Annotated in this window: 56 protein-coding genes (2 of these 56 only partly in view); 31 read left to right on the forward strand and 25 right to left on the reverse strand. The window is 66.7% G+C overall.

Going from position 1 to position 56232, the window contains the following annotated elements; translation table 11 throughout:
* On the reverse strand, positions 1–1233 hold the 5' portion of the coding sequence (locus G6N59_RS26995; RefSeq protein ID WP_234884180.1) for a 3-ketosteroid-delta-1-dehydrogenase. It extends 432 nt beyond the left edge of the window; 1233 of the gene's 1665 nt are visible here — the first part of the coding sequence; the start codon lies at positions 1231–1233; its stop codon lies beyond the left edge, outside the window.
* Positions 1234–1418: 185 nt separating this feature from the next.
* Here G6N59_RS26995 and G6N59_RS27000 point away from each other — a divergent pair, with 185 nt between their 5' ends.
* Genes G6N59_RS27000 through G6N59_RS27010 form a run of 3 tightly spaced genes read left to right on the forward strand, consistent with a single transcriptional unit; the run spans position 1419 to position 3645 of the window.
* Positions 1419–2549 carry a 3-ketosteroid-9-alpha-monooxygenase, oxygenase component gene (locus tag G6N59_RS27000; RefSeq protein WP_138229966.1) on the forward strand — a complete coding sequence of 377 codons (1131 nt, stop codon included), beginning with the start codon at positions 1419–1421 and terminating at the stop codon, positions 2547–2549.
* On the forward strand, positions 2549–2818 hold the full coding sequence (locus tag G6N59_RS27005) for a ferredoxin (protein ID WP_138229967.1): 270 nt from the start codon (positions 2549–2551) through the stop codon (positions 2816–2818). The genes G6N59_RS27000 and G6N59_RS27005 overlap by 1 nt, the downstream gene beginning before the upstream one ends.
* A gap of 26 nt (positions 2819–2844) precedes the next feature.
* Entirely contained in the window at positions 2845–3645 is an 801-nt protein-coding gene (locus G6N59_RS27010; RefSeq protein ID WP_138229968.1) for an SDR family NAD(P)-dependent oxidoreductase, read from the forward strand.
* Positions 3646–3764: 119 nt separating this feature from the next.
* Here G6N59_RS27010 and G6N59_RS27015 read toward each other — a convergent pair whose 3' ends face one another.
* Entirely contained in the window at positions 3765–4547 is a 783-nt protein-coding gene (locus G6N59_RS27015; protein ID WP_138229969.1) for an SDR family NAD(P)-dependent oxidoreductase, read from the reverse strand.
* Between the two features lie 84 nt (positions 4548–4631).
* Complete coding sequence (locus tag G6N59_RS27020; RefSeq protein ID WP_138229970.1) at positions 4632–5576, reverse strand: SMP-30/gluconolactonase/LRE family protein; 945 nt, start codon at positions 5574–5576, stop codon at positions 4632–4634.
* 102 nt (positions 5577–5678) lie between these two features.
* On the opposite strand from G6N59_RS27020, the gene G6N59_RS27025 reads away from it, so the two are divergent.
* Entirely contained in the window at positions 5679–6296 is a 618-nt protein-coding gene (locus tag G6N59_RS27025; protein ID WP_138229971.1) for a TetR/AcrR family transcriptional regulator, read from the forward strand.
* 6 nt (positions 6297–6302) lie between these two features.
* On the opposite strand, the gene G6N59_RS27030 is transcribed toward G6N59_RS27025, so the two are convergent.
* Both G6N59_RS27030 and G6N59_RS27035 read right to left on the reverse strand, forming a co-directional pair.
* Positions 6303–7733 carry an amino acid permease gene (locus G6N59_RS27030; RefSeq protein ID WP_234884181.1) on the reverse strand — a complete coding sequence of 477 codons (1431 nt, stop codon included), beginning with the start codon at positions 7731–7733 and terminating at the stop codon, positions 6303–6305.
* 69 nt (positions 7734–7802) lie between these two features.
* On the reverse strand, positions 7803–8315 hold the full coding sequence (locus G6N59_RS27035) for an anthrone oxygenase family protein (protein ID WP_234884173.1): 513 nt from the start codon (positions 8313–8315) through the stop codon (positions 7803–7805).
* 97 nt (positions 8316–8412) lie between these two features.
* Between G6N59_RS27035 and G6N59_RS27040 the strand changes: the two genes are divergently transcribed.
* On the forward strand, positions 8413–9354 hold the full coding sequence (locus G6N59_RS27040) for an AraC family transcriptional regulator (protein WP_138229974.1): 942 nt from the start codon (positions 8413–8415) through the stop codon (positions 9352–9354).
* Here the strand turns inward: G6N59_RS27040 and G6N59_RS27045 are convergent.
* The 6 genes from G6N59_RS27045 to G6N59_RS27070 all read right to left on the reverse strand — a co-directional run bounded on the left by G6N59_RS27045 (position 9351) and on the right by G6N59_RS27070 (position 15793).
* A complete protein-coding gene (locus G6N59_RS27045; protein WP_138229975.1) occupies positions 9351–10208 on the reverse strand; it encodes an SDR family oxidoreductase in 858 nt (285 codons plus the stop codon). The genes G6N59_RS27040 and G6N59_RS27045 overlap by 4 nt on opposite strands.
* Before the next feature lie 32 nt (positions 10209–10240).
* The gene (locus tag G6N59_RS27050) at positions 10241–11158 is read right to left on the reverse strand and encodes a LipP1 family hormone-sensitive lipase (RefSeq protein ID WP_138229976.1); all 918 of its coding nucleotides are present in this window, start codon (positions 11156–11158) and stop codon (positions 10241–10243) included.
* Positions 11159–11189: 31 nt separating this feature from the next.
* Positions 11190–11990: an IclR family transcriptional regulator gene (locus G6N59_RS27055; protein ID WP_138229977.1), complete on the reverse strand. Its 801-nt coding sequence runs from the start codon at positions 11988–11990 to the stop codon at positions 11190–11192.
* Between the two features lie 251 nt (positions 11991–12241).
* On the reverse strand, positions 12242–13705 hold the full coding sequence (locus tag G6N59_RS27060; RefSeq protein WP_138229978.1) for an FAD-dependent oxidoreductase: 1464 nt from the start codon (positions 13703–13705) through the stop codon (positions 12242–12244).
* The gene (gene bphC, locus G6N59_RS27065; protein WP_138229979.1) at positions 13702–14610 is read right to left on the reverse strand and encodes a biphenyl-2,3-diol 1,2-dioxygenase; all 909 of its coding nucleotides are present in this window, start codon (positions 14608–14610) and stop codon (positions 13702–13704) included. The genes G6N59_RS27060 and bphC overlap by 4 nt, the downstream gene beginning before the upstream one ends.
* Before the next feature lies 1 nt (position 14611).
* On the reverse strand, positions 14612–15793 hold the full coding sequence (locus G6N59_RS27070; protein ID WP_138229980.1) for an acyl-CoA dehydrogenase family protein: 1182 nt from the start codon (positions 15791–15793) through the stop codon (positions 14612–14614).
* A gap of 463 nt (positions 15794–16256) precedes the next feature.
* Here G6N59_RS27070 and G6N59_RS27075 point away from each other — a divergent pair, with 463 nt between their 5' ends.
* From G6N59_RS27075 to G6N59_RS27085, 3 genes are all read left to right on the forward strand, one after another.
* The gene (locus tag G6N59_RS27075; RefSeq protein ID WP_138229981.1) at positions 16257–16571 is read left to right on the forward strand and encodes a hypothetical protein; all 315 of its coding nucleotides are present in this window, start codon (positions 16257–16259) and stop codon (positions 16569–16571) included.
* A 105-nt stretch (positions 16572–16676) separates the two neighbouring features.
* Positions 16677–18284, forward strand: coding sequence for a flavin-containing monooxygenase (locus G6N59_RS27080; protein ID WP_138229982.1), 1608 nt, complete (start codon positions 16677–16679; stop codon positions 18282–18284).
* Positions 18284–19084, forward strand: a complete 801-nt coding sequence (locus tag G6N59_RS27085) for a mycofactocin-coupled SDR family oxidoreductase (protein WP_138229983.1) — start codon at positions 18284–18286, stop codon at positions 19082–19084. Before G6N59_RS27080 ends, G6N59_RS27085 begins: the two co-directional genes overlap by 1 nt.
* A gap of 76 nt (positions 19085–19160) precedes the next feature.
* Here G6N59_RS27085 and G6N59_RS27090 read toward each other — a convergent pair whose 3' ends face one another.
* Both G6N59_RS27090 and G6N59_RS27095 read right to left on the reverse strand, forming a co-directional pair.
* Positions 19161–20546, reverse strand: a complete 1386-nt coding sequence (locus G6N59_RS27090) for a WS/DGAT/MGAT family O-acyltransferase (RefSeq protein ID WP_138229984.1) — start codon at positions 20544–20546, stop codon at positions 19161–19163.
* Between the two features lie 309 nt (positions 20547–20855).
* Complete coding sequence (locus G6N59_RS27095; RefSeq protein WP_138229985.1) at positions 20856–21695, reverse strand: alpha/beta fold hydrolase; 840 nt, start codon at positions 21693–21695, stop codon at positions 20856–20858.
* A 113-nt stretch (positions 21696–21808) separates the two neighbouring features.
* Between G6N59_RS27095 and G6N59_RS27100 the strand changes: the two genes are divergently transcribed.
* From G6N59_RS27100 to G6N59_RS27110, 3 genes are read left to right on the forward strand one after another with little or no spacing between them, the layout of a single operon-like run.
* On the forward strand, positions 21809–23038 hold the full coding sequence (locus G6N59_RS27100; protein ID WP_138229986.1) for a CoA transferase: 1230 nt from the start codon (positions 21809–21811) through the stop codon (positions 23036–23038).
* Positions 23035–23835, forward strand: coding sequence for an acyl-CoA thioesterase (locus tag G6N59_RS27105; RefSeq protein WP_138229987.1), 801 nt, complete (start codon positions 23035–23037; stop codon positions 23833–23835). Before G6N59_RS27100 ends, G6N59_RS27105 begins: the two co-directional genes overlap by 4 nt.
* A gap of 44 nt (positions 23836–23879) precedes the next feature.
* Positions 23880–25442, forward strand: a complete 1563-nt coding sequence (locus G6N59_RS27110) for an acetolactate synthase large subunit (protein WP_138229988.1) — start codon at positions 23880–23882, stop codon at positions 25440–25442.
* A 1-nt stretch (position 25443) separates the two neighbouring features.
* Here G6N59_RS27110 and G6N59_RS27115 read toward each other — a convergent pair whose 3' ends face one another.
* Entirely contained in the window at positions 25444–26211 is a 768-nt protein-coding gene (locus tag G6N59_RS27115; RefSeq protein ID WP_138229989.1) for a maleylpyruvate isomerase N-terminal domain-containing protein, read from the reverse strand.
* A 78-nt stretch (positions 26212–26289) separates the two neighbouring features.
* Positions 26290–26457 (reverse strand): hypothetical protein, encoded by a 168-nt coding sequence (locus G6N59_RS30640; protein WP_170212379.1) that lies wholly within the window; start codon positions 26455–26457, stop codon positions 26290–26292.
* Between the two features lie 246 nt (positions 26458–26703).
* Between G6N59_RS30640 and G6N59_RS27120 the strand changes: the two genes are divergently transcribed.
* The 3 genes from G6N59_RS27120 to dprA are packed head-to-tail and all read left to right on the forward strand — an operon-like array spanning position 26704 to position 29698.
* Entirely contained in the window at positions 26704–27060 is a 357-nt protein-coding gene (locus G6N59_RS27120) for a YraN family protein (RefSeq protein WP_138230080.1), read from the forward strand.
* Positions 27060–28568: a YifB family Mg chelatase-like AAA ATPase gene (locus G6N59_RS27125; RefSeq protein WP_138229990.1), complete on the forward strand. Its 1509-nt coding sequence runs from the start codon at positions 27060–27062 to the stop codon at positions 28566–28568. The genes G6N59_RS27120 and G6N59_RS27125 overlap by 1 nt, the downstream gene beginning before the upstream one ends.
* Positions 28565–29698, forward strand: a complete 1134-nt coding sequence (dprA, locus tag G6N59_RS27130; RefSeq protein ID WP_138229991.1) for a DNA-processing protein DprA — start codon at positions 28565–28567, stop codon at positions 29696–29698. Before G6N59_RS27125 ends, dprA begins: the two co-directional genes overlap by 4 nt.
* A 23-nt stretch (positions 29699–29721) precedes the next feature.
* Here dprA and G6N59_RS27135 read toward each other — a convergent pair whose 3' ends face one another.
* From G6N59_RS27135 to G6N59_RS27155, 5 genes are all read right to left on the reverse strand, one after another.
* Positions 29722–30912, reverse strand: a complete 1191-nt coding sequence (locus G6N59_RS27135) for a cytochrome P450 (protein ID WP_138229992.1) — start codon at positions 30910–30912, stop codon at positions 29722–29724.
* Between the two features lie 77 nt (positions 30913–30989).
* On the reverse strand, positions 30990–31979 hold the full coding sequence (locus tag G6N59_RS27140; protein ID WP_163911798.1) for an amidohydrolase family protein: 990 nt from the start codon (positions 31977–31979) through the stop codon (positions 30990–30992).
* Between the two features lie 318 nt (positions 31980–32297).
* Positions 32298–33863, reverse strand: coding sequence for a bifunctional 3-(3-hydroxy-phenyl)propionate/3-hydroxycinnamic acid hydroxylase MhpA (gene mhpA / locus G6N59_RS27145; protein WP_138229994.1), 1566 nt, complete (start codon positions 33861–33863; stop codon positions 32298–32300).
* A 131-nt stretch (positions 33864–33994) separates the two neighbouring features.
* Positions 33995–34933, reverse strand: coding sequence for a fumarylacetoacetate hydrolase family protein (locus tag G6N59_RS27150; protein WP_138229995.1), 939 nt, complete (start codon positions 34931–34933; stop codon positions 33995–33997).
* Positions 34930–36060 (reverse strand): VOC family protein, encoded by a 1131-nt coding sequence (locus G6N59_RS27155; RefSeq protein WP_138229996.1) that lies wholly within the window; start codon positions 36058–36060, stop codon positions 34930–34932. The genes G6N59_RS27150 and G6N59_RS27155 overlap by 4 nt, the downstream gene beginning before the upstream one ends.
* 105 nt (positions 36061–36165) lie before the next feature.
* On the opposite strand from G6N59_RS27155, the gene G6N59_RS27160 reads away from it, so the two are divergent.
* The 5 genes from G6N59_RS27160 (at position 36166) to G6N59_RS27180 (ending at position 41143) form a co-directional block, all read left to right on the forward strand.
* Positions 36166–36819: a TetR/AcrR family transcriptional regulator gene (locus G6N59_RS27160; RefSeq protein WP_138229997.1), complete on the forward strand. Its 654-nt coding sequence runs from the start codon at positions 36166–36168 to the stop codon at positions 36817–36819.
* Positions 36820–37000: 181 nt separating this feature from the next.
* Entirely contained in the window at positions 37001–38059 is a 1059-nt protein-coding gene (locus G6N59_RS27165) for a glycoside hydrolase 5 family protein (protein WP_138229998.1), read from the forward strand.
* Positions 38060–38096: 37 nt separating this feature from the next.
* Positions 38097–38942, forward strand: a complete 846-nt coding sequence (locus tag G6N59_RS27170; protein WP_138229999.1) for a siderophore-interacting protein — start codon at positions 38097–38099, stop codon at positions 38940–38942.
* 72 nt (positions 38943–39014) lie between these two features.
* The gene (locus G6N59_RS27175; RefSeq protein WP_138230000.1) at positions 39015–40178 is read left to right on the forward strand and encodes a lactate 2-monooxygenase; all 1164 of its coding nucleotides are present in this window, start codon (positions 39015–39017) and stop codon (positions 40176–40178) included.
* Between the two features lie 68 nt (positions 40179–40246).
* Entirely contained in the window at positions 40247–41143 is an 897-nt protein-coding gene (locus G6N59_RS27180; protein WP_138230001.1) for a tyrosine recombinase XerC, read from the forward strand.
* Between the two features lie 137 nt (positions 41144–41280).
* Here G6N59_RS27180 and G6N59_RS27185 read toward each other — a convergent pair whose 3' ends face one another.
* On the reverse strand, positions 41281–41766 hold the full coding sequence (locus G6N59_RS27185) for a M23 family metallopeptidase (protein ID WP_138230002.1): 486 nt from the start codon (positions 41764–41766) through the stop codon (positions 41281–41283).
* Positions 41767–42054: 288 nt separating this feature from the next.
* Here G6N59_RS27185 and rpsB point away from each other — a divergent pair, with 288 nt between their 5' ends.
* Both rpsB and tsf read left to right on the forward strand, forming a co-directional pair.
* The gene (gene rpsB / locus G6N59_RS27190) at positions 42055–42888 is read left to right on the forward strand and encodes a 30S ribosomal protein S2 (RefSeq protein ID WP_138230003.1); all 834 of its coding nucleotides are present in this window, start codon (positions 42055–42057) and stop codon (positions 42886–42888) included.
* Position 42889: 1 nt separating this feature from the next.
* The gene (gene tsf, locus G6N59_RS27195; protein WP_138230004.1) at positions 42890–43705 is read left to right on the forward strand and encodes a translation elongation factor Ts; all 816 of its coding nucleotides are present in this window, start codon (positions 42890–42892) and stop codon (positions 43703–43705) included.
* A gap of 112 nt (positions 43706–43817) precedes the next feature.
* On the opposite strand, the gene G6N59_RS27200 is transcribed toward tsf, so the two are convergent.
* Positions 43818–44102 carry an FmdB family zinc ribbon protein gene (locus G6N59_RS27200; RefSeq protein WP_234884174.1) on the reverse strand — a complete coding sequence of 95 codons (285 nt, stop codon included), beginning with the start codon at positions 44100–44102 and terminating at the stop codon, positions 43818–43820.
* 126 nt (positions 44103–44228) lie between these two features.
* Here G6N59_RS27200 and fmdA point away from each other — a divergent pair, with 126 nt between their 5' ends.
* The gene (gene fmdA, locus G6N59_RS27205; RefSeq protein WP_138230005.1) at positions 44229–45482 is read left to right on the forward strand and encodes a formamidase; all 1254 of its coding nucleotides are present in this window, start codon (positions 44229–44231) and stop codon (positions 45480–45482) included.
* A gap of 77 nt (positions 45483–45559) precedes the next feature.
* Here fmdA and G6N59_RS27210 read toward each other — a convergent pair whose 3' ends face one another.
* The gene (locus tag G6N59_RS27210; RefSeq protein WP_234884175.1) at positions 45560–46018 is read right to left on the reverse strand and encodes a MarR family winged helix-turn-helix transcriptional regulator; all 459 of its coding nucleotides are present in this window, start codon (positions 46016–46018) and stop codon (positions 45560–45562) included.
* Between the two features lie 158 nt (positions 46019–46176).
* On the opposite strand from G6N59_RS27210, the gene G6N59_RS27215 reads away from it, so the two are divergent.
* On the forward strand, positions 46177–47271 hold the full coding sequence (locus G6N59_RS27215) for a substrate-binding domain-containing protein (protein WP_170212380.1): 1095 nt from the start codon (positions 46177–46179) through the stop codon (positions 47269–47271).
* 50 nt (positions 47272–47321) lie between these two features.
* On the opposite strand, the gene G6N59_RS27220 is transcribed toward G6N59_RS27215, so the two are convergent.
* A complete protein-coding gene (locus tag G6N59_RS27220) occupies positions 47322–49055 on the reverse strand; it encodes a purine-cytosine permease family protein (RefSeq protein WP_138230006.1) in 1734 nt (577 codons plus the stop codon).
* Between the two features lie 303 nt (positions 49056–49358).
* Here G6N59_RS27220 and G6N59_RS27225 point away from each other — a divergent pair, with 303 nt between their 5' ends.
* The 4 genes from G6N59_RS27225 (at position 49359) to G6N59_RS27240 (ending at position 53214) form a co-directional block, all read left to right on the forward strand.
* On the forward strand, positions 49359–50765 hold the full coding sequence (locus G6N59_RS27225) for an amidase (RefSeq protein ID WP_138230007.1): 1407 nt from the start codon (positions 49359–49361) through the stop codon (positions 50763–50765).
* A 236-nt stretch (positions 50766–51001) separates the two neighbouring features.
* Positions 51002–51583 carry a hypothetical protein gene (locus G6N59_RS27230; protein ID WP_407665914.1) on the forward strand — a complete coding sequence of 194 codons (582 nt, stop codon included), beginning with the start codon at positions 51002–51004 and terminating at the stop codon, positions 51581–51583.
* Positions 51583–52746: a glutathionylspermidine synthase family protein gene (locus tag G6N59_RS27235; protein ID WP_138230008.1), complete on the forward strand. Its 1164-nt coding sequence runs from the start codon at positions 51583–51585 to the stop codon at positions 52744–52746. Before G6N59_RS27230 ends, G6N59_RS27235 begins: the two co-directional genes overlap by 1 nt.
* Before the next feature lie 18 nt (positions 52747–52764).
* Positions 52765–53214 (forward strand): DUF350 domain-containing protein, encoded by a 450-nt coding sequence (locus G6N59_RS27240; protein WP_138230009.1) that lies wholly within the window; start codon positions 52765–52767, stop codon positions 53212–53214.
* Here G6N59_RS27240 and G6N59_RS27245 read toward each other — a convergent pair whose 3' ends face one another.
* Positions 53215–53643: a MarR family winged helix-turn-helix transcriptional regulator gene (locus tag G6N59_RS27245; protein WP_138230010.1), complete on the reverse strand. Its 429-nt coding sequence runs from the start codon at positions 53641–53643 to the stop codon at positions 53215–53217. It abuts the gene before it with no gap.
* Positions 53644–53688: 45 nt separating this feature from the next.
* Here G6N59_RS27245 and G6N59_RS27250 point away from each other — a divergent pair, with 45 nt between their 5' ends.
* The 4 genes from G6N59_RS27250 to G6N59_RS27265 form a co-directional block, all read left to right on the forward strand.
* On the forward strand, positions 53689–54378 hold the full coding sequence (locus G6N59_RS27250; protein WP_138230011.1) for a class I SAM-dependent methyltransferase: 690 nt from the start codon (positions 53689–53691) through the stop codon (positions 54376–54378).
* Between the two features lie 129 nt (positions 54379–54507).
* On the forward strand, positions 54508–55308 hold the full coding sequence (gene pyrH / locus G6N59_RS27255; RefSeq protein ID WP_138230012.1) for a UMP kinase: 801 nt from the start codon (positions 54508–54510) through the stop codon (positions 55306–55308).
* Positions 55305–55862, forward strand: coding sequence for a ribosome recycling factor (frr, locus tag G6N59_RS27260; protein WP_138230013.1), 558 nt, complete (start codon positions 55305–55307; stop codon positions 55860–55862). The genes pyrH and frr overlap by 4 nt, the downstream gene beginning before the upstream one ends.
* Positions 55863–55883: 21 nt before the next feature.
* Positions 55884–56232, forward strand: the 5' end (the start) of a protein-coding gene (locus G6N59_RS27265; protein WP_179970243.1) for a phosphatidate cytidylyltransferase. The gene runs 524 nt beyond the window's last position; the window shows 349 of its 873 coding nt (coding positions 1–349); the start codon lies at positions 55884–55886; its stop codon lies beyond the right edge, outside the window.

Below are 56232 nucleotides of genomic sequence, written 5' to 3' on the forward strand. Positions count from 1 at the left end.
GGCGGCAATGCCCGCCTGATACCAGGACTTGGGCAACGGCATCCGCGGGAACGATCCGGCGGCGAACACGTAGCTGTTGCGGTACTTCTGGTCGAACACGATCCACATCGAGTCGACCGGCGTCCCCGCACGCTCGAGCTCGAGCAGGCGCTGGCCGAACGACATGTAGTCGGTCGACTCGTTGGCGAAGCGCTTGCCGTCCTGATCGACGATGAGTGAGCCCGGCAGCGAGCGCTCGGCCAGCAGCACCGCGGGCGGGCGGCCGCCCGCGGACGCCACCGCAGGGAACCACCAGGCCTGATCCATCAGCGCGGTCGCGGCACCCAGGTCGGTGGCGGCCCGGATGGCCTCACCGGTGTTCGAGTCGGCGCCGAGGCTCTCGTGGTCGCCGAGTGAATCAGACTGGTGCTTGTGGCGCATCGCCATGTCGTGGTCGAAGCCACCGGCCGCCAGCACCACACCCCGCCGGGCAGTGACGGTGATCTCGCGGCCCGCGTGCGCCAGTACGGCGCCGGTGACCCGCCGGCCGTCGCCGGTCAGCCGGACCAGTGCGGTATCGGTCCAGATCGGGATACCGGCCTGCAGCACGCCGGCGAAGAGCCCGGCCGCCAGTGCCTGGCCGCCGGCGATGTACTCACGGCCCAGCAGCTTGCCGCCGACGCCCTGCGCGAGCCGTTTTGCGATGAGCGGTAGGCCTTTTCGTGGCACCCGCGTCATCAGATTCATCCACTTGTAGTCCGCGCCGGTGGTCGGCATCGGCACCGCGACCTCCATGACGCCACCGCGCAGCCGGTCCCGATACTTGCCGAGCACGCGGGCATTGAGTGGGCGGCACTCGCAGGTGCGCCCGGTGGCCCGGCCTCCTGGCAGCTCGGGGTGGTAGTCCGAGTAGTCGCGGGCCCAGAACAACCGCATCGGCGTGGTGCGCCTGAGCATGTCGACGGTAGCGTTGACGTGCTTCAGGAAGCCGGTGGAGCGGGCCGCCGGTGCGGTCCCGTTCACCACCGCGTCGAGGTAGGTCGCAGCCCGATCGGCGGTATCGGCAGTGCCCTTGTCGGTCAGCAGGGGAGTGGTCGGCAGCCAGAGGGCGCCACCCGAGCGGGCGGTGGACCCGCCTACAGCGGAGGCCTTCTCGACGACGAGGACGTTCAGCCCGGACTCATGGCCGCTCAGCGCCGCGGCCAGGCCGGTGCCGGAACCGATCACCAGCAGATCGACGGCCGTGTCAGTGATGTCGAGGCCGGCCGGAATCGTGGCCGCGGCAGATGTCGTCACGACCGCCGAGCGTATTGCGGCAGAGGAGTTTCCGGTCTCGGTCGTCCCTTACAGCGGGACAACCCATAAATCGGCCGCGTCGTTGCTGTTAGACCTGAAACATCAAACTGCAGCCCAGTTTTCTACGTGAGGATGGTCGTCAGATGACGCTGGATGATGTCGACGTTCGCCAGATCGAAGCCCGTGATGCACCAACCCGGTTCGCCCGCGGTTGGCACTGCCTCGGCCTGACCAAAGACCTCGGTGACGGCAAGCCGCACTCGATCAACGCGTTCGGCCAGAAACTTGTCGTGTTCCGCGGCGAAGACGGCCGGCTCAACGTGCTGGACAGCTACTGCCGGCACATGGGCGGCGACCTGAGCCAGGGCACCGTCAAAGGCAACGCGATCGCCTGCCCGTTCCACGACTGGCGCTGGGGCGGCGACGGCAAGTGCACGCTGGTGCCGTACGCCAAGCGCACGCCGCGGCTCGCGCGCACCGCGAAGTGGGAGACCCTCGAGCAGGACGGGATGCTCTTCATCTGGAACGACCCCGAGGGCAGCGCGCCGCCGGAGGACAACTACATCCCGCGCATCGAGCAGGCCGGCAGTGACGAGTGGACCGATTGGCATTGGTACACAACGGTTGTCAACGTCAACTGCCGTGAGATCATCGACAATGTCGTCGACATGGCGCACTTCTTCTACATCCACGGCTCGGTGCCGTCGCACTTCAAGAACATCTTCGAAGGCCAGGTCGCGACGCAGTACATGAACGGTGGCGGCCGCGAGGACATGCAGGGCACCGAAAGCGCGAAGATGCTCGGTTCGACATCGGTGGCGTCGTACTACGGACCGTCCTTCATGATCGACGATCTGACGTACCACTACCCCGAAGCCGATCACAAGACCGTCCTGATCAATTGCCACTACCCGATCGACGCGAATTCCTTTGTGCTGCAGTACGGAATCATCGTGAAGAAGGTCGAGGGATTGCCCGAGGACGCTGCTATGGCCACCGCGGTCGCGCTCGGTGACTGGGTGGCCCGGGGCTTCGAGCAGGACGTGGAGATCTGGAAGAACAAGACCCGCATCGACAACCCGCTGCTGGTGGAAGAGGATGGCCCGGTTTATCAGCTGCGCCGGTGGTATGAGCAGTTCTACGTCGACGCCGCGGACGTGGTGCCGGAGATGACCGATCGCTTCGAATATGAACTCGACACCACCGTCCCCCGCGAGGCTTGGACCAAGGAGATGGCAGCGAACATCGCCGCGCGGGCCGCGGAGGCGGTCTGATGACTGTGCGGCCCGACGTCCGATTGGCCGACATGCCGATGGTGCCGGTTGCTTGTCGCGCCTGCGGCGCAGAGGTTTTGGCGCGCAAAGGCAGCTGGCAGCAGACCAGTGTGCAGTGGACTCGCGAGTCGGCTGCGATGTGTGAGGAACGCCGGACGTTCGAGCAATTGCCGGGGCGAATCTTCCTGGCCTGTGGCCAGCTGAAGGAGGCCATCGCCGCCGCGGTGGCGGCCGGTGTCGTGCACGTCGTCCAAGCGGACTCGGGCTGACGAACTGGGCGTGGCACCATAGCCGCATGAGCTCAGACAAGCGGGTCGCGGTCGTCACCGGCGCCAGCAGGGGTGCCGGCAAGGGGATTGCCGCGGCGTTGGTTGCCGACGGGTGGACGGTCTACCTGACCGGCCGCACCGTCACCGACCCCGGTGACGGCGGCATCGCGGTCCCGGTGGATCATCGCGACGACGATGCGGTGGCCGCACTGTTCGCCCGGGTGGCCGACGAGGCCGGCCGGCTCGATCTGCTGGTCAACAATGCCGCCGTGGTGCACGACAACCTCGTCGACCCGAAGCCGTTCTGGGAGAAGCCGATCGGCTTGGGTGACGTACTCGATGTCGGCCTCCGGTCGGCCTATGTCGCGTCCTGGCATGCCGCCCCGCTGCTGGTGGCCCAGGAACGCGGGCTGATCGCGTTCACGTCGTCTCCCGGCTCGGTGTGCTACATGCACGGGCCCGCCTATGGCGCGCAGAAGGCCGGTGTGGACAAGATGGCGGCCGACATGGCCGTCGACTTCCACGGCACCGGCGTGTCGACGCTGTCCATCTGGATGGGCATTCTGCTCACCGACAAGTTCATGCAGGCGTTCGACGCCGAGACGCTGGCCAAGGCCGCAGGAAATTTCGAAACGCCGGAGTTCATCGGCCATGTGATCAACGCGCTGTACCAGGACCCGGACCTGGACGGTATCAGCGGGCAGACCGTGATCGCCGCGGAAGAAGCCCAGCGCTACGGCATCACCGACGTCGACGGCCGGACGCCGCCTTCGCATCGGGCGATGCTTGGTGATCCGCGGGTGCCCAGCGACGTGATCGTCCGCTGAGCGGACAGTCGGACACAGTCCGCTGAGCGGACAGTCGGACACAGTCCGTTGAGCGGACAGTCGGACACAGTCCGCTGAGGGGGACTGAGTAGCAGGGTCTGCTGAGCACCCGCGGAGGTCTAGCAGTGGGCGCCGCCGTCGATCCGGATCTCGGTTCCGGTGAGGAACGCGCCGTCATCGGACGCCGCCATGGCGACCACCGCGGCGACAGCACTGGGGTCACCCAGGTTCGCGTCGTTGCCGGTGTTGAGCACGGGGACCTGCTTGGTCCACAGGCCATAATCGGTGCCCTGGGGCATCTTGGCGAATGTGCCGTTGGCGAGCGGGGTGGAGACGCCACCGGGTTGGATGTTCACGGCGCGAAGCCCCTGCTTGGCGTATTCGAGCGCCAACGAGTGAGTAAAGCTCAGGATGCCGCCCTTGCTGGCGGAATAGGCCGCCATGTACGGGTGGGCGTAGCTCGCCGAGGTCGAGGTGAAGTTGATGATCACGCCGCGCCCGGAGGCGAGCAGTGCCGGCAGGGCCTGGCGGGTCATCAGGAAGGTGCCGGTCAGGTTGACCGCGATGATGCGGTTCCAGTCGGCCAGCGTGGTTTCGTGGGTGTGCGAGCAGGTCTCGATCGCGGCCACGTTGACCAGCACGTCCAGGCCGCCCAGGTCGGCGATCGCGGCGTCGACGCCCGAGGTGACGTCCTCTTCGGACGAGATGTCGAGCACCGTGTTGGTCAGACGCGTTGCGGTGCCGGCTTTTTCGGCGGCTTCTCGGGTCCGGGCCAGTCCCTCGGCGGAGATGTCGCACGCGACGATGGTGCCGCCCTCGTCGAGCAGGCGGGCCACGGTGGCCTGGCCGATGCCCGATCCGGCGCCGGTCACGACGACCCGGCGGTCGCTGAATCTATCCATGCTGCAAGTCCTTTCGTTGCCGGAGGATTCTTGCGGTACCCGTCTCCCGCGGGACGGCCGTGGTCCGGTCACCGGGATGTCTTCTCAGCCGGCGGCCGGCGTGAGCTTGCGGATGGTGCCGAGCAGGTCGGTGCTGTACAGGGAGTGGGGGTCCCATCCCGGGCCCGCGCCGAAGCGGACCGAGGTGCTGCCGAACAGTCCCGACGCCAGGATGCATGCGGCGTGCCGGTCGAGATCGATACGGACGATGTCGCCGCCGTCCATCGCCAGGTAGACCAGGCCATCCGGGCCGACCGTGAGGTCGTCTGGGAAGCCGAACAGCCCCAACAATCCCAGATTGACGGTGCGGAGGTGGTCCGGGTGGTCCAGATCCACGAACGCCAGGGTGCTGACGGGGTGCAGGTCCATTGATGCGACGACGGCGTTGTGGGCCGCGTCGTACGCCAGGCCATTGGCCATCGTCACCGACGGTGCGAAGCGGGTTTCGCGGGCACCGTCGGCGCTGATCTTGGTCAGTCCGGTGGTCCAGCCCACGTTGCGGGAGACGACGAACGAACCGTCGGGCAGTCGGACCATGCCGTTGGGCATGGTGAGTGTGACGGCGATCGTCGTCAGCGCCCCGGTGCCGAGGTCCACTCGGTCGATGGTGCCGTCCGTGCTGCCGAAGACGCCGGACAGGAAGCTGTTGCCGGTGGTGAAGTAGGCCGCGCCGTCGGCGGCGGTAATGCTGCCGGGCGCAGCGACATTCGGTATGAACGTGCTGCCCTTGCCGTCCGGTGTGAGGCGGTAGAGCTGCCCGGAGTTGCCGACCGTGCGCGACACCAGCATGGTGCCCGCGCCGTCGAATCCGAGATTTTCCAGTGAACCCAGGCCGCTCGCGACCGTGGTGACCCGCCACGGGCACCGGGTGATCGCGACCGCGGCGGCCGGCGTCGCCGGTCCGCCGAGAACCGTCATCAGCGCCACGGTTGCGCTCAGCGCCAGGCAGACGACGGGCCGATGTCTCCGGGGTCGCGCATCACGACTCATCAGCTTTCCTCCGCCCCTGCGCCGTCAGTGTCCGGCGCCTCGATCAGCTCCGAGTACGTGGTCGTACTCGCACGTCAGGGGACAGTACGATAACGTACTGGAATGCGCAACGCGGAGGCCGAAGACAGCAGCGAAGGCGGTGAGCGGGGCGCGGCGCGTCAGCGGTTCGTTGACGCGCTCGCCGCCCTGATCGAGGATCGCGGCTACCCCGCGACGTCCGTGGTCGACATCGTGCGGGTGGCGCAGGCCTCCAAGACCACTTTCTACCTACATTTCGCGAACAAGCAGGAGTGCTACCTGGCGTTGCTGGCCTCGGTGACCGACGATCTGGTCGCCGACATCCGGCAGGCCGTCGACTCAGATGCGCACTGGCACAATCAGATTCGCCAGATGTTCACCGCCTACATCACGCACCTCACTGCGCGCCCGGCGATTTCGCTGAGTTGGGTACGCGATCTCCCGGCGCTGGGGGCGGCGGCCCGTCCGATACAGCGGCGCAATTTCGCTGAATTGGCGACTCTGCTCGGAGAACTCAGCACCAACCCCGGATTTCAGCGTGCTCAGCTGCCGCCCGTCACCAAGCCCAAAGCCGTGATGCTGTTGGCCGGCGTGCGGGAGTTGGCCGCCCAAACCGCCGAAGACGGCCTGGACATCGAAACGGTCATCGGTCCGGCAACCGACATCGCCATCAGCATCCTGGCGGCAGGGCAGTCGCAGTAACACTGGTCAGGTGTCGAGTGCGTTCACCAGGAGTTCGTCGTCGGCCGGGGCCGGGGCGTCGTCCTCGGCGACGGGTGCGGCACGTCGCCGGACCACCTCGAAGGCGACCAGGATGACCAACAGGGTGACACCGCTCATCAGGAACTGGGACCGGGTGCCCGGCAGGACCGCCATCGCCAGGATGACGGTGGCCATCAGGGTGATGGTGGCGTAGCTCAGCCACGGGAACAGCCACATTTTCAGTTTCAGTGTGCCCGGTGCGGTCCGCTCGACGCGGCGGCGGAGGACGACCTGGGATATCGCGATGATCAGGTAGACGAACAGCGCGACGGCGCCGTAGGAGTTGATCAGGAAGTTGAACACCACGTCGCCCCACACGTAGGTCGCGGCGACCGACGCGTAGCCGACGGCGGTACCCAGCAGAATCGCGCGGCGCGGGACCCCACCGGGGGACAGCTTGGTGAAGAACCGCGGTGCATCGCCGGAGGTCGTGAGCGCGAACAACATTCGCGAGGTGCTGTACAACGCCGAGTTGAGGCAGGACAACACCGCGGTGAGCACGATGACGTTCATGATCGTCGCGACGCCCGGGATTCCGAGCACCGTCAGCACCGACGCGTAGGGACTGATGCTCACGCTCTTGGTGTTCCACGGCTGGAGGGCCACCACCACGAGGATCGATCCGACGTAGAACGCGATGATGCGGAACACGATCGACTTCATCGCGCGCGTCACCGCGCGTTCGGGTTCATCGGATTCGGCGGCGGCTATGGTGACGATCTCGGCGCCCGTGTAGAAGGCGACGCAGGGCACCACGGCGGCCAGCACGGCACCCCAACCGAGCGGTGCGAAGCCGCCGTGATCGATGAGGTTGGCCAGGCCTGGCGTCGAATGCGGCCAGAGTCCGGTGATCCACAGGGCGCCCATGGCCAGGAACACCACGATCGCAATGACTTTCACCGACGAGAACCAGTACTCGAATTCCCCGAATGAGCGTGCGGAGACCAGATTGGTCGCAGTGAGCGCAAGCATCAGGCCGAGGCTCAAGGCCCACAGCGGCACAGCGGGGAGCCAGAGCTGCACGATCCGTCCGCCGGCCACGGCTTCGACGGCGACGACGATGACGAAGAAATACCAGTACATCCAGCCGGTGACGAAGCCGCCACGGCGCCCGAGTGCTTGCCGGGCGTAGACGTAGAACGACCCGACCACCGGCCGCGCCACGGCCATCTCGGCGAGCATCCGCATGATCAGCACGGTGATGATGCCGCCGATCAGGAACGACACGATGGCCGCGGGGCCGGCGCTGCCGATAACCACGCCGCTACCGACGAACAGCCCGGCGCCGATCACCCCGCCCAACGCGATCAGGTTCACATGCCTGCGCTGCAGGCCTTTTCCCAGCCGTGCATCACCGGCCTTGAGCTCTGAACTCACCACCGACGCGACGATGCCGCAGTTTCGCGCGCCGGCCCACCGTTGTGGTCACCGTGCGTTTATCAGCCTTCAGCCTCGGGTCGGCACCGCGAGTGCCCAGCCCAGGACGCCGGTGGCCGCGGTGTTGGCCAGAGCTCGAATGACGTTCCAGCGCACCCACGATGACTCGAACTGCTGCCGTAGTGACGCGAGATCGGCGGGGTTGGTCGAGCCGGCCGCGGTGGCGAGCTTGTCGTTCAGCGGCACGTTGAGCACCGACGTGATGGCGAGGCTCGCGACGTTGAGGGCCAAGCCGATGCCGATCCAGACCAGGACCGGACGGGCGCCGGGCTTGAGATAGCACGCCCCGGCCAGTGCGGTGAAGCCGACCGATCCGAGGAAGATCAGCAGGAACGGCGGATTGACGATGACAACATTGATCTTGTTCATGACGTCGATGAAGGTCCGGTCGTCGAACGCGCCGAGCGCGGGCATCACCGACACCGCATACGCGTAGTACAGGCCGGCGAGGAGCCCGGAGGACAGCAGAGCGACGATGAGCGCCGTCGTGCCGAGCGGCTGGGGCAGCTTGCTGAAAGTCATGAGCTGACCGTATTGATCGAGCGTTGGACGATCCATCGTCAACAGGCTCAGTTCCATACGCGAGCGTCTACATCGGCCTTCGTCTAGCGTGGATGCGGTGGACGCCCTGGCCGGTTTACTGGAAGGGCCACGTGCTCGTGGCGCATTTCTGATGCGCTCGTTGCTCGACCCGCCGTGGGCGCTACGGGTGCAGGACCGGGCTCCGCTCACCATCGTGGTGGTGGCCCGCGGGTCGGCGACGGTCCTCCCGGACGGTGCCGCCGGCCGGCGGCTCGAGGCGGGCGACATTGCGATCTTCCGTGGACCCGACGGCTATACCGTCGCCGATGATGCCGCCACCGCACCCGCGATCGTCGTGCACCCGGGACAGGTCACCACGACCATCGATGGTGAACCACTGTGCGAGGCACTGAGTCTGGGGATTCGCAGCTGGGGCACCCGTCCCGACGCAGAGACCCTGTTGATCACCGGAGCCTACGAGGAAGTCGGTGCGGTCTGCCGGCGACTGCTGACCGCACTGCCGCCACTGGTGGTGGTCCGGCAGGGCGAGGTCAACAGTATGTTGGTCGATCTCCTGCTCGATGAGATGTCGCGCGATGAGCCGGCACAAGGTGCGGTGCTCGACCGAATGCTCGATCTGCTCACCATTGCGGCGTTGCGTAGCTGGTTCTCTCGTGAAGAGGCGCCGGCCTGGTATCGCGCGTATCGGGATCCTCAGGTGGGCACGGCTCTTCGGCTGATCGAGAACAATCCGGCACATCCCTGGACCGTGGGGTCGCTGGCCGCCGAGGTCGGGCTGTCCCGGGCAGCACTGGCGCGTCGATTCACCCAACTCGTCGGCGAACCACCGATGGCACTGCTGACCGAGATTCGCCTGGCGCTGGCCGTCGACCTGCTGCGCGGGTCCGACGCCACGATCGAAGCCGTTGCGCGCGACGTCGGCTATGGCACCGCCTTCGCGCTGAGTACCGCGATCAAGCGCCGTTACGGCATGAGCCCCAAGGTAATTCGCGCCCAGGGGAGCTCGTCGGGCGATTAGCGCATCGTGGCGAACCGGCGGTACCGCCACAGGTAATTCGGAATGCCGCGCCAGGGCACGCCCTTGGGCCAGTCATCGGGCCGGAAGTAGGCATCGGTGCCGCCGTCGACGAAAATGACACTGCCGCAGAGGAAGTCGGCAGAGTCCGACAACATGAAGGTGATCCAGTTCGCGAGGTGTACTGGGTCGCCGAAGCCGCCCGCTGGAATCGGGAAGGCGCGCACCGCCTTGCCTTCGCGCGGCGAATCGAGCTGGGCCTGCAGCAGCGGAGTCATGATGGCGCCGGGCGCCAGGACGTTGAGCCGGATGCCGCGGCCGGCCCAGTCGGCCGTCACCGCGGCCCGCCGGACCCAGCGGGAAACAGCGATCTTGGAAGCGGCGTACATGAGCGCTGAGGCACCGCCGCCGAAGAACCGCACCGCACGGGCCGCTCGGTCGGCGTCACCGGCCAGGAGGGCTCTGATCGCGCGGTGGGGGACTGCGGGCACCGTTGTGCTCGAGTTGCTGCCCAGGGCAACAACTTTCGCGTTCCCGGCGGCAGCGGCGAGCGCCGGGCGCCAGGCGGTCAGCAGGTCGACGGTGCCGAAGTAGTTGATCTGGGCGATCAGGCGGGCGCGGTCGGCGCCGGCGCCGGGTCCGATCCCCGCAGCCAGTACGGCGCCGTCGAGCTTGCCCTCGGACAGTTCCAGGACGCGGGTAGCGGCGGTGCGCCGGCCGCCCGCGGTGGACAGGTCGGCGATGACGTCGGCTTCTTTGAGGTCGACCCCGATCACCGTGTGCCCCTGAGTGCGTAGTTGCTCCGCCGCTTGGTGCCCCATGCCGGATGCCGAGCCTGTCACAGCGTAGGTACCGATGATGATCTCCTCGATTGGTGGGGAATCGCCGTCTAATCGGCGAACAACGTCGTCACTGCGTCGGCCACGTCACGGCGGGCGCGGTGTGCGATGTCGAGTACCGGCATGGTCAAGAAGCCGTGAATGGCACCGTAATACAGCTCGGTGACCGGAACGTCGGCCTCGCGCAACGCCTCGGCGTAAGCAAGCGCCTCGTCCCGCATCGGATCGTAGCCCGTGACCACCAGCACAGCCGGCGCCACTCCTTCGACGGATGCGGAAAGCGGTGCGGCGTAGGGGTTTTCGCGGTCAGTGGTGTTGGGCACGTACTGGTCCCAGTACCACTGCATGGCTGCGGTGGTGTTGTAGTAGCCGGTGCGGAACTCGTGGTACGAACCGTAGGTGAAGTCGGCGGTCAGTACGGGGTAGAGCAGTATCTGAGCGGCCAGTGGCGCGCCGCCCCGATCGCGGGTCATCAATGCGGTGACCGCGGAAAGGTTGCCCCCGGCGCTGTCTCCGCCGACCACGAGCTTCGCCGGGTCCCCGCCGAGTTCGGCGGCATGAGCGGCAGCCCATTGGGTGACGGTGTAGACGTCTTCGGCGGCCGCCGGCCACGGGTGCTCGGGCGCCAGCCGGTAGTCGACTGAAACCACCACGGCGGGAATCGAGTTCGCGAAGCTGCGGCAGAGTCCGTCGTGCGAGTCCAGATCGCAGAAGACGAATCCGCCGCCGTGGGCGAACACGAAGATCGGAAGTGGGCCGCGTGAGCCGTCGGTGGCGGGCCGGTAGACCCGGACGCGGATGCCGTCGACCTCGGTGTCGGTGACCGACGCGACCGGCTCGGGTTCGGCGGGCGGGACGAAGCGTGCGCGAATGGTGGCGCGCGCTTGCGCGCCGGTCATGCTCGGCAGGTCGGGAAAGCCGCCGTTCAGCGCATCGAGGAGGCCGGCGATCTGCGAGTCGAGGCTCATGCGCGATCCGCCTGCGCTACTCGCTGGTTGCTCACGCGTACTGCAGCGCCGGGCCCATGCGCAGCGGGCGCATGGGCTGCAGTGTCGGTGCCACGCGGGAATCCTCGGCGTTGCGCCAGATGCCCATGGCGGTCATACGCACCGGCGCAGTCAGCTGCTCGAAGGCCATGCGGTTCATTGGACCACACACGGAGACAGCGGCGACAGCCTCACCCTGGCGACCGATCGGCGCTGCGACGCAACCGAATCCGGGCACCGACTCTTCGCGCTCGAAGGCGACACCGTGGGCGCGGACCTTGGCCAGCTCGGTGGCGAGCTGGGCGCGGCCCGCAATCGAGTATTTGGTCTTGCGGCTCATGAGGTCGACCTCGGCGTCCTGGTTGTAGGCCAGGATGGCCTTGCCGACGGCGGTACAGTGCGCCGGCTGGCGGCCGCCCACCCGCGACGGCAGCACGGTCATCATGCCGTTGCCGACCTTCTCCAGGTAGACGACATCGCCACCGTCGAGCACGGCGAGGTGGACGACTAACCCGGTGGCGCGGTGCAGTTCGTGCAGCAGCGGGCCGGCCGCGCGGTGAATGCGGTCCTGATGCACGGCCAGCGAGCCGAGTTCCACCAGACGCATCCCCAGTTCGTAGTCGCGGCCGTTGCGGCGCAGCCAGCGCAGCTGGACCAGTCGCTCGAGCATGCGATGTGCGGAGGAGCGGGGCAGACCGGTGCGGCGCACGATCTGCGCCAGGGTCAGGCGGCCGGGGCCGTCGAACGCGTCGAGAACCAGCGACACCCGGTCGATGACCGCGCTGGGGGTGGTGGATTCGACTGCTGCTGCCATGTCGGCCTCCAAGCTCCGTTGCTTCATGTCATATTACTATTAGTAATATGACTGTTTGTATCACACGACGGTGGGGCTTGTCACACATTTAGCTGGAACGCAGCGGAATCTATGCAGCACGAGGCGCCCCAAGCCGGCTGGCCAGGGACGCCTCGTGTATCAATGCTGCAGCTCATGGCCCAGATGTGGGACACCGGTCGCGCGGTTGCCGCGGTGGCGACACGCGCACCGGCGACACGCGGGGCCGGGCGTCAACTCTGGGCCGCGGACCTCCCGGCACGTCGCCCGTAGAAGCTGCCGTCGCCCAGGGAGACGCCACTGGCATATCCCCATGCGGACAGGCCGGCCGCGCTCCGCCCGGCCGCGAACAGACCGGGTATCGGCTCGCCGCTGACATGCAGGACCCGGCCGTCGAGTGTCGTCAAGAGGCCACCGAGGGTGAAGCCACCGGTGCTGGAGCGCAGATCGATCGCGCCGACCGGTGACCCGATCGGACGTAGCCACTGCGGCTTCTTGTGCAGCAGCGGGTCTTCACCATTCGCCGCGTGCGCGTTGTAATAGGTCACGGTGTTCTGCAGTACGCCGTCGGGCAGCCCCATCTCGGCTTCGAGCTCCGCCACGGTCTCGCAGACCCAGGTGGCCGGGCGACGCAGGAACGGCGTCGCGGACGTCGCGGCGGTCGCTTCCTCCATCGCGTCGCCATCGATGATCAGGTAGGCCGTGTTGTCCTGGTAGTACAGCGTCTGCTGGCCGATGCGTCCCGGATAGGTGTCTTCGGCGATGTACCGCTGGCCGAAACCGTTGACCAGGATGCCGCGCACCAACTGCTGGGGGTCGCAGAAGAACGCCACCTCGGTGGCATCCATGTGCGCCAGATCAGCACCGAGGGCCTGAGCCATCCGGATGGCCCGTCCGTCGTGCTGCTCGATGCTTGCGGCGGGACGGCCCGCGATGCGTGGCGCGTATTGCGCGACCATGGCGTCGCTGTACGCGAAGCTGCCCGAGGCCAGCACCACACCGCGGCGGGCTTTGATCGCCACGGTGTCGGTGTACCGGCGCGCGACGATGCCGACCACCCGGCCGTCGGCCTCGATGATCAACGACAGCACCTCGGTGTCGTAGACGGACCGGACGCCCTGCGCGGTGGCGGTCTCCACCAGCGGCTTCATCAGCATGTAGCCGCCACTGCGTTCACCGGCCACCTTGTCGGCCATCAGCGGCACGTGGCCGCGCGGCGCCGGGGTGGCAATGGTGTTGTAGGGGAAGGCATTCTCGCCACCGGTGAACATCAGGCCCTCATCGCCCGGCGGCTCCCAGCCGGGTTCGCCCCAGAACACCGGCTTGAACGGCACGCCGCAGCGCACCAGCCAGTCATAGTGGGCGACACTGCCCGCGCAGTAGTCATCGATCCGTTCGGCGTCGGCGCCCGGGCCCATGGCCACCTTCAGGAAGGTGGCCATATTCTCCACCGAATCGGTGAAGCCGCAAGCCTTTTGGAGTGCCGTGCCACCGCCGAGATAGATGAACCCACCGGCCATCGCGGCGGCGCCGCCCCAGCCGCCGGTGCGTTCGACGACCAGCACGTCCGCCCCGGCCGCGGAAGCCTCGACGGCAGCGGCCGCACCGGCGATGCCGTAGCCGACGATGACCACGTCAGCTTCGTCGTCCCATGCGGTGATGGACGATGCCGGGACCGGCAACACGGTGGCGCTCATGGCAGCATCGCCCGCGGCGGAACGCCCATCCACTCATGGCCCCAGTAGCTGTCGGCGGTGATTTCCTCTGCGGTGTAGTGCCGTTCGTCGACCTTCATGCCCTCGGTGCCGAACTCGATATCCCAGTCGCCGGGCGACCGCACGTAGAACGAGACCATCTTGTCGTTGGTGTGCCGGCCCAGCGTGGAGGACACCTGGAAGCCGTCCCGGTTCACCCGGTCGAGCGCTTGGCCGACGGCGTCGAGCGTGTCGACCTCGACCATCAGGTGGATCAGCTTCGGGTCGCGCAGCGTCGCGGCCGGGCAGATCGCCAGGCTGTGGTGCCGCTCGTTGATGCCCAGGAACCGCACCCGCAGGGGACCGAACTCCGGGGGAGCGGGCACCCGGAAGGCGCCGCGGGGCAGGAAACCCAGCACGTCGGTGTAGAACGCGGTCAACCCGCCGGCGTCCTGGGCGGGCAGCACCACGTGGCCCAGGCCGAGGCCTTCGGTGACGAAGCGCGCGCCGAACGGCGTGACGACGGGGCTGTGGTCCAGCACCGCACCGTGGAACACCTCGACGTCGTTGCCGGCGGGGTCGACGAAGGCGATGACCTCGTCGACCCGTCGGGCATCGGCTTCCTCCAGGGACAACTGCTTCCACGGCACGCCGGCGCCGTCCAGGGTCGCCTCCACCCGGCGCAGTGCGGCGCCGTCCCGGACCTCCCAGCCCACGGTGACGATGCGGTCGGCATCGCCTGGCGCCACGATGATGCGCGCGGTCCGCTCGTCCATTCGCAGGTACAGCGCGTCGGGATCGGGACCGCTACCGGTCGCGAAACCCAGTACGTCGAAAGCGAATTGGCGCCAGCGTTCGATGTCGGCGGTCTGGACTTTCACATAGCCCAGGCTCTTCAGATCAGTCACGTCAGATCATGCCTCGCAGCGGGCCCTGGGGGTCGACGCCCAAGCTGCTCAGTGCCGACGCGTGGAAAGTGGTGCCGGGGACGTGGATGGCGTGGGCCTGGCCGACATGTGCGTCGCGCCAGTACCGCTGCAGCGGCTTGTCCATGCGGGTGGCATTGCCGCCGCAGCGGGCGAAGATTTCGTCGACGGCGGACACCGCGCGCCACACCGACCGGATCTGGGTGCGCCTGCCGGCGGCGCGGTCGTCGAAGGACACTTCTTTGCCCGCCTCGACCAGGTCGTAGATGCGGTCGACGTTGGCCAGTAATTCTTGGCGGGCGGCGTTGATGTCGGCCGCGGCCTCGCCGATGGCGTACATGACGTACGGGTCGTCCTTGATCGCCACGCCACTGGAGTTGACGCGCTCGCGCTGATAGTCGAGTGCGGCGGCCAGGGCGCCCTCGGCGATACCGATGACGGCCGACGAGATGCCCAGCGGGAACATGGTCGACCACGGCATCAGGTACAGCGGCGAGGTCATGCCGGCCTCGATCTGGGCCCGGCCGTCCATCACCTTGGTGGCGTCCATGGTGCGGTAGGTGGGGACGAACGCGTCCTTGACGATGACGTCCTTGGAGCCGGTGCCGCGTAGCCCCACGACGTTCCAGGAGTCCTGCACGATCTCGTAGTCGCTGCGGGGCAGGATCATGTGCAGCATCTGCGGTGGCATGAGGGGCTTGCCCTCGGTGTCACCGAGCATGGCGCCCAAGAAGATCCACTCACAGTGGTCGGTGCCCGAGCTGAACTGCCAACGACCGTTGAAGATGTAGCCACCGTCAACGGGCCGGGCCACACCCTGTGGGGCGTACGGCGAAGCGACCCAGGTGTCGGTGTCGGATCCCCAGATCTCGGCCGCGACCTTCGGGTCGGCGTAGGCGAGCTGGTACGGGTGCACACCGACAACGCCGTTGATCCAGCCGGCGGCCGGGTCCAGGGCGGCGGTCGCCATCACGGTCTCCGCGAACTCGCGCGGATGCACCTCCAAGCCGTCGTATTCGGTGGGCTGCAGCAGCTTGATGTTGCCGGCGGCCTTCATCAGCTTGACGGTCTCGTCGGGCAGTTGGCCCAACTTCTCTGCTTCCCAGGCTTGTTCGCGAAGCTGGTCGGCGATGTCACCGAGTTTGTCGATAACCCGCTGGGTCATGGTCGTTTTCCTCACTCCTGTGATGGGCTAACCAATGGTTTACCGCACCCACGGTGCACCGGGAGGCGGTTCCCGGTCAGCGGGCGAAATTCGTTCAGTCGAAGTTGATGCGGCTCCTCGGCCGGCCCGATGGGTGGAACGACCAGGGGTGAGACGTCCGATGACCGGGATGCGACCGAGGTGGGTCGGATTCCGGCGACTGCGCGGTGTTCGATTTCCCGTCCGGCGTGGATTACTTTGTGTCCCAGCGTGTTTTGCTAAGCGCGTGGGTTCGGTCGGCTTAACTCGGGGGCGGTGCGGTGATCTCCGATGCGTACGGGACTTGTGACTCTGGACGACGGACCGATGGGCCCTATACGCCGGTCCGGAGCGGGTGGATAGTGGATTACGGCGGTTGACGACGCAGAGCGGGGCATGAGACATCCGGTACCCGGACATGCGTGACTGATAGGGCGGAGTGGCCATGATCCTTCGGGGCGAGGCGCACCTGCTGACCGTTCTGGCTGCGGTCGGTTCCGTGGCTGCGTTGGTGCTGGGCAGTGCCGGTGCAGCGGCTGCGCCTGCCGCGGCGCAGTCATGGAGCGCGGACCCGCCCGGTTGTTGGGGTCCCGACGGATTCGATCCCGACTGTTTGGGACCCGGACCATACGGTCACGGCCAGTGGGGTCCGTGGATGATGGGCCCGGCAACGGGACCGGGTCCGATGACCGATCCTGGAGACGCCGGCGCCGGTCCGATGGGGCCGCCCATGATGGCTCCCGGATACCGGGCCGACTAGAAATTCGAGCTGCCCCAGCCCGATGGCCGGGACGGATTCTCGGGGGCCGTCCGGTCACCGGGATGGCTTGTACTCGCTCATTCCGAGGACGGCTAATTTCGCACTATGGGCAGCACAGAACACGTCGATGTCGTCGTTGTAGGTGCCGGGTTCGCCGGTCTTTACGCACTGCACAAGCTGCGGTCCGAGGGCCATTCGGTGATCGTGTTCGAGGCGGCCGCGGACGTGGGCGGCACCTGGTACCACAACCGGTATCCGGGCGCTCGTTGCGACGTCGAGAGCATCGACTACTGCTACTCCTTCGACAAGGACCTGCAGCAGGAGTGGACTTGGACGGAGAAGTACGCCACCCAGGCCGAAATCCTCACGTACATCAACCATGTCGCCGACCGGTTCGACCTGCGCCGCGACATCCGGCTGGGCACCCGCGTCACCTCGGCGATCCTCGATGAGGAGCGGCTGCGCTGGGTGGTGACCACCGACACCGGCGAATCCGTGGACGCGCAGTTTTGCGTCATGGCCACCGGCGCACTGTCCGACCCGCTGCTGCCGAACATTCCGGGGGTCGAGACCTTTGCCGGCGAGACCTACCACACGGCGAACTGGCCGCACGAGGGCGTCGACTTCACGGGCAAGCGGGTCGGCCTCATCGGCACCGGATCGTCGGGCATCCAGACCACCCCGATCGTGGCCGCGCAGGCCGCCGAACTCGTTGTCTTCCAACGCACTCCGAACTTCTCGGTGCCGGCGGGCAACGAGCCGTTGACGGCTGAGCGCGAAGCCGAGGTCAAGGCCAACTACGACGAGCGGCGCGAGCTGTCGTGGCGCAGCGGCGGCGGATCGCCGCACACGGCGCACCCGAAGCTCACCATGGAACTGTCCGAAGAAGAGCGCCGGGCCGAGTTCGAAAAGCGTTGGCAGTTGGGTGGGGTGCTGTTCAGCAAGACCTTCCTGGACCAGATGGTCGACCCGGTGGCCAACGCCGAAGCCAAGAAGTTCTACGACGAGAAGGTGCGGGCGGTCATCGACGATCCCGCTGTCGCCGACCTGCTGATCCCGACCGACCACCCGATCGGCGCCAAGCGAATCTGTACCGATACCAACTACTTCCAGACGTTCAACCAGCCGCACGTGAAGCTGGTCAGCGTGAGGCAGACGCCGATCGAGAAGATCGACGCCACCGGCATCACCACCGCCGAGGCCCGGTTCGACCTGGACGCCATCATCTTCGCCACGGGGTTCGACGCGCTCACCGGTGCGCTGGGACGTATCGACATCACCGGCCGCGGCGGCGAGAAGCTCAAGGACAACTGGGTCGACGGCCCGCGCAGTTACCTGGGCCTGGGGGTCGACCATTTCCCGAACATGTTCCTCGTGAACGGCCCCGGTGCGCCGGCAGTGCTGGCCAACATGGTGCTGCACGCCGAAGCGCACGTGAACTGGATCGCCGACGCCATCGCGTACGTCGGCTCGCATGGCTACTCGGCAATCGAAGCCACCACCGAGGCGGTTGACGACTGGAACGCCGAACTGGTCCGCCGGGCCGACCAGACGCTGTTCCCGAAGGCCAATTCCTGGTACCTGGGCGCGAATGTTCCTGGCAAGCCCCGGGTTTTCATGTTGTTCATCGGTGGCTTCGCCGCGTACAACGACATCTGCGCCGAGGTTGCCGCCGCTGGGTACAAGGGATTCGAACTGACCAAGGCCGGCTGATGTCAGGGCTGCTGAACAAGGTCGCCCTCGTCACCGGTGCCGCGCGCGGCACCGGCCGAGCCCACTGCGAGCGGTTCGCCGACGCGGGCGCTGACATCATCGCTCTCGACGTCGCCGGTGCCACAGCCGATTTGGCCGATGTTGCCGGCGCGGTCAAGCAACGTGGCCAGCGCTGCTACACCGGCGTGGCAGATGTGTCGTCGTTCGACGAGGTGCGGGCCGCGGTCGACGAAGGGGTCTGGGAGTTCGGCCGGTTGGACGTGGTCGTCGCCAACGCCGGAATTCACTCGGCGTCGGCACCGGCCTGGGAGGTGAGTGCCGAAGACTGGCAACGCGTCATCGGGGTCAACCTCACCGGCGTGTGGCATACGGTCAAGGCGAGCGTGCCGCATTTCGGCCCGGGCGGCGGCTCCGTGGTGATCATCAGTTCCACCAACGGACTTCGCGGCACCGCGAACACGTCGGCGTACACCGCGACCAAGCACGCCGTCGTCGGCCTGGCGCGCACCTTGGCGAATGAGCTGGGGCCCAAGCGGATTCGCGTCAACACCGTACATCCCGGCGCGGTGGGCACGCCGATGGTGCTCAACCCGGAGACCTTCAAGCGCATCCGGCCGGACCTGGAGAACCCGACGGAAGCCGATGTCGCCGAAGTCCTCTCCGCGCGCAATCTCCTACCGGTGCCGTGGGTGGAGCCCGAGGACATCAGCAATGCGGTGGTGTTCTTGGCGTCCGACGAGGCCCGCTACATCACCGGAACCCAGTTGGTCGTCGACGCGGGGCTCACGCAGAAGGCCTAACTGCGTTCGAACGTGAAGACGATGGCGATGAATTGCGGATTCTTCGCCATCTTCTTCACTTTGGGGGACAACCGATTCAGAGGCCGGCCGCGATCTCGAGTTCCACGAGCGCCGGTTCGATGGCGTCGGCCATGGCGTCGATATCGTTCGCCATCTCGGGGGTGGTGACGAAGCCGAAGTCGATCCGGTCCCGGTAGCTGAAGCATGTGACGTTGAGTCCGACGTCCATCACCAAGGGGCCCATCGGCATCATCTGCTCGAGGACCGCGCCGTCCATGTAGAGCGGCACCGGCGGGCCGGGCACATTCGAGACGACGAGGTTCATCGGTTTCAGCGTGCCGCCGAGCTTGCTTGCGGTGTACGCCCGGGCGGCCAGGGCCACCAGACCGGGCGGGGTGGTGTCGGTCAACCCCATGATCTGGTGTGCCGTCAACGCTTTGGCCATTTCCTTCGCGCTCTGGGAGCTGGCGTAGATGGCCTTGATCCGTTCGGCGGGGTCGACGATGTCCGATGCCAAAGACACCGACATCGCGCTGACCTGGTTGCCCACCTGATCGCTGGAACTCTCGGTCCGCGTCGACACCGGGACCTGGGCGATGAGTGACTTCTCGGGCAGCTCGCCGCGGTCCGCCAGATACTGCCGCATGGCGCTCGAGACCAGAGCCAGTACGACGTCGTTCAACTTCACCCCGAATGCTTCTTTGACGGCTTTCACGCGCTCGAGGGGTACGCCGGAATTGCTGACCCGACGGTGCGGTGAGATGGGGCCGTTGAACCGGGTATGTGGTGCGTCGAAGTAGCCGGGCGGCTTGTTGGCGACGCCCAGCGCCGCAATCTGCTGGCGCACGGTTTGCTCCAAGAAGCGCACGACACGGTAAGGGGTCTTGATGCCGATGTTGATCAGCCCGCCCAGTGCCTGCAATTCCAGTCCGGGGGCCTTGATGCCGACCAATGACCCGCTCGGCTCGGCGGCCGGCGGCCGCGGTGTGGGAGTGATGTCGAGCAGGATTTCCCCGAGTCCGGCTCCGGACACGCCGTCGATGATGGCGTGGTGCATCTTCATCAGCACCGCGACCCGGCCACCCTCGACGCCCTCGATGAACCAGAGCTCCCACAGCGGCCGCGATCGGTCCAGCTTGTAGGACATGAGACGTCCCACCAACTGGTCGAGTTCGCGGCGGCCGCCGGGCGCCGGGACCGCGATGTGGCGAACATGGAAGTCGAGATCGAGTTCCTCGTCCTCGACGAACCACGGCCGGTCGAGGCCCAGCGGTGCGCCGGTGACCCGCCAGCGCAGCTGCGGCATCTCCGGCAAGCGGGCGGCGATAAGCGCTTTCACCGATTCGAAGCTGAAATCCGGTGCGTCGGTCGGGTCGTAGATCGACGATGCTGCGACGTGCATATGCCAACTGTTGGTTTCCGCGAACCAGAAGGTTGCATCGGCACCGGACAAGCGATTCATGCGGCTGATCCTAGGGCGCTCGCGGAGGGGCTGGCTCGAAATCGGCCTTTTGGTACGAACTTCGGGGTGTGATCGTTGTCTCCGCGCGTGGGGCACTGGCAATCGTGTTGGCGCACAACGTCAGCCAGCATCTCGGCGGTCGGGAAGAGTGCTTCGCGTCGGTCAATTGGTAAGGCCGACAATATATTCCGTACGTTCATCGCCCCGGCACGTGCGTTGGTGTTGGTTTACAGGCGATTCGTACGACCAACGCGGGCGGCCACGTCCGCACACTCACGGTGTGCGGACGCGCCCGCCCCTGTCAGAGTGTCAGCGCTGCAGGAAGCCCAACACCGTGCTCTCGAAGGCCTCCTTGGCCTCGATCATGGCCCAGTGGCCGCAGTTCGGGAACACATGCAGCTCGGCGTTGCGGATGGTGCGCATCGGGATCAGCGCCATGTCCAGCGGGCTGACGCGGTCGTCGCGCCCCCAGGTCAGGAGCGTCGGGGCCTTCACCTTGTGCATCTGCGCCCACGGCTGCGGCGGTGCCGCATCCGACCGCATGAACTTCATCATCATGTTGAACGCGGCCTTGCCATACATCCGGCGCGCCGATTCGAGCGTCTCGGGGTCGGACGCCAGCTTCATGCGCTCTTCGATCAGTTCTTCGGTGACGATCTTCTCGTCATAGACCATCGAGTTGAGCCAGTCGATCAGACGCTGGCGGGTCGGGTCCTCGGTGAACTCCTGCAGCAGCCGGATGCCCTCGCTCGGGCCGGGGCTGAAGATGTTGGTGCCGATGCCGCCGATGGTGACCAGCTTGCCGATGCGGTCGGGGTTGTTGATGGCGAAGTTGATGCCGACGCCGCCGCCCATCGAGTTGCCGACGATGTCCACCTTCTCGATGCCGAGCGCGTCGAGGAAGGGCACCACGGCCGACTGGGCGTCGATCATCGGGTGGCCGCCGAAGTCGTCGCTGACGCCGAAGCCGGGGAATTCCAGGATCAGGCAGCGGAAGTGTGCCGCGAAGGTCGGCAGGATGCCGCGGAAGTTCCGCCAGCCCGTGACGCCCGGGCCCGAACCGTGCAGAAACAGCACTACAGGGCCGCTACCCTCATCGTAATAACGCAGCGTGCCGCGTTCGGTCTGGACTTCCTTCAGCTCAGTCATGCGTTCCAAATTACGGTGTGATTGTCACGCGGCGACGACCGCCTCCCGTCCGGCGGGACGCGCGGAGCCCGGTGCCCCCCGATTGTGCTGCGTAAGGCCTTTATGGTGTCCAGATGACCGTTGGTTCATCGGGCTCCTCGCGTGCGCGGCCGGAGTCCGCGCGTCCACTGGCGGGTGTGCGCATCGTCGAGATCTCCAGTTTCGTCGCAGTGCCCTTGGCGGGGATGACACTGACGCAGCTCGGCGCCGAGGTGATCAGGGTCGACCCGGTCGGGGGCGCCGCGGACTATCATCGCTGGCCGGTCACCAGTGGTGGCGAGAGCATCTACTGGGCAGGCCTGAACAAGGGCAAGCGGTCGGTCGCGGTGGACCTGCGCGCGCCGGAGGGCCAGGATCTGGTCACCCGGCTGATCGTCGACGCCGGCGTCTTCATCACCAATGTGGCGGGCCGGCAGTGGCATTCGTACGAGACCCTCGCCGCGCTACGGCCCGACCTGATCCACGCCGAAGTGTCGGGCCGGGCCGACGGCGGTACGGCCGTCGACTACACCGTCAACGCGGGGTTGGGCTTTCCGTTGGTCACCGGCCCGTCCGAGCTGCAGACCCCCGTGAACCATGTGCTGGCAGCCTGGGACGTGTCGTGCGGCCTGTACCTGGCGCTGGCGGTGACGGCGGCGCTGCGGCACCGCGACAGCAGCGGCCAGGGGCAGCGGGTCAGCATCCCGTTGGAGAACGTGGCCCTGGCCACGGCCGGGAATCTCAGCTTCCTGACCGAGGTGATGGTCAACGGCGTGGGGCGGGAACGCATCGGAAACTCGATATTCGGGCAGTACGGGCAGCAGTTCGTCAGCGCCGACGGGGCGGCATTCATGGTCGTCGCCCTGACCGGTCGGCATTTCCGGGACCTGGTCGAGGTCACCGGTACCACGAAAGCTGTTGCCGCCCTGTCGGAATCGCTCGGTGCCGACTTTGCCGACGAAGGGCAGCGGTACCTGCACCGCGACGCGCTCACGGGTCTGTTCACCGTCTGGTTCTGTGCGCACACCGCAGCGGAGATCACGGCGGCGCTGGGGGCGACGTCGATCCTGTGGGAGCGCTACCGCGATTTCAGCGAGGTGGCCGCGAGCCCGAAGGTGACCGACAACCCGCTGTTCACCGAACTCGACCAGCCGCGCATCGGCCGCTATCTGGCACCGGGGCTCCCGCTGCGCATCGACGGCGAGTATCCACCCGCGCGGCCGGCGCCGGCGCTCGGCGACGACACCACCGCGGTACTGACCGAACTGCTCGGGTTGACCGGTGACGACGTCGCCCGCCTCACGGAGGCGGGGACTGTGGCGTGACCGTGCTGCCTGATTTGTTGGTGGTGTCGCCCGGGGAGGGGGTTGACACCTGGCTGGGCAAGGCCGGCGGACCGGACGGCAAGCGGGCCTTCGGTGGCCTGTTGATGGCGCAGAGCCTGTCCGCCGCATGCCAGACCGTGAGTCCGCAGATGCGCCCGACCGCCATGCACCTGCAGTACCTGCGCGGCGGTGAAGCCGGTGTGGCCACCGACTATGCGGTGGCCCGGGTGTACGACGGGCGGACCGCAGCGGCACGGCGGGTCGAGGCCTGCCAGGCCGGGCGTTTGCTGACCGTGGCGACGGTGTCCTTCTCCGTGGACCTGGCGGGCCCCGAACACGATGAATCACGCGCGCTCCCAGACGATCCCGAGCTACTGCCGTTGACCGGTCCGCCCGGGCCCGCGCCCGCGATTCCGCCGGGCGAACTCGACATCCGGATCGTCGACGACCGTTCCACGGGCGAGTTCGTGCGCCGCATGTGGTGGCGGGCCACCGTGCCGGTGCCACTGGAACAGTTGCCGCACATGATGATTGCCTGCTACATCACCGACTTGTACGGGATCGACCCGGCGCTGCAGGTGCACGGCCACTCCATGCAGGCGCGTACTCACCGCAGTGGCACCACCGATTTCTCGATCTGGTTCCACCACCCGATCCGGGCTGACCGCTGGAACCTGCTGGAATCGCGCTCGCCCGCGGCGGGCCGGGGGCGCGGCGTGATCACCGGGAGTCTGCTTGACGCGGACGGCACCCGGGTCGCGACATTGGTGCAGGAAGGCCTGATCGCAGATCGGTAGTAGCGTCGTCCGCAGGCTGGTGAGGGAACACCCGAAGGAGAACCATGAACGGCGCGCAGGCACTGATCCGCACACTGGTCGACGCCGGCGTCGACGTCTGCTTCGGCAACCCCGGAACCAGCGAGATGCATTTCGTCGCGGCACTGGACTCGGTGCCCGAGATGAGGGGCGTGCTCTGCCTTTTCGAGGGTGTGGTCACCGGAGCCGCCGACGGGTACGCGCGCATGGCCGACAAGCCGGCGGCCACCTTGTTGCACCTGGGACCCGGCCTGGGCAATGGCATCGCCAACCTGCACAACGCGCGCCGAGCCTATTCGCCGCTGGTCAACGTGGTCGGTGACCACGCGCTGGGCCACAAGAAGTACGACGCACCACTGGAATCCGACATCGACGCCTTGGCCGGCACGGTGTCGGGCTGGGTGCGCCGGTGCGAAAAGCTTGCTGACATCGCCACCGACGCGGTGGCCGCCATCGAGGCCGCGCAGCAGGGCCAGGTGGCGACGCTGATCTTGCCCGCCGATGTCTCGTGGACCGAAGGTGCCGAGGCGGCGGCGGGGGAGCCGGCCGTAAGCCCGGCGTCGTTCGACTACCGGGCCGGGGTCGACCCCGAAGAACACGAACTGGTCGATGCCGGTGCTGACGTCTTCGGAACCGGCACCGTCATGCTGCTGGGCAGCTCGGCGTGCCGCGAACGCGGTCTTCGTGCCGCCGGCCGGATCGCCGAGGCGACAGGGACCAAGGTGCTGATCGAGACCTTTCCGGCCAGACTCGAACGCGGCGCCGGACGGCCCAACTTCGAACGGCTGGCGTATCTCGCCGAAGCCGCCCAGTTCCAGCTGACCGGTGCCGAGAACCTGGTACTTGCCGGTGCGCGGTCCCCGGTGTCATTCTTCGCCTACCCCGGCAAAGCGAGCGACCTGGTGCCCGCGGGCTGCCGGGTGCATACGGTGAGCGGCGACGTCGTCGCGCGGTTGGAAGCGCTGGCCGACGCGGTGGCACCGGGCGGCGAGGCCACACTGACCGAGCTGAAATATGCAGAGGTGCCGGAAGATTCAGCGCTGACCACGCAGAACTGGGTCGAGGTGGTGGCGGCGACGCTGCCCGACAACGCCATTGTGGTGGACGAGTCCAACACCAGCGGGTTCTTGTTGCCACAGGCGACGATGAATGCGCCGCGACACGACCTGCTGACCCTGACCGGTGGGGCCATCGGTTTCGGATTGCCGAATGCCGTGGGTGCCGCGGTCGCCTGCCCTGACCGCCCGGTGCTGTGTCTGCAGGCCGATGGCAGTGCGATGTACACGATTTCGGCGTTGTGGACCATGGCGCACGAACAGCTCAATGTGGTGACGGTGATTCTCAACAACGCCGCCTACGCGATCCTGCGGATGGAACTGCAGCGTGTCGGTGCGGAAGCGAGCGGGCCGAAAGCCGCTGCGATGCTTGATCTCTCAGGTCCGACGACGGATTTTGCGGCGTTGGCGGCGGCCATGGGTGTGCCCTCGGCCAGGGCGACGACCACCGCGGAGCTGGCTGACCAGCTCCGCGTCGGCTATGCCACTGCGGGGCCGTACCTGATCGACGCTGCGGTGCCTGCGCTGTTGTAGTTCAGTAGCCACTGAGAAGCGTGCGGAGCCGGCCCAGTTCGAGTGGGCCGGCGGCACTGCGGATTCGTCCCGGGTCTGCGGGACGGCGTCCCCACAAGAGCAGCACCCGGGTCGCCGCGTCCGTCTCGATGGTCGCCGGTCCGTCGGGCGGGGCCAGGGCGATGGCGGTGCTCTCGGCGTCGGCGGTGACCACGACGTCGTCGTCACCGTCCACCCGGATCCGTGCCGCCATCCGCTCGTCCCCGCGTAGCTCCAGAATGTCGCGACCTCGGCGCAGCAGTGGGACCCCGACGGCGTACACGCTGTGGTCCGTCATCCACGGTTGCGCCAGCCGGTCCTGAGCGGGCGCGTTGTCTCCGGTGATGTCCCAACTGTGCAGGACCAGTTCCTCGCGCATGTGCTCGGCGAACCACGGCACCTTCATCGTGCGCCCGGTCCAGGCGACATCGGTGTCCGCAGGCAGTTCGTCAGCGGCGGCGGCGATTCGTCCGAGGTGCACCATGCGGTCGTTGAACGCCGTCCACAGATCGGCATCGTTCATTGCCCGGTACGGCTGTTCACGCTCCTCGAACCTGCGGGTCTGAACAGGTTCGCCGGCGAGGTGGCCTTCCAGTACCCGGGCCAACTCTTCGGCATTGCCGGTCTGATGGACGACGATGTCGCGCACGGTCCAGGCCTCACACCAGGTGCCTGTCTCGGGGCTGCGTTGCTGTACGGCTTCGGCGAAAGGTCCCCATTCGGGGAAGCGGTCGGTATCGATCGTATCCATGGTTTATGCATACCCCGAGACACCGACACAAAAATCGGGGCGCCCTCCGGTGGAGGACGCCCCGAATGCTGTTGCCGGTCAGCGGCTCTGGTGCACGCTGTTGTCGACCTGCGGCGCCTGCGCGCGCGGGTGGATGTCGTTGACCCAGTCGTGGTGCGAGTAGTCCGCCGATGCCGGCGCGGCCAGACCCAGAACTGCTGCGGCCAATCCATTTGCCACCAGTGCGGCGATCCCGAGCTTCTTCATTGTCCCCAACTCCTCGTATCGGAAGCTTTGATGCCCGGTTCAACGGGACGCGGCCTGGCGGTATTTCTACTGATGGGACGTTGGCAGCAATTGATGGTTCTTCGGCAGTAATCAGTCTTTCGGTCGGCCCTGTGGATGAATCGCGCACTGTGAATAACTGCCGGCGGCGCGGTGAATCCGGGGGCCGTCGGCCCGCGACCTGTCGGTGGCGCCGGCCACGGTGGCGGCATGAACACACCACCACGCATGACTCGTGCCGAGATCGGCGCGCTCGGCGAACAACTCGCGGTCGACCACCTGATCTCGCTGGGGATGACCGTCCTGGCCCGGAACTGGCGCTGCCGCTGGGGTGAACTCGACATCATCGCCACCGAAAGGGACCACAGTGCCCTCGTTTTCGTCGAGGTGAAGACGCGAACCACCACCGAGTTCGGCGGAATCGAGGAAGCGGTGACGCCCGAGAAGGCCCGTCGCCTGCGGCGGCTGGCCAGCGTGTGGCTTGCCGAGCAGAACGCGCACTGGCCCGATATCCGGATCGATGTCGTCGGCGTACGCCTCGGCGGCCGGGAGCCGGAACTGGTGCACCTGAAAGGCATCGGCTGATGGCGCTCGGACGGGCGTACTCGGTGGCCATCCGCGGCCTCGACGGCGTGATGGTCGAAATCGAAGCGGACATCACCTCGGGGCTGCCGGGAGTGCACCTGGTCGGCTTGCCCGATGCGGCCCTGCAGGAGTCGCGAGACCGGGTCCGGGCCGCGATCACCAACTGCGGCAACACCTGGCCGATGTCACGGCTCACGCTCGGGCTGTCGCCGGCCACCCTGCCGAAAGGCGGGTCGATGTACGACCTGGCGATCGCCGCGTCGGTGCTGTCGGCACATCTGAAGACGCATTGGGCACGGCTCGAGAAGACGGTCCTGCTGGGCGAACTGGCGCTCGACGGGCGGGTGCGTCCGGTGAAGGGGGTCCTGCCTGCCGTCATGGCCGCCAAGCGTGAGGGTTGGCCGTCGGTGGTGGTGCCTGCCGAGAATCTGGCCGAAGCGAGCCTGGTCGACGGCATCGAGGTGTGGGGCGTACGGACGCTCGGCCAGCTGCAGGCGTGGCTCAACAGCAAGGCTGCGCTGGATGAGCGGGTCGACGCGACAGCGCCGCCCGCCAGCGACAGCGTTGACCTCGCCGACGTGGTGGGGCAGACCCAGGCGCGGTGGGCGGTCGAGATCGCCGCCGCGGGTGCGCACCACCTGATGCTCACGGGGCCGCCGGGCATCGGGAAGACCATGCTGGCGCAACGGCTTCCAGGGCTGTTGCCCGACCTGACCGAAGATGAGGCGTTGGAGGTCACCGCCATTCACTCGGTGGTGGGTCTGCTGACAGGTGATACGCCACTGATCACCCGGCCGCCGTTTGTCGCGCCGCACCACACGTCCACTGTGTCGGCGTTGGTCGGCGGCGGTTCGGGGATGGCACGGCCGGGCGCGATCAGCCGGTCGCATCGCGGCGTGTTGTTCCTGGACGAGTGCGCCGAGATCGGGGTGAGTGTCCTCGAAGCCCTCCGAACCCCGTTGGAGGAGGGCCAGATTCGGCTGGCCCGACGTGACGGCGTGGCGTGCTATCCCGCACGCTTCCAGCTGGTGCTCGCGGCCAATCCCTGCCCGTGCGCGCCGCCCAACCCACGGGACTGCGTGTGCCCGTCGGCCGACCGGCGCCGGTATCTGGGCAAGCTGTCGGGTCCGTTGATGGACCGAGTCGACCTGCGTGTCGACATGCACCCGGTGCTCGCCGGAGCCTTCGGCGACCACGGAGCGGAATCCACCAATGATGTCCGGGCTCGGGTCGCCGCGGCCCGGGCGGCCGCCGCTGAACGGTGGCAGATCGTCGGGGTCCGGACCAATGCGGAGGTTCCGGGGCCGGTGCTGCGCCGCAAATTCCGGCCCAGCCGGGACGCGATGGCACCGCTGCGCAAGTCGCTCGACTCCGGGCGGCTGAGCATCCGTGGCGTGGACAGAACACTCAGGGTCGCGTGGTCTTTGGCCGACCTGGCCGGCCGGGATTCCCCCAATCTCGATGATGTCAGCACAGCGTTGAGTTTCCGCGAAGGAGATGCGCGGTGAGTACCGACGATCTGGAGCGGCGTGCATGGGCATATCTGTCGCGGGTTGTCGAGCCGCCGTGTCCACGGCTGACGACACTGGTGGCCACGCGCGGTCCGGTCGAGGTGGCGGACATGATCCGAAATGGTCTGGAGGACAAGGACCTCACCGGGAGTGTCTCGGCTCGCCGCGAGGTCGATTGTGCGGCAAGAGATCTGGAAATTATGGACCGTCGGGGTGGCCGACTGATCACTCCCGACGACGATGAGTGGCCGTACCTGGCGTTTGTCGCATTCGCGAACAGGGCGGTGATTGATCGGCCATCGGGCTACCCGCCCATGGTGCTGTGGGCTCTCGGCCCGGTTGCGCTCGACGCAGTTGCCGAACGGGCCGCCGCGATAGTTGGCACCAGGGCGTGCACGGCGTACGGCGAGCACGTCACCGCGGAGATCGCGGCCGGTCTGGTCGAACGTGACACCGCGGTGGTGTCGGGCGGGGCCTATGGCATCGACGGGGCCGCGCACCGCGCGGTCCTGGCGTCAGACGGCGTCACCGTGGCCGTGCTGGCCGGGGGTGTCGACGTGCCGTACCCGTCCGGGCATTCGGCGCTGTTGCATCGGGTCGCCACCTCTGGGCTGCTGCTCAGTGAGTATCCGCCGGGGGAGCGGCCGACCAGGTACCGGTTCCTGACGCGAAACCGACTGGTGGCAGCGCTATCCGGCGCGACTGTGGTCGTCGAAGCGGGCCTGCGCAGCGGTGCGGCCAACACAGCGGCGTGGGCAAAGGCGATGGGCCGCACGGTGTGTGCGGTGCCGGGCCCGGTAACCTCGGCAGCCTCGGCAGGGTGCCACGTCCTGTTGCGTAACGGCGCGACCCTGGTCGACCGGGCGGAGCAGGTGGTCGAATTGATCGGCCGGGTAGGCGAACTCGCCGACGAACCCCAGCATCCGGAGACGCCGCTGGACGACCTGACCCCTGATCAGCTTCAGGTGTACGAGGCGCTGCCGGCGCGCGGGTTCCGCAGCCTGGAGCAGATTTCGGTCGGGGCGGCCCTGCCTCCCGAACGCGTGCTCGGGCCGCTGGCCTTGCTGGAGGTCCATGGCTTGGTGGAGAAGCAGGACGGGCAGTGGCGGCTCAGGCGGGCGGGATGAGGCGTGTCCGCTGTCGCGCGCGCCTAAGCGGCAATCAACTTGAGAGGCAGGCGTTCATGGCGGCGGATGATGTTGTTGATCGCCCATTTGGGCGTACCGGTCGGCTCTATCCGGTCCACGCGCTCGAGCAGCGCCCGCAACATCGCGGTTGTTTCCAAGCGTGCCAGGCCCTGTCCGGCACATGCGTGGGCACCGTGTCCGAAACCGACGTGGCGGCCGGCGTCACGTCGGATGTCGAAGACCGTTGGGTTTTCCCACTCGCGTTCGTCGCGGTTGGCGGAGGCATAGATCACCAGCACTCGTGCGCCCGAAGGGATTCGTATTTCGGCGATTTCAGTCTGCTGCGCAGTGCACCGCGCAAAGGCACGCAGCGGTGGCTCGCAGCGGACGATCTCATTGACGGCGTTTGGCAGGAGGGCGGGTTCGTCCTTGAGCAGTTGCCACTGGTCGGGGTGGGTGGCGAAGAGACTCAACGCGTTGGCGATGGCGCTCATGGTGGTATCGATCGACGGGGCGATGTAGTCGACCAGCAGCGGCGGGCATTCGTGGTGCGCCAGTTTGCCTTCGTCCGCGGCGGCGAGCAGCTCATGTGCCATGCTGCCTTCGATGACGTTGCGCTCGCGAACGACGCGCCGGGCGAAGTGCAACATGCGCATGGTGTTGGGTACCGCTTTGATCGCCTGCCAGTTGAGCGGACCGAGTACATCAAATGTTGCTCCAGCCCAGGCAATCAGGTGATCGCGTTGATCGCGCGGCCAACCGATGAGATCGGGCACGACGGCCAACGGCAACGCGGCCGCGAGGTCGCTGACTCCGTCGATATCACCCTTGTCGAGCGCAGTTTCGACGACGCTGCGGGCCGTGTCATCGACGGTGTCACTGATGGCCCGCAGAGCGCGCGGCAGCATGCGGTGCGCGACGCGCTTGCGGCGTTGTTCGTGCTCGACACCGTCGCTGTTGAGCGTGGTGCCGCGCGACATTCGGTTGGTGATCGGATTGAGTGCCACACCGTGGCCCGATAGAAAGGTCTTGTCGTCGCGCAGCACCGTTTTGCACTCGGCATACCGTGGCACCGCATATGTCCGTTGCTTCGCCAGCCATACCACCGGGCCGAGGTCGCGCATTCTCTGGTAATGCGGGTAGGGGTCGGTGATGGCGTCGACAGAGTAGATGTCGGGTTCGTAGACAGGCAGGCCGGCAGGTGGGCGTCGCATTGATGTTCCTCTCAGGACTTTGGCGATGGACGAGTGCGCGCGGAGCGTGCACTAGGACGGCGAAGGGTGGCTGTTGCTCACGGTCGGCGCTGAAGGAACTGTTCTGTGTTCGCGGACGTCACCGCCCGCCAGTCGATTTCGGGGTCGGCGTCGAGGGCGGCGATCTGTTGCCCCACGGCGAACGCTGGTGTCCAGCAGTAGTCGCTGCCGTAAAGGATGCGGTGTGACCCGACCACGTCCCGAAGCACGCTGGCCTGGGTCGGCAGTGGATGCCCGGCCGTGTCGAACCACATGCGCTGCAGCTGGGCGGCGGTCGTCAGGGGCCCTGGCGCATCGCCGTTGGGTGCCGGCCACAGGCCGCGGAACAGCTCGATCCGTGCGGCAAGAAGCGGCAGCGCGGCACCGCAGTGCGGAATCAGGAAGCGAATGTGCGGATAGCGACTCATGACACTCGCGAAAATCAGGTCGGTGATCGTCCGCGTCGTTTCGAACATGAACTCGAGCATCGGCGCGGGCCGGCCCAGCGTCGTGGCTTGCGCGTCCGGTGGCGACGTCGGATGGACGAAGACGATCGATTGCCGCTTGTCGAGGCATTTCCACAATGGGGCCAGCGAATCGTCGCCTAGGTAGCGCCCGCCGCTGTTGCTCATCAGTACTACCCCCGCCGCCCCATGAACATCCGTTGCGCGAATGGCTTCGTTGATGGCGGCATCGACGTCGGGGAGTGGCAGGGAGGCGAAGAAGGAGAAGCGCTCAGGGTGTGCGGCGACCGCGCGGGCTGCGAAGTCGTTGACGTGCCGCGCCAGTGCGGGGTCGTTGGCCGTACCGGCAAACGACACGCCGGGAGAGGAGAGCGACAGGATGGCGTGCCGAATCCCGTTGTCCTGCATCAGTGAAAGATGCTGTTCGGCACTCCAGGAAGGCCATTGCGGCATACCGTCGGGATGTTCGATGCCTGCAGCGATCGCGGCGTCGACGTATTCGTCGGTGAGGAAGTGGGCGTGGACGTCCACCAGGAGAGCGGACGACTGCCCGCCATCAGTGCGGGCGTCGGTGGTATTGCTCATCATCTCCTCCTTGAGATCCCCGGAAATCGGCATCGTCCTACCTCAGCCGAGGGGCCATAACCGACGCGCAGTTGCCGGCCACTGAGCGAGCGTCGCCGCTCGGTGACAGACAAGGTCGCCACCGCGGCGCCGATCATCCACACGGCCAATTCGAGAGCCCGCCAATGGTGGTGTTCGACCCGATGACCGCCCCCGCGCAGCGCGAGAATCGCTGCGTGCGTGGGCAGTACGTTCCCGACGCTTGCCACGATGACCCAGCGGCGCCGGCGCACCAGCAGATGGCCCAGTTGGTAGAGGAAGGACGACATGAGTGATCGCCTAACTGGTCTGGATGGGTGGGAGGGCGCCGCGTGCCCGAGCCGATGAGGTGAAACCCGGTATGGCCGCACACAGTTTCCACACGTCGTGGCCAGAGCACATCACGGTTCGATCAGGCCGGATGACGGCAGCGGTCGCATGGCCGCGGCGTAGCCACCGGTCCAACTCACCTCCGGGTTCGGCGACATGAACGGCGACGCCGTGTTCCTGGAGCATGGCGAGTTGGAAAGCCAGGGGGCGTGTGGTGGTCACAAGCGCAAAGCTGTTGCCCAACAGCGTGTCCAGGCGCTGTCCGTCGGCCAATACCGGGTTGGGACACAGGGTTCCGGCAAGGTGGCGGGGTGTCCGGCTTTTGATGACCAATGCCGACTCGTGCAGCCGGGGGGTGGCGCCGTCGGTGAGTTTGTCGCGAACGCCGGGTATCAACCGCAGGCGCGGTGCAACGACGCGCCGCACCATGTTTCCGATATGCCCGCCGGCCGTCATTGCCCACCCCATGGCCAAGGCAAGGCCGATCATGCTGCGGGCGTGGGGCTTGCGTTCCTGTTCGTAGGTTGCCAGCAGTGCCTCGGGTAGCTCTCCGTTGATCACGCCGGCGACTTTCCACGCCAGGTTCATCGCGTCGCGCAGGCCCGCTCCCATGCCTTGCCCGATGAATGGTGGAGTGAGGTGCGCGGCGTCACCGAGGAGGAACACATTGCGTTCCCGCCAGCGGTCGGCGATCTGTGCGCGAAAGGTGTACTCGGTGACACGTGCGAGCTCGAGGTGGTCGTCGGCGAAGTCGCCGACCCAGGAGGCGACCAGGGGCCGTAGGGTCGCCATCGTGTTGAAGTCGGCCGCGGTTTCCGAAGGCAGCAGCCGAAATTCCCAGCGGTAGCGGTCGGGCCCGATACGCATGTAGGTCGCAGCCCGAACGGGATCGCACACCTGATGCACACCGTCCCACTGATCGAGTTCGGCCTCGGTGACCACGTCGGCGACCAGCCAGCGCTGCTCGAAACGCAGGTCTTCCATGGCGGCACCGATGGCGGCTCGCACGATGCTGTTGGCTCCGTCGCAGCTCAGCACATAGCCGGCGTCGACGACGTGCTCTGTTCCGGTGGCACGGTCGGCGTAGGTCACCCGCACGCGGCCCGGTTCGTGCTGGGTGATGCCGGTGACCTCGGAATTGCCGCGCAGCTCCACATTCGGGCGCTTGGCCAGGTTGGCGCGCAGCAGCTCTTCCAGTACGGGCTGGTCGAACATGTTCGCCTGAGGGAAACCATGCCTGCTGCGGGCGGGGTCGCGGTCGAACTGTGCCAGCGTGTGGTGGTTCTGGTCGAGCAGGCGTAACCCGAGCGCGGGCCGGGACATGGCGGCGAACTCTTCGGCCACGCCGAGGCGGGCGAGGATGCGATGAACCTCGTCATCGAGGTGTACTGCGCGTGGCTGGGGATAGACCGATTCCCAGCGGTCGAGAACCAGCGTCGGCACGCCGTAATCGGCGAGCAACGTCGCCGCGGTGACACCGGTCGGCCCCGCTCCGACGACGACAACCGGCACGGGTTTCGTTACAAGGTCTGGCATTTTGGTCCTCGACTCAGATCAGCCGCAGAGCGGACATGTCGAGTTCGGCAGGCCCCGGTCGGCCAGTGGAATGCGCTCGATGGTGCCAAGATCGCCCGGCGTGGCATATCGGGGCCACAACAGGTACGCGTTCACGCATACCTCACCGAGGTGCGCTGGGTACCGAGGTCGATGGCGCCGTCGTCGGTAGCCACCGACAGTTCCACGACGTCCCCGTGCTGCAGATACTTGGGGTTGCCGGCCTGACGCGAGAAGAACGCCTTCCATTTGACCGCCGGCGGCAGCAGCGAACCGATGATCTCGAGAGGCTTGGGCGGCGCGCTCAAGGCCGTACCCATAGGAGTGCCTGTCAAGACAAGGTCACCGGGATTGAGGTGCTGAAACCGGGCCAAGGACTGCAGTGCCTGTAGGGGTTTGTAGATCATGTCGCCATCGACCAGCATGTTCTGGCGCACCTCGCCGCTCACCCGCAGTTCCAGTCTCAGGTCGCCGAACCGCTTGAGTTCGGCGGCCGTCAACAAGACCAGCGCCGGGCCGACCGGCGTGAACGTCGGGTACGACTTGGCTTCATAGAACTGCGTTTGCGGCAGCTGGATATCCCGGGCGGAGACATCGTTGGTGACGACCAGTCCGGCGACGTAGTCGGCGAGGTTCGCCTCGGTGACCTCGGTGCCGACGGGTAGCTCTCGACCGATGACCAGACCGATCTCCACCTCGTAGTCGAGAAACTTGACGTGCTGCGGCTTGACGATGTCGTCGAACGGCCCACTGATGGAGCCGGAGGTTTTGCGAAAGAAGGTGAGCGGGATGGTCTTTGGGTCCATACCGGCGTCTTTGACATGCGAGGCGAAGTTGGTCATCTGGGCCACCACGCGGCAGGGAGCGGTCACGGGAGACGCGAGTTCGAGGCTGTCGACAGGCACCGCCTCGCCGCCGCGCGTCGCGGCATCGATGGCGGCCCGATCGGCGAGCAGTTCGCCGGTGGTCGTGGCCGACGTGTCGATTCGGACGGCGCCGGTGGTGGTCTGGACCCACCACGCTTCGGCAGTGCGCAGGATGGAGATGGTCATGAGTTCGCTACTTTCAGCAGGCCGATGAGGCGGTTGATATCGAATTCGTTGTGGCCTCGCAGGGCCGCGAGGATCGACTGCGCTTCGTGCGGTAGGGATTTCGGGTTGGTGCCGAGGAAATCCTTGCTCGCGGGCGGTCCCCACTGGGCCAGGCCCGAGGCGGTGAACGGTGCCCAACCCGGTTGCAGGGTCGAGTCGAACACGTCGCCATCGGTGAAGTGCTCGACCATGAAGCCATCAGGGTCACGCCAGTAGTCGAACAGCTGACTGCCCTGGATGTGGCGCCCGATTCCCCAGGACCGGAAATAGCCTTGCTCCGTGAGGTATTCGCCGCCGGCGGCCAACGCGTCGAGATCACACACCTGATAGGCCGAGTGCACGTAGCGGTTCTGTGGTCCGAGGGCCAGCGCCAGCGTGTGGTGATCAGCGGGCGTCGAACCACGGTCGCATCGAATGAAGCTCATCGTCGGTCCCCGGCTGCGCTGGCCCGGGAAGTAGAGGAAGTCGCTGACGATCATGCCGAGGGTGTCGAGGTACCAGTTCAGCGTCTCGAGGTATTTCGTCGACTGCATGACAAGGTGACCGAGCCGTTGCACCGTGGTCGGCTCCCGACGCGGGCGTTGGGTGGCGTTGATGCGGTGAATTTCGTGTCCGATGTTGTAGCGATGTGGAGTCTGCGGCGGTAAGGGTTCGAGGGAGTGCAGTCCCGACACCACGTGCACCGGCACACCACTCGGGTCGATCAGATCGACTGCCATGCCGCCGATGGCTGCGGGCAGCGGCCTGGTCCGTGCACCGGTTGTGGTGGCCAGCCGCAGCAGGTCGGCCTCGTCGGCAGCGGCGAACGCGACTCCGAGGAACCTGCTCCGGCTTCCGCGGCGCACGATGACGCACGGCCCGGTCGAATCGCTGCCGCGCAGATGCAGTTCGTCGTCGGTTCGTAGCGAGGTGGCGAATCCGAACGCGAGCGCGAACGCCTCAGCCCGCTGAAGGTCCGGTTTCTCGAATTCCAGCCAGGCGATATCAGCCACCTTGATGACGGGGTTGCGGGAGCGCCCGCAATGCTCGCCTTTCACGGCGCCCCGCTCGCTGTGGAGTTCGTTATGCGCGCCGACCAGGTCGTTCATCCCTGACCCCTTTCGTTCTGACGAAATCGTCACATGCGACGTGATGATCAGTCAAGATGTTCTGACGAAATCATCAAAACTGATAGATGCTGCTACTCTGGACGCGTGAGTGCATTGCAGGACGAGCCGGCCAACCGCCTCGAACGGCGGAAACAGCGCACCCGCGCAGCGCTCATTCAGGCGGCGCAGGCGCTGATCGCCGAGGGCAAGCTCAACGTGCCGGTCCTGGAAATCACGCAGGCGGCAGATGTCGGCATGGGTTCGTTCTACAACCACTTCGACAGCAAGGAAGAGCTGTTCGAAGCGGCGGTGGCCGATGTGCTCGACAACCACGGTGCCTTGCTCGATCGCCTCACCGCGTCCATCGACGACCCGGCCGAAGCGTTTGCCTGCAGTTTCCGGCTTACCGGTCGACTGTTTCGGCGCCGCCCGCAGGAGAGCCGGATCCTGCTCGTCAATGGCCTCAGTCTCATGGGGTCGGACCGCGGCCTGGGTCCACGCGCGTTACGGGACATCACGGCCGCCGTCGCCGCCGGCCGATTCACCGTCGACGATCCCAAACTGGCCTTGGCCGTCGCTGGCGGGGCGCTCCTTGGGCTCGGCAAGCTCCTGCAGCAAGAACCCGAACGTGACGACGCGGCGGCCGCAGATCGGGTCACTGAAGACGTATTACGACTGTTCGGACTGTCTGCCGAGGAGGCGCGTCGGATATGTCAGCGGCCACTTCCCGGTCTTGATGGCGTAGCCCCGGTCGCGTGAGCCGGCCGGCCGTCGGTATCCATGCGTGATTCGGGTACCCCGCTGCGGGCCGGCCAGAAACAAACAGCGGCAATGACACTCGCTCGACAGGCTCGCCGCGGCCTCATCGGCGAGGCGGGGTTTGATTCGCCCGATTTCAGTCCGGCCGGCGGTATCGATCACCTCAGGTACGTTCGCTGTCATGGCCAGCCCTAGGACCAGCCCATTCCGTCGACTTGCGGTCGTCGTCGGGCTGGTCGGCGCGCTGGTGGCCGGCAACTGTTTGTGGGTGCGCCCCTCGCCCGTCGCGATGCCGGTGGTTCCCGACGGCGGTTACGGGTTCAGTGTCGGTGCGCCCCAGTCCTGGATGAGCGACGCCGACGCCGACCGCGAACTCGATGCGGTGGCTCGAACCCGGGCGCAGTGGATGCGGGTGCTGATCGACTGGCACATCGTGGAACCCGTTAAAGGCCAATATAATTGGCACTACGTCGACCACTGGGTGAACGGCTCCACGAAGCGCGGTCTGAAGGTACTCGGACTGATCGCGTACAGCCCCACCTGGGCTCGGGCGCCGGGCTCGTATTTCAGTGCGCCCCCGATGAATCCGGCGGAGTACGCCGACTTCGTCACCGCCGTCGTCCAGCGTTACCGCGACAAGGTGGCGGACTGGGAGATCTGGAACGAGCCGAATTTGCCGCTGTTCTTCGGATTCACCGACAACCGCGCTGCGGTCTATACCGACCTGCTCAAGGCGGCGTACCCGGCGATCAAGGCCATTCAGCCCGACGCCACCGTCATCGCCGCCGGGCTGAGCCGCGCCACCGGCCCGGACGCGCCGACGAAATTCCTCGCCGACATGTACGCGGCCGGCGCGCGGAAGTTCTTCGATGCCATCGCGATGCATCCTTACGTGTTCCCGGGTGGCATCGCCGAAGACGGCGACAACGGCTGGTCTGATCTGGTGCGCGTGCACGACCTGATGACGGTCAACGGCGACGGGGACAAGAAGGTGTGGATGACCGAACTGGGCGCGTCAACCTGTGCGGCACAGGCCCGAGGCGTCAGCCAGGACGAACAGGCGCGGCAGATTCTGCAGGTGTTGTCGGGCGTGGCGGGGGCCGGCTGGAGCGGGCCGGCGTTCATCTTCGCCGTGCGCGACACCGACACCGCCAAGCGTGACGACCTCGAATCCAACTTTGGTGCGCTGCTCACGTCGGACTGGAAGCCCAAGTACACCGCGGCGGTGCTGGCCCGGTAGCCCACCATGGCGGGCGGCCCGCTCGTATAGTCGAGGCGTGGCAGGCCGTCCGATACATACCTTCGAAGTCCTACGCACCCAGCGCCTGACCCCGCACATGATTCGTGTTGTGTTCGGCGGCAACGGGTTCGACACCTTCAGTCCCAAGGAATTCACCGATTCCTACGTCAAATTCGTCATCGTGCCGGCGGGCGTCGAGGCGACCGGCCTCGCGCAGCCGCTGACCCTGGACAGCTTCGAGGAGCTGCCGGCCGACCAGCGGCCGACGGTGCGGACCTATACGGTGCGGCGCGTCGATGTGGAGCAGCGCGAACTCACCGTCGACTTCGTGGTGCACGGCGACACCGGCGTGGCCGGGCCGTGGGCGGCGTCGCTGGTTCCCGGTGACCCCGCGTATCTCATGGGGCCCAACGGGGCCTACAGCCCGAACCCTGACGCCGATTGGCACCTGCTGGCCGGTGACGAAGCGGGGCTGCCGGCGTTGAGCACCGCGCTGGAAGCGTTGCCGCAGGACGCGATCGGCCAGGCCTTCATCGAGGTCGAAGGACCCGACGACGAGCTGGACCTGACCGCGCCCGCGGGCGTGAAGGTCCAGTGGATCCACCGCGGCGGCCGCGCCGATCTGGTGCCCGACGACCACGCAGGCGACAACGCGCCGCTCATCGCGGCGGTCCGGGCGGCCGACTGGTGGCCCGGCCAGGTCCAGGTCTTCGTCCACGGCGAGGCCCAGACCGTCATGCACAACCTTCGTCCGTACCTGCGCAAGGAGCGTGGCGTCGGCGCCGAATGGGCGTCCATCTCCGGTTACTGGCGCCGCGGGCGCACCGAGGAGACCTTCCGGCAGTGGAAGGCCGAACTGGCCAAGACCGAAGCGCAGGCATAGGCCGGAAGTCGAAACGCAGGCCGCCGCAAGTGTGCGATCCTCAGCGGAAGTTGCAACAGAAGGGCAGGCCTGATGGCGTTCGGTGATTACCAACTCGAGATCTATCTGCAGGGGCTGGGCGGTGTCGTCCCGACGCTGCCGATGTCGTTCGCGGAACTCGAGGAGCGCGCCCAGGCCGCGATGCCGCCGTCGATCTGGTCGTACGTCGCGGGCGGCGCCGGCGATGAGCGGACGCAGCGCGTGAACGTCAGCGCCTTCGATCGCTGGGGCCTCATGCCCCGGATGCTGGTCGGGGCAACCGAGCGCGACCTGACCGTCGACCTGTTCGGCCTCACGCTGCCGTCCCCGCTGTTCCTGGCACCCATCGGGGTCATGGGTATCTGCTCGCGAGACGGCCACGGTGACCTGCATGCCGCTCGCGCCGCGGCCCAGACTGGCGTACCGATGATGGTCTCGACGCTCACCAGTGATCCGCTGGAGGACGTCGCGGCCGAATTCGGCGACACCCCAGGCTTTTTCCAGCTGTACACCCCGAAAGACCGGGAGCTGGCGGCCAGCCTGGTCAGTCGAGCCGAAGCCGCTGGGTACCAGGGCATCGTCGTCACCCTCGACACCTGGGTACCCGGCTGGCGCCCTCGCGACCTGTCGACGGCCAACTTCCCGCAGCTGCGTGGCCACTGCCTGTCCAACTACACCAGCGACCCGGTGTTCCGGGCCAAGCTGCCCGCGCCACCCGAGCAGAACCCGCAGGGCGTGGTGATGCAGTGGGTACAGGACTTCGGTAACCCGCTGACGTGGGACGACCTGCCATGGCTGCGGTCGCTGACGACGCTGCCGCTGTTGGTCAAGGGCATCTGTCACCCCGACGACGCGCGACGTGTCCGGGATGCCGGCTTCGACGGCATCTATTGCTCCAACCACGGCGGCCGGCAGGCCAACGGCGGGATCCCGGCCATCGACTGCCTGCCCGGCGTCGTCGCGGCGGCCGACGGTCTGCCAGTGCTGTTCGACTCCGGCGTCCGCACCGGCGCCGACGTGGTCAAGGCGCTGGCCCTGGGCGCGACCGCCGTCGGCATCGGCCGGCCATACGCCTACGGCATGGCACTGGCCGGGACCCCCGGCGTCGTTCATGTGCTGCGGTCCCTGCTGGCCGAGACCGACCTGATCATGGCCGTCGACGGCTACCGCTCGGTGGCCGAGCTGACGCCGGACGTCCTGCGCCGCGTCGACGTCTGAGGTCACAGCTCGGCCACCGACGGGTGGCGCGCCGGGCGGATCGGCGGTGGCTCTGCCAACGTAGGGGAGTGCACCAGGCAGTCCTCGACGAGTTCGATCAGTACCTCGAACTCGAATGCGGCCGCTCCGAGCACACCCGCCGCGCCTACCGGGGCGACCTGCGGTCGCTGGGGGAATTCCTCGGCGACGACACGGCCATCGCGGACCTGACCCTGCCGACACTGCGGTCCTGGCTCGCCGAACAGGCTGCCAACGGCGCAGCCCGGACGACGCTGTCCCGCCGGACGTCGGCAGTGAAGACCTTCACCGCATGGGCGGTGCGACGGGGTCTGCTCGAGACCGACCCAGCGGTTCGGCTGCAGACCCCGAAGGCCCGTCGGGCCCTGCCCTCCGTGCTCCGCCAGGACCAGGCCGCCGACGCGATGTCCGCGGCGAATTCGGGTGCGGAGCAGGGAGATCCGATGGCCCTGCGGGACCGGCTGATCGTCGAGATGCTGTACGCCACCGGTATACGCGTCAGTGAGCTGTGCGGGCTGGACATCGACGACGTCGACCAGAGCCGCCGCGTGCTGCGGGTACTGGGTAAAGGCGACAAGCAGCGCACCGTGCCGTTCGGTGAGCCGGCGTTCAAGGCGCTGAGGACTTGGCTGTCGGACGGCCGCCCCGCGGTGGCGGTCGCCACGTCGGGTCCGGCGCTGCTGCTCGGCGCGCGTGGACGACGTCTCGATCCCCGGCAGGCGCGGACCGTCGTGCACCAGACCATCTCCGCCGTCGACGGGGCCCCCGACATCGGGCCGCACGGGCTGCGGCACAGTGCGGCGACTCATCTGTTGGAGGGCGGCGCGGATCTGCGCGTCGTGCAGGAGCTGCTGGGACATTCGTCGCTCGCGACCACTCAGCTCTACACCCATGTGACAGTGGCGCGGCTGCGCGCCGTGCACGACCAGGCCCATCCCCGCGCCTGACTCAATTTCGCCGAGCGTGCGTGTTTGCGCACGACATGCCGTGTCGTCCGCGCAGCTTCGTCGCGTTGGCGGCTGTCGAATGTGCGCATTGTGTCCGCTCCTGGCGGCGTGTCGCGCGCGAACACGCACGCTCGCGGTTATTGACGGAGCGGCTTCAGCCGGATCGGGGTGGCGGCGAGCAGGCCCAGGGGATCGACGTAGTCGGCTTTGGCCGACGCACCCCACATCGTGCCCCAATGCAGGCAGCCGGCGCACCCAGCGTGGCCGGCCACCAGCGTGCCGAGCGGCGAACCCGCAGCGACGACGGCGCCCGGTCGCACCGCCGCACGGACAGGCTCGTAGCTGGTCCGTAGCCCACCCGGATGCGCCACCGATACCACCGGCCGGCCTGCGAGTTCCGCGGCGAACACCACGGTGCCCGGGGCCGCCGCGTACACGGTCTGGCCGACAGCACCCGCGAGGTCGACGCCGCGATGCCCGCGCTGCCAGTTCGGTTGCGGCGCGTCGAAGGTGCGCACGACGGCCGGGCGCGGCCGCAGCGGCCAGTCCAGCCGGCCGTCGGCGGCGTGCGCCACGCCGGTCGAGCAGGCGGTGATGAGCGCCACGAGCAGACCAATCCGCATCACCCCAGTTCAGCGCTCCGTCGGCTGCTTCGGTACCCCGCGAACCCCGATCTGTGGATAACCGGCGCGCTGTGGACAAAAGCACCCCTGGGCAGCGTGTAAACTTCCACCTGCAATCCGCATTCGTGGGTTGACTTCGCGCGCCTGCACAGCGGCTCGATCTCGGGTCGCGATCGCATGCCGGGCGGTCCCATCTCGGACAACCGAGTTGGGTCCGGCACGCAGCAGACGCCAGGGTCCGGTATCACCCGATATCGGACGACAACCGAAAACAAGTGAGGCACAAACATGGCCGTAGTGACCATGCGGCAGCTGCTGGATAGCGGCGCGCACTTCGGGCACCAGACCCGTCGCTGGAACCCCAAGATGAAGCGGTTCATCTTCACCGACCGCAACGGCATCTACATCATCGACCTGCAGCAGACGCTGACCTACATCGACAAGGCGTACGAGTTCGTCAAGGAGACCGTCGCCCACGGTGGGACCGTCCTGTTCGTCGGCACCAAGAAGCAGGCGCAGGAATCCATCGCTGACGAGGCCACCCGCGTCGGCATGCCCTATGTGAACCAGCGCTGGCTGGGCGGCATGCTCACCAACTTCTCGACCGTCCACAAGCGCCTGCAGCGCCTGAAGGAACTCGAGTCGATGGAGCAGACCGGTGGCTTCGAGGGTCGTACCAAGAAGGAAATCCTCATGCTCACGCGTGAGAAGAACAAGCTCGAGCGCAGCCTCGGCGGTATCCGCGACATGCAGAAGGTTCCGTCGGCCATCTGGGTCGTCGACACCAACAAGGAGCACCTGGCCGTCAGTGAGGCCATCAAGCTCGGCATCCCGGTCCTCGCGATCCTGGACACCAACTGCGACCCCGACCAGGTCAACTACCCGATCCCGGGTAACGACGACGCGATCCGCAGCGCCGCGCTGCTGACCAAGGTCATCGCTTCCGCGGTTGCCGAGGGTCTGCAGGCCCGCTCGGGCGCCAAGACCGAGGCCGAAGGCGCCGAGCCGCTCGCCGAGTGGGAGCAGGAACTGCTCGCGGGCGCCACGGCAGGAACCGAGGCTGTGACGTCTCCGGCGGATTCTCCGGGGGCCGCCACCGAAACCACCACCACAGAAAGCTGAGATGGCTAACTACACCGCTGCTGACGTAAAGCGACTGCGGGAGCTCACCGGCTCCGGCATGCTCGACTGCAAGAACGCACTGGTTGAGACCGAGGGTGACTTCGACAAGGCCGTCGAGGTCCTGCGCATCAAGGGTGCCAAGGATGTCGGCAAGCGCGCTGAGCGCGCCACCGCCGAGGGCCTGGTCGCCGCCAAGGACGGCGCCCTGATCGAGCTGAACTCCGAGACCGACTTCGTCGCCAAGAACGCCGAATTCCAGGCTCTCGCGGATCAGATCCTCACCGCTGCCGTCGCGGCCAAGGCCAACGACGTGGAGACCCTCAAGGCCGCCACGGTCGACGGCACCACCGTCGAGCAGCTGGTCGCGGACCTGTCCGCCAAGATCGGCGAGAAGCTCGAACTGCGCCGGGTCGCCTACTTCGACGGCACCGTCGAGACCTACCTGCACAAGCGCGCCGCGGACCTGCCGCCGGCCGTGGGTGTGCTGGTCGAGTACAACGGCGCTTCGGAAGAGGCCGCTCACGCGGTCGCGCTGCAGATCGCCGCGCTGAAGGCCAAGTACCTCACCCGTGAGGACGTGCCCGCCGACCTGGTCGCCAACGAGCGTCGCATCGCCGAGGAGACCGCCAAGGAAGAGGGCAAGCCCGAGGCCGCGCTGCCGAAGATCGTCGAAGGCCGCGTCACCGGCTTCTACAAGGACGTCGTGCTGCTCGACCAGCCGTCGGTGTCCGACAACAAGAAGTCCGTGAAGGCCCTGCTGGACGAGGCCGGCGTCACCGTGACCCGCTTCGTGCGGTTCGAGGTCGGCCAGCAGTAAAAAACCTGGGCGGCACACCACAACTGTTTGACGGCTCGCCGTCGCCGCTCACTGACAAAACCCCGCGCACAATCCGGCGATCCCGGAGTGCGCGGGGTTTTGCTTTCTCCGGCTAGGGCCGGGGGAGCTTGCGGTGCAAGGGATTCGCGGTCACCTGTGCGCGGCGGCGGCTCGACGGCAGGCTGCGGACGACGTCCGGGCTGTCTGCCGTCGAGCGGGTGGCATCTTGTGCCCGCATGCCCGGCGTATTGCCGGCACCGAGGGCAGGCGCTCCTATTCGGCGCTTGGCCGGGCCGCTGCAGCTCGGACACGGGGTGTCGTCGGGCGCGGTCGCCATCGAATGCTGTTGGGTGAAATCCGGGCAACCCCGACCACACCGGAATACGTAGGTAGGCACCACGACACCATAAGCCCTCTCCGGCAACGTCATCCGGATGTAACTTGCCCGATCCGCAGACGAGACACCCTCATTATTGAATACTTCCATTCGGAAGCAAGTGTGTGTGTCGCTACGGAGGTCAATGTGCCCGAATTGCTGTTCCCCTTGGATTCGACGAAGAAGTTCACCGACCAACAGCTGGTCGGCCACAACCGATGGCACCCAGATATCCCGCCGGCCGTCACCGTCAAGCCGGGGGACAGCTTCCGGGCGCATTGCCGGGAGTGGTTCGACGGCGCCATCCACAACGACGATTCGGCGGAGGACATCCTCAATGCGCCGCTCAAGGGCGTGCACTGCCTGTCCGGGCCATTCGCGATCGAAGGCGCCGAGCCGGGCGACCTGCTGATCGTCGACATCCTCGATGTCGGGCCCATTCCGCAGGAGGACTCAGGGCCGCTGGCCGGGCAGGGTTGGGGGTACACCGGAATCTTCGCCAAGCAGAACGGCGGCGGGTTCCTCACCGATCAGTTCCCTGACGCCTACAAGGCCATCTGGGACTTCTCCGGGCAGCAGGCGACCTCACGGCATGTGCCCAGGGTGAAATACACGGGCATCGTGCATCCCGGTCTGATGGGCACCGCGCCGTCGGCGGCGCTGCTGGCCAAGTGGAATGCCCGAGAGGGTGCGTTGATCGCCACCGATCCCGACCGCGTGCCGCCGCTGGCGTTGCCGCCCGAGCCGCAGGACGCGATCCTCGGTTCGTTGCGCGGTGACGCCTTCGCGAAGGCGGCCGCCGAGGCCGCCCGGACCGCGCCGCCCCGCGAGAACGGCGGCAACCAGGACATCAAGAACCTCACCAAGGGCAGTCGGGTGTTCTACCCGGTGTTCGTTCCCGGTGCGAATCTGTCGTTCGGTGATCTGCACTTCTCGCAGGGCGACGGTGAGATCACGTTCTGTGGGGCGATCGAGATGGGCGGATTCATGGATCTGCACGTGGATCTGATCAAGGGCGGCATGGACACCTACGGGGTGCATGAGAACGCGATCTTCATGCCGGGCAACACCGACCCGCAGTACTCGGAATGGCTGGCCTTTTCCGGGACCTCGGTGACCCTCGACGGCGAGCAGAAGTACCTCGACGCGGACCTGGCCTACCAGCGAGCATGTCTGCACGCCATCGACTACCTGACGAAATTCGGGTACAGCCCGGAGCAGGCATATCTGTTGCTCGGTTCCGCCCCGATCGAAGGACGGCTCTCCGGAGTGGTGGATATCCCGAATTCCTGTGCGACGGTGTACATTCCGACGGCCATCTTCGACTTCCCGGTGGCACCGTCGGCCTCCGGGCCGTACCAGATCGATCCTGGCATGGGTGCGCCACACGCCAGCTTCTGATGCCGCAATAGACAGCCAGTCCCTCGATTTCGTCGGGGGACTGGCTGTTCGGCGGGTGCTGCGGTCAGCCGCGGCGGTCAGCCGAGAAAGTCGGCCGGGGAGCCTGGACGCTGTAGCGTGCTCAGTAATTCGGTCAGCGCTTCTGGCTGCAGGGACGTCGACGAGCACAGCGCGGCCAGCGGTTCGGACTTGCCCAGGCGCTCTCGAATCTGGCGGTAGAGTGCACCGCCGCGTCGGGTCTGGTAGACCAGCACCCGTCGGCGATCGACCACATCGGCCTTGCGCAGCACCAGATTGTCGTCGACCATTCCATCGATGAGTCGGGTCAGGCTCGGACCGGGCAGCAGGGTCACCTCGGCCAGCGCCGTCATCGGCTTTCCGACGCCGCCTTCGAGCGTGGCGAGCACGTGCCACTGTCGCACCGTCAAACCGGCCAGATGGTCGGTCACGACGCGGTCGAGTTCGAAGGCGACCGACTTCACCAATCGAGCGAGTTCCTCGATCGTGTCGGCACGGGCGCCGGGCTTCATGTCCATGGTGCCGCCAAGCCTACCGTGGTGAGAGCTTTCGGCTTGCCGTGAAACAGTGGTGATCGGCAGGTATGTTCAGAATGAATTCTGGTCACCCGGGTGATGGACGTCGTGGTCGTCGCGATTGGCGTGGCGGAGCCGGCCCGGTGTCCCAAGGCGAGGTGATGGTGGATCCGAATCCTGCGACGGTCCCCGTGCGCGCCGACCGGGATGTGGTCGATATCGCCCTCGTGGTGCCGTTGAGCGGTCCGGCCGGGATGTTCGGGCCTTCGTGCGAGGCAAGCGCCGAGCTGGCTGCCGAGGACATCAACGCGGCCGGTGGCATCCTGGACCGCCCGGTTCGGATTCATCCGGTCGACGCCGGGGCGCCGTTGAGCGATCTGGCGGACCAACTGGGCCGCCTGGTGACCGAGCAGCGGATCGACGCGGTCGTGGGGTGGCACCTGTCGAATGCGCGGCGCGTCATCACCCCGCAGACGGCCGGACGCGTGCCCTACGTGTACACCACGTTCTATGAGGGCGGAGAGAGCACCGACGGTGTGTACATGGTGGGGGAAACGCCTGAGCAGCAACTGTTTCCGGCGTTGTCGTGGTTGCGTGAGAACCTCGGGCTGAAGCGCTGGTGCATCGTCGGCAACGACTACATCTGGCCGCGGCAGACCGCCCGGGTGACCAAGGAATACATGTGGCGGTCCGGCATCGACTTCGTCGGTGAGGCTTTCGTCCCATTGGGCGGACGCGATTTCGGGCCCATGCTCGATGTCATCGGCAGCTCGCGGGTCGACGGGGTGCTGGTGTTGATGGTGGGTGCGGACAACGCGGCGTTCAACCGGGCGTTCGCCCGGGCCGGTCTGGACCAGGGTGTCGTGCGACTGTCGTTGATGATCGGTGAGGATGTGTTGTGTGCCAGCGGAAGTGGGGCGACCACCGGCTTGTACACCGCGTGCGGCTATTTCGAGAGCCTGCCCACCGAGGTGAACATGGGATTCGGCTCGCACTACGTGCAACGGTTCGGCGGTGCGGCCCCTGCGCTCAACAACATCGGTGAATCCTGTTACGAGGGACTGTTGTTGTTGACGGCATTGGCGCAGACGGCCGGCAGTCTGGAGGTCGCCGCGATCGACCGGGCGCGCTCCAACGTCGCCTACCAGGGGCCGCGCGGCGAGGTCGTCATGCATGGTGCTCATACGCGTCAACCCGTGTACCTCGCCAGCGCCGATCAACTTGAATTCGATGTCATCGTCGAGCTGACGTCATGACCGACTGCCATGGCCCCGTCCGGCGGTACGGGCGGGGCCATGGCGGTTCGTCAGCTCGATTGCGGTGCCGTCGCTGTCTTCAGTTGGTCCGCGCTCGCCGAGTCGGTGTATCCGTCTTTCTTGCACATGTCATGGCAGTCCTTTGTCAGCGTGCAGGTCAGTGAGGAGACGGTGCCGTGATGAAAAGGGCAGTCGTGCACCATATCCGGTAGCTCGTACCGCTTCTGGTCGACGACGTCCAGCAGTGTCTGTCCGGCCCACAGCGGCTCCTTCTCGATCTCCTCGCGAAGCGGATTAGGCCGCGCCAGGTAGTACTTGCCCTTGGTCGCGATGCAGATCACCGGCGACAGCACGAACGCCAATGTCAGCGCGAGGTAGGGCGACCAGGCCGCCAGGAAGTCACCGAAGGCGTGGTAGAAGGCCAAGATCGAGAACACCGAACCCACCAGCATGGAGACGAAGCCCACCGGATTGATGCTGTAGAGATAGGCGCGCTTGAACTCGACGTACGACGGGCTGAGTTTGAGCAGCGGCTTGTTGATCACCAGGTCGGCGACGATGGCACCGACCCAGGCGATCGCGACATTGGAGTAGAAACCCAGGATGGTGTTGAGCACGGCGAACATGTTGCTGAGCATCAGTGCCAACGCGATGGCGATGTGCAGGCCGAGGTACACCACCCTGCCGGGGTGCACGTGCAGGATGCGGCTGAAGAAGTTCGACCAGGACAACGAGCCCGAGTACGCGTTGGTGACGTTGATCTTCACCTGCGACAGCAGCACCATCAGAGTGGCGAGGGCAAGCGCGGCGACGTCGTTGTGGATGACCGAGCCGAAGCCGCCGAGGAACTGCTCGATGGGTTCGGTAGCGGCTGTGAAACCGACCTTCCCCGCGACGTAGAAGGCCAGGAAGGCGCCGCAAATCTGTTTGGCCGCACCGAGGATGACCCATCCCGGTCCGGCGGCGAGTACCGCACCCCACCACCGCAATGGCGGTGTTTCCGACTTCTCTGGCATGAAGCGCAGATAGTCGACCTGTTCACCAATCTGGGCGATGAGGGACAGCGCGACGCCGGCCCCGGCGCCCACTCCGATAGCGGTAACCCGTTCGCTCCCGCCGTCACCCGCCCAGCTCAGAAATCCGTGGAAGCCTGCGGGATCCGCGGTCGCGATGAAGGCGATCGGGGCCACGAACAGGATCAGCCACAACGGCTGCGTCCAGACCTGGAACTTGGCCAGGGCGGTCATGCCGTAGAGCACCAGCGGGATGATGATCAGTGAGCCGATGATGTAGCCGAGCGCCAACGGGATGCCGAACGCCAACTTCATCGCCTGCGCCATGATCGAGCCTTCGAGCGCGAAGAAGATGAAGCAGAAGCTGGCGTAGATCAGGCTGGTCAGAGTCGATCCGAAGTATCCGAAACCCGCTCCGCGCGTGAGCAGATCCATGTCGATGTTGTATTTGGCGGCGTAATAGGCGATCGGGATGCCGGTGAGAAAGATGGTGACGGCGGCGACCAGGATTGCCACGACTGCGCTGGCCGCGCCGTGGGTGACGGCGATGGAGGCGCCGATGGAGTAGTCGGCGAGGTAGGCGATGCCGCCCAACGCCGCCACGGCGCACGCCATGGGTGACCATTTGCGAAAAGACTTGGGCGCGTACCGAAGTGAGAAGTCCTCGATGGTGTCCTGGCCGGCCCAGGCGACGAAGCGGGACCACGGGCCGGCGTGTGCCCCGGCCATCGGGTTGCCCTGAACTTCGTCTAGGGATTGCTCGGTTGTCATGAAGCAGTTCCTGTCGAATCCGTCGTAATCGCCAGTGATGCAACGCATCAGGCAAGCAGGTCAGATTCGGGCGCCGATGACCGGACCGGTCCGCGACCTGCAACAGCCGGGTCGGACGAAAGCTAACATCAGTTACTTCCATATGGCACTAGTCCAAATGGAACGTTACGCGCGGGAAACTATGTGTTTACACGGCGCGGGGCAATGGCGGGTAAGTCGGTGTCCGGACTCACAACGTGAAATCTCGGAGTAAGCCGCGGGAGGACCCTGGGCAACCGTGGTACCGCTTGGTACCGTGGCGCCATGACGCGCATCAGCACATTCGGTGACGACGCCCTCGGTGATCTCGACGCGGTCGGTGTGGCCGACGCGATCCGCAGTGGTGCGGTGTCAGCAGCCGAGGCGGTGCGGGCGGCGATCGCCCGGACCGAGAAGGCGCAGCCCGAGCTGGGCGGCATGGCCTATGCAGCCTTCGAGCAGGCAGTCGAAAAGGCCAGCGCACCAAGGCCGTTCGGAGGATTCTTCGACGGCGTGCCGACATTCATCAAGGACAACGTCGCGGTCCGGGGCTGGCCGACCATGCAGGGCGCCGACGCCTGGGCGCCCCGGCCGATGCCGGCCGACGGGGAGTGGGCACGCCTGTACCTGTCAACGGGGCTGGTGGCGCTCGGCAAGACGCAGATGTCCGAGTTCGGATTCAGCGCGTCGGCTGAACACCCCCGCCTCGGCCCGGTACGGAACCCGTGGGATACCACGGTGACCGCGGGTGCGTCATCGTCCGGGTCGGGCGCGTTCGTCGCGGCCGGCGTGGTGCCCATCGCGCACGCCAACGACGGCGGCGGGTCCATCCGAATCCCGGCATCCTGCAACGGATTGGTCGGCCTCAAGCCCACGCGCGGGCGGCTGCCGCTGGACCGGGAAACCCGAATGCCGCTGCAGATCGTCGCCAACGGCGTTCTCACCCGCAGCGTCCGGGACACCGCGGCGTTCTACCGGGAGGCCGAGCGTGTCTTCCGCAATCCGAAACTGCCGGCGATCGGCGACATCACCGCGCCGGGGCGGACCCGGCTGCGCATCGCGGTGTGCACCAGCTCGATCGGCCGTGACGCCAGCCCCGAGATTCGAGAGCTGACCATGAAGACGGCCGCCCGGCTGGAAGAGCTCGGCCACCGCGTCACCGAGATCGGCAACCCGGCACCGGAACGGTTCCGGGACGACTTCGTGCTCTACTGGGCCTTCCTGGCGTTTGCCTTGGTCCGGGGCGGGAAACACACGTTCGGCCCGAGCTTCGACCGCACCCGGTTGGACAACCTGACCCTGGGTCTGGAGCGCATGGCCGCCCGCAACCTGCATCGGGTGCCGGGCGCCATCGCCCGCCTGGCCGCGTCGCGCCGTATCCCGGCGCGCTTGGCCCGGGACTACGACGTGGTGCTCACTCCCACTCTCAGTGAAGTCACGCCACCCATCGGCCATCTGGACCCGACTGGCGACTACGACCAGGTGATGTCGCGGCTGATCGACTGGGTCGGCTTCACGCCGCTGCAGAACGCCAGTGGGGCACCGGCTGTTTCGCTGCCGCTGGCCCAGTCCGCCGCGGGACTGCCGGTCGGCATGATGTTCGGGGCTGCGGCAGGCCAGGAGGCCACGCTGCTCGCACTGGCCTTCGAGCTGGAGCAGGCGATCGGCTGGCCGTCGCTCGCGGCACGTTGACGCGGCGCTGAGGGCGCCGGCCACCGCGCTGATCTTTGCGGCACGGACGCAGAGTCAACTGCAGCTTTGCGAGGCAGCCACGCTTATGCTGTCCCACAGGTTGCGTCCAATTGGGGGTGTGCATGACTGTCGGGCCCGAGAACGGGGCGCAGGGACAGCCGTGGCGAGCGTCGGCTGACGGTGCGGGGCCTGACCAGGCCCCGGGGTCCGAGCCGAGCTTCACGCCGGAACCCCAGCTGAATCCCGATCTGGAATTTCAGCCGAGTCCGGGGCCGGAGGCCCCCCACGGCTCCGTTCGCTGGCAGGACCCGGCCACGGCCCAGCCACGCCAGCCGAGCGTCGCCGAGGCGCGGGCCAGAGACAAAGCGCAGCGGGCGCGTGAGGCTGCGGAGAAGATCGAGGCGCTGAAGCAGGAGAAGGCCCGCAAGCGCGCGGCCACCGGCAAGAAGGTACTGATCGGTTCGGCGGTCGGCGTCGGTGTGGTGGCGGTCGTCGCGGCCGGCTATGCGATCTTCCACGACGATGACCAGATGAGTGCCAGCTGCGTCAAGGACGGCACCAACGAGGTAGTCCCGGACAGCTATTGCGACAGCGGGCGCAGTTCGGGCGGCAGCACGTTCTTCTATGCCGGCTCGTCCTACCGGTACTACTACGGCGGCTCCAACAGCGGTATCGGCACCATCGCGCACGGTGGCACCCTGACCCTGCCGAAAGGCACTACGGCCACAACGAAATCCGGCACGTCCATTTCGAAAGGCGGCTCGTCGATATCGCGCGGCGGCTTCGGCTCGTCGAGTCATGGAAGCTCGGGTAGCTGATGCGGCGCGAACGCAGCACCCCGCGGCCGGGGTGGCAGCAGATCATCGCCAAACAGGGCATGTGTTTCGACACGCCCGCCACCGACGCGCGCGGCAATGCCCGCCCGTATTGGGATGAGTCGGTGCACTACGTGTTCGACATGGACGAAGTGCTCTCGATCGAGGCGTCGGTCGAGGTGCTGCACTCGATGTGTCTGGACGCGGTCGAGCAGGTGGTGCTGACCGAGCGCTACCGCGACTTCGGACTGCCGGAGTGGAGCTGGCCGCATATCGAAAAGTCTTGGCGGCGAAGCGATCCGCACCTGTACGGCCGCTTCGACCTGCGCTACGACGGCCGTCGGCCCCCGGTGCTGCTGGAGTACAACGCCGACACCCCGACGTCGCTGTTGGAGGCGTCGATCCTGCAGTGGTACTGGAAGACCGACGTCTTTCCGAACGACGACCAGTGGAACTCGCTGCACGAGAAGCTGGTGGAGCGGTGGAAGGAAATCCGGGATCGGTTGCCCGGCAACGAAACCCACTTCACCTGGTCGTCCGCCGACTCCAGCGGTGAGGACAACGTGACGCTGGCCTATCTGCAGGAGTGCGCCGCCGAGGCCGGGCTGCACACCGTCGGCCTGGCCATCGAGGAGCTGGGCTGGGACCGGGACCTGCTGCGGTTCGTCGACCTGGAAGAGGCACCCATCTCGACGCTGTTCAAGCTCTACCCGTGGGAATGGGTGCTCGACGACGAATTCGGCCGCTACGCAGTCGAATCCCTGCCAGAAACCATGTGGGTCGAGCCGCTGTGGAAGTCGCTGCTGAGCAACAAGGCGATCCTGGCGGTGCTGTGGGAGATGTACCCGGGACACCCGAACCTGTTGCCGGCCTATGTCGATGACCCGCACGAGTTGACCGAATACGTGCGAAAGCCCAAGTTGGGGCGCGAGGGGGCGAACGTCACGATCGTCGGCGCCGGGTTCGAGACGCAGACCGGCGGCGTCTACGGCGAGGAGGGGTACGTCTACCAATTGCTCGACCCGCTACCGCAATTCGACGATATGCGTCCCGCTCTCGGTGCGTGGATCGTCGGCGACGAATCAGCCGGACTCGGTATCCGGGAGACCTCGGGTCTGGTTACCGACAACGGCGCAGCCTTTGTGCCCCACCGCATCCCGCAGTGACCGGAAGGAACGAACTTCATGACCATCACCGCTCTGGGTACCGACTATTGGTCGGTCGTCGGGCACGGCGCCACGGCCATCGCGATGTACGCCATCGTCGGCGTCGCGCTGATGATCCTCGGCTTCTTCGTGATCGACTGGACCACGCCCGGACCGCTCCGTGATCTGGTGCGTACCGGACACCCCAACGCGGCGGCGGTGGCGGCCTCGGGCGTGGTGTCGATGGCCTTCATCGTGGTGCTGGCGATCTACAGCTCGTCCGGCGATCTGACGGGCGGGCTCATCAAGACAGTGGCGTTCGGCTTGGTCGGCATTGCGGCGCAGGCGCTTTCGGTTCGGCTGATCGGCTTCGTCAAGGGCCTCGACATCGGCGACATGCTCGCAGAGCAGAAGTTCACCCCGGTCGTGCTCGATGTCGCGGCCTCGTACCTGGCCGTCGGTCTGATCGTCGCCGCGGCGATCCTGTGATCAGTCGGGCGGCAACAGGCTGATCAGCGTGCGGCGGAACTGGTGGCGCTCACCGTCCGTCAGGCCCGCCAACAGGGCGTCGTCCGCGGCGCGGATGCCGGCGACGGTCTTGCTCAGCAGGGTGCGGCCGGCCCGGGTCAGTTCGGTGGGCCGCGACCGTCCGGCCGCGACGGTCGACGGTCGCGTGATGAGTTCGCGATCCTGGAGCGCGCGCACCACGATGTTCATGGCTTGCGGTGACACCCCGATGAAGCGCGCCATCTCGGCGTTGGACATGCCGGGCCGGTTGTCGACGATGCGCAGGCACACGAACTGCGGGAACGTCAGGCCCACTGGTTCGAGAACGTCGGCTGTGATGTTGCTGCGCAGCGCGGTGGCGATGCGGTTCAGCAGGTAGCCCAGGGGAGCGTCCTCAACGTCGTCGAACATGTCAACTATATTGACATATATCAATACCGTTGATAAACCGGACGTATGACCGGATCAACTGATGAAATGTTCGAAGCCGCATACCGTGGTGCGGCCCCCGCGATGGGAGCCCGCCCGCCGTGGAGCATCGGAGTGCCGCAACCCGAGATCGCTGCGCTGATCGACGCCGGCAAGGTGCACGGCGACGTGCTCGACGCTGGATGTGGCGAAGCCGCCACCGCGATCTACCTGGCCGAGCATGGCTTCACGACGGTGGGCCTGGACCAGTCGCCGACCGCCATCGAACTGGCCCGCGCCGAAGCTGCCCGCCGCGGCGCGCACAGCGCCAGCTTCGAGGTCGCCGACATCAGTGACTTCACCGGATACGACGGTCGCTTCGGCACCATCATCGACAGCACGCTGTTCCATTCCATGCCGGTCGAGCTCCGCGACGGCTATCAGCGCTCGATCGTGCGGGCCGCCGCTCCCGGCGCCACCTACATCGTTCTCGTCTTCGACCGCGGCGGTATGCCCGCCGGCCCGGCCAATCCGGTGACCGAAGACGAGCTGCGTGACGTGGTCGGCAAGTACTGGGTGATCGACGACATTTCACCGGCCCGCATCCACGGCAACATGCCCGAGGGCTTCGGCGCACCCGGAACGCCCGGCGCCGGTTTCGCCGACGTCGATGTCAGGGACGAGCCGACCGGACTCAAGTCGGTTCGCGCCTGGCTGTTGCAGGCGCACCTGGGATAGCCGGCCCGAGGGGCCGGGTCCATCCATCGGGTTCCACCCTCCTTGCCTCCGGCCCGATCGTCATGAGGCAGGATGGAGCCGCTGCCGATCGCCGGGGCAGCTGTGACGTGTGGGGACCGAAGGAGTCTGATGGCCAGCCCAGACAACGAGGCAGACAACGGTGGCCAGGGTGTGATCCAGGCGGGCTATACCCGAGTACTGCTCAAGCTCGGTGGCGAGATGTTCGGCGGTGGTGCGGTGGGTCTGGACCCCGACGTCGTGGCTCTCGTCGCCCGGCAGATCGCCGAGGTGGTGCGCAGCGGTGTACAGGTTGCCGTGGTCATCGGCGGCGGCAACTTCTTCCGCGGCGCGCAGCTGCAGCAGCGCGGTATGGAGCGGACCCGCAGTGACTACATGGGCATGCTCGGCACCGTGATGAACAGCCTTGCGCTGCAAGACTTCCTGGAGAAGGAAGGCATCGATACCCGCGTGCAGACCGCCATCACCATGGGGCAGGTCGCCGAACCGTACATCCCACTGCGGGCGCGTCGGCACCTGGAGAAGGGGCGCGTCGTCATCTTCGGCGCCGGCATGGGGCTGCCTTACTTCTCCACCGACACCACCGCTGCACAGCGCGCGCTGGAGATCGGTGCCGAGGTGGTGCTGATGGCCAAGGCTGTCGACGGTGTGTTCACCGCGGACCCGCGTGAGGTGCCCGACGCCCAGATGATCACCACCATCACCCATCGTGAGGTGTTGGAACGCGATCTGAAGGTCGCAGATGCCACCGCGTTCAGCCTGTGCATGGACAATGGCATGCCGATGCTGGTCTTCAATCTGCTGACCGAAGGCAACATCGCGCGGGCGGTCGCGGGTGAGAAGATCGGAACGTTGGTCGCCAGCTCGAGCTGGATGGCCGGGCGAGCGGGAGCGACGGGAGATAACAAGTGATCGAGGAAACCCTCTTCGATGCCGAAGAGAAGATGGACAAGGCCGTCGCGGTGGCACGTGACGACCTGGCGTCGATCCGCACCGGCCGGGCCAATCCAGGCATGTTCAACCGGATCAACATCGAGTACTACGGCTCGATGACGCCCATCACCCAGCTGGCGAGCATCAATGTCCCCGAGGCGCGCCTGGTGGTCATCAAGCCCTACGAGGCCAACCAACTGAAGGCCATCGAGGACTCCATCCGGAACTCGGACCTCGGTGTCAACCCGAGCAACGACGGCAGCGTCATCCGCATCTCCATTCCGCAGCTGACCGAGGAACGCCGCAAGGAACTCGTCAAACAGGCCAAGGGCAAGGGCGAGGACGCCAAGGTCTCGGTGCGAAACATCCGTCGTAAGGCGATGGACGAGCTGTCCCGGATCAAGAAGGACGGCGAGGCCGGCGAGGACGAGGTCGCGCGCGCCGAGAAGGATCTGGACAAGACCACCGCCACCTACACCGCTCAGATCGACGACCTGGTGAAGCACAAGGAAGGCGAGCTGCTGGAGGTCTAGCACCTCCCAGCCGTGACTTTCGTGACCACCGACACCGCCCCGCCCGGGGAGCCCAAGAAGACCTCGCGCGCCGGCCGCAACCTGCCCGCGGCCATCTCCGTCGGCGTTGTCCTCGGCGGCACCGTCATCGCGACGTTGTTGTGGGCTCCGCAGCTGTGGGTGGCGCTGGTGGCTCTCGCCGTCGCCTTGGCCACCCATGAAGTGGTGCGGCGGCTGCGTGAGGGCGGCTACGCCGTCCCGGTGATTCCGCTGTTGATCGGTGGCCAGGCGATGATCTGGCTGACCTGGCCGTACCGGGAAGCCGGTGCGCTCGGTGCGTTCGGTGCGACGGTGGCGTTGTGCATGATCTGGCGGCTGTTGTCGGGCGGTC

It is taken from the genome of Mycolicibacterium aubagnense (assembly GCF_010730955.1).
Lineage (GTDB): Bacteria > Actinomycetota > Actinomycetes > Mycobacteriales > Mycobacteriaceae > Mycobacterium > Mycobacterium aubagnense.

Coding starts and splice junctions, on each gene's coding strand:
- G6N59_RS27000 (WP_138229966.1), top strand. CDS start 1,419: ATGACGCTGGATGATGTCGACGTTCGCCAGATCGAAGCCCGTGATGCA.
- G6N59_RS27005 (WP_138229967.1), top strand. CDS start 2,549: ATGACTGTGCGGCCCGACGTCCGATTGGCCGACATGCCGATGGTGCCG.
- G6N59_RS27010 (WP_138229968.1), top strand. CDS start 2,845: ATGAGCTCAGACAAGCGGGTCGCGGTCGTCACCGGCGCCAGCAGGGGT.
- G6N59_RS27015 (WP_138229969.1), bottom strand. CDS start 4,547: ATGGATAGATTCAGCGACCGCCGGGTCGTCGTGACCGGCGCCGGATCG.
- G6N59_RS27020 (WP_138229970.1), bottom strand. CDS start 5,576: ATGAGTCGTGATGCGCGACCCCGGAGACATCGGCCCGTCGTCTGCCTG.
- G6N59_RS27025 (WP_138229971.1), top strand. CDS start 5,679: ATGCGCAACGCGGAGGCCGAAGACAGCAGCGAAGGCGGTGAGCGGGGC.
- G6N59_RS27035 (WP_234884173.1), bottom strand. CDS start 8,315: ATGACTTTCAGCAAGCTGCCCCAGCCGCTCGGCACGACGGCGCTCATC.
- G6N59_RS27050 (WP_138229976.1), bottom strand. CDS start 11,158: ATGAGCCTCGACTCGCAGATCGCCGGCCTCCTCGATGCGCTGAACGGC.
- G6N59_RS27055 (WP_138229977.1), bottom strand. CDS start 11,990: ATGGCAGCAGCAGTCGAATCCACCACCCCCAGCGCGGTCATCGACCGG.
- G6N59_RS27060 (WP_138229978.1), bottom strand. CDS start 13,705: ATGAGCGCCACCGTGTTGCCGGTCCCGGCATCGTCCATCACCGCATGG.
- G6N59_RS27070 (WP_138229980.1), bottom strand. CDS start 15,793: ATGACCCAGCGGGTTATCGACAAACTCGGTGACATCGCCGACCAGCTT.
- G6N59_RS27075 (WP_138229981.1), top strand. CDS start 16,257: ATGATCCTTCGGGGCGAGGCGCACCTGCTGACCGTTCTGGCTGCGGTC.
- G6N59_RS27080 (WP_138229982.1), top strand. CDS start 16,677: ATGGGCAGCACAGAACACGTCGATGTCGTCGTTGTAGGTGCCGGGTTC.
- G6N59_RS27085 (WP_138229983.1), top strand. CDS start 18,284: ATGTCAGGGCTGCTGAACAAGGTCGCCCTCGTCACCGGTGCCGCGCGC.
- G6N59_RS27090 (WP_138229984.1), bottom strand. CDS start 20,546: ATGAATCGCTTGTCCGGTGCCGATGCAACCTTCTGGTTCGCGGAAACC.
- G6N59_RS27095 (WP_138229985.1), bottom strand. CDS start 21,695: ATGACTGAGCTGAAGGAAGTCCAGACCGAACGCGGCACGCTGCGTTAT.
- G6N59_RS27100 (WP_138229986.1), top strand. CDS start 21,809: ATGACCGTTGGTTCATCGGGCTCCTCGCGTGCGCGGCCGGAGTCCGCG.
- G6N59_RS27110 (WP_138229988.1), top strand. CDS start 23,880: ATGAACGGCGCGCAGGCACTGATCCGCACACTGGTCGACGCCGGCGTC.
- G6N59_RS27115 (WP_138229989.1), bottom strand. CDS start 26,211: ATGGATACGATCGATACCGACCGCTTCCCCGAATGGGGACCTTTCGCC.
- G6N59_RS30640 (WP_170212379.1), bottom strand. CDS start 26,457: ATGAAGAAGCTCGGGATCGCCGCACTGGTGGCAAATGGATTGGCCGCA.
- G6N59_RS27120 (WP_138230080.1), top strand. CDS start 26,704: ATGACTCGTGCCGAGATCGGCGCGCTCGGCGAACAACTCGCGGTCGAC.
- G6N59_RS27125 (WP_138229990.1), top strand. CDS start 27,060: ATGGCGCTCGGACGGGCGTACTCGGTGGCCATCCGCGGCCTCGACGGC.
- G6N59_RS27135 (WP_138229992.1), bottom strand. CDS start 30,912: ATGCGACGCCCACCTGCCGGCCTGCCTGTCTACGAACCCGACATCTAC.
- G6N59_RS27140 (WP_163911798.1), bottom strand. CDS start 31,979: ATGAGCAATACCACCGACGCCCGCACTGATGGCGGGCAGTCGTCCGCT.
- mhpA (WP_138229994.1), bottom strand. CDS start 33,863: ATGCCAGACCTTGTAACGAAACCCGTGCCGGTTGTCGTCGTCGGAGCG.
- G6N59_RS27150 (WP_138229995.1), bottom strand. CDS start 34,933: ATGACCATCTCCATCCTGCGCACTGCCGAAGCGTGGTGGGTCCAGACC.
- G6N59_RS27155 (WP_138229996.1), bottom strand. CDS start 36,060: ATGAACGACCTGGTCGGCGCGCATAACGAACTCCACAGCGAGCGGGGC.
- G6N59_RS27165 (WP_138229998.1), top strand. CDS start 37,001: ATGGCCAGCCCTAGGACCAGCCCATTCCGTCGACTTGCGGTCGTCGTC.
- G6N59_RS27175 (WP_138230000.1), top strand. CDS start 39,015: ATGGCGTTCGGTGATTACCAACTCGAGATCTATCTGCAGGGGCTGGGC.
- G6N59_RS27185 (WP_138230002.1), bottom strand. CDS start 41,766: ATGCGGATTGGTCTGCTCGTGGCGCTCATCACCGCCTGCTCGACCGGC.
- rpsB (WP_138230003.1), top strand. CDS start 42,055: ATGGCCGTAGTGACCATGCGGCAGCTGCTGGATAGCGGCGCGCACTTC.
- tsf (WP_138230004.1), top strand. CDS start 42,890: ATGGCTAACTACACCGCTGCTGACGTAAAGCGACTGCGGGAGCTCACC.
- G6N59_RS27210 (WP_234884175.1), bottom strand. CDS start 46,018: ATGGACATGAAGCCCGGCGCCCGTGCCGACACGATCGAGGAACTCGCT.
- G6N59_RS27215 (WP_170212380.1), top strand. CDS start 46,177: ATGGTGGATCCGAATCCTGCGACGGTCCCCGTGCGCGCCGACCGGGAT.
- G6N59_RS27220 (WP_138230006.1), bottom strand. CDS start 49,055: ATGACAACCGAGCAATCCCTAGACGAAGTTCAGGGCAACCCGATGGCC.
- G6N59_RS27225 (WP_138230007.1), top strand. CDS start 49,359: ATGACGCGCATCAGCACATTCGGTGACGACGCCCTCGGTGATCTCGAC.
- G6N59_RS27235 (WP_138230008.1), top strand. CDS start 51,583: ATGCGGCGCGAACGCAGCACCCCGCGGCCGGGGTGGCAGCAGATCATC.
- G6N59_RS27240 (WP_138230009.1), top strand. CDS start 52,765: ATGACCATCACCGCTCTGGGTACCGACTATTGGTCGGTCGTCGGGCAC.
- G6N59_RS27245 (WP_138230010.1), bottom strand. CDS start 53,643: ATGTTCGACGACGTTGAGGACGCTCCCCTGGGCTACCTGCTGAACCGC.
- G6N59_RS27250 (WP_138230011.1), top strand. CDS start 53,689: ATGACCGGATCAACTGATGAAATGTTCGAAGCCGCATACCGTGGTGCG.
- pyrH (WP_138230012.1), top strand. CDS start 54,508: ATGGCCAGCCCAGACAACGAGGCAGACAACGGTGGCCAGGGTGTGATC.